52 protein-coding genes and 3 rRNA genes (2 of these 55 running past the window's edge) are annotated in these 57291 nt (G+C 69.0%); 29 read left to right on the top strand and 26 right to left on the bottom strand.

What is annotated here, in order from left to right:
- The 4 genes in view from QOL16_RS06465 to QOL16_RS06450 are tightly spaced (at most 10 nt apart) and all read left to right on the top strand, a layout consistent with a single transcriptional unit that may run on beyond the window.
- Positions 1-1421, top strand: partial view of a hypothetical protein gene (locus tag QOL16_RS06465; protein WP_139266502.1) — the 3' portion only. 304 nt of this gene lie to the left of the window's left edge; 1421 of the gene's 1725 nt are visible here — the last part of the coding sequence; the start codon falls outside the window, past its left edge; the stop codon is at positions 1419-1421.
- A gap of 10 nt (positions 1422-1431) precedes the next feature.
- On the top strand, positions 1432-2046 hold the full coding sequence (locus QOL16_RS06460; protein WP_071285345.1) for a hypothetical protein: 615 nt from the start codon (positions 1432-1434) through the stop codon (positions 2044-2046).
- A complete protein-coding gene (locus tag QOL16_RS06455; protein ID WP_071285347.1) occupies positions 2043-2414 on the top strand; it encodes a DUF2746 domain-containing protein in 372 nt (123 codons plus the stop codon). Before QOL16_RS06460 ends, QOL16_RS06455 begins: the two co-directional genes overlap by 4 nt.
- A complete protein-coding gene (locus QOL16_RS06450) occupies positions 2407-2619 on the top strand; it encodes a hypothetical protein (RefSeq protein WP_071285349.1) in 213 nt (70 codons plus the stop codon). Before QOL16_RS06455 ends, QOL16_RS06450 begins: the two co-directional genes overlap by 8 nt.
- 1 nt (position 2620) lies before the next feature.
- On the opposite strand, the gene QOL16_RS06445 is transcribed toward QOL16_RS06450, so the two are convergent.
- From QOL16_RS06445 to QOL16_RS06430, 4 genes are all read right to left on the bottom strand, one after another.
- The gene (locus QOL16_RS06445; RefSeq protein WP_139266504.1) at positions 2621-2815 is read right to left on the bottom strand and encodes a hypothetical protein; all 195 of its coding nucleotides are present in this window, start codon (positions 2813-2815) and stop codon (positions 2621-2623) included.
- Between the two features lie 319 nt (positions 2816-3134).
- On the bottom strand, positions 3135-4244 hold the full coding sequence (locus tag QOL16_RS06440; protein WP_305411485.1) for an acyl-CoA desaturase: 1110 nt from the start codon (positions 4242-4244) through the stop codon (positions 3135-3137).
- Between the two features lie 213 nt (positions 4245-4457).
- Positions 4458-4763, bottom strand: coding sequence for a hypothetical protein (locus tag QOL16_RS06435; protein ID WP_071282464.1), 306 nt, complete (start codon positions 4761-4763; stop codon positions 4458-4460).
- Between the two features lie 65 nt (positions 4764-4828).
- Entirely contained in the window at positions 4829-5278 is a 450-nt protein-coding gene (locus tag QOL16_RS06430) for a BLUF domain-containing protein (RefSeq protein WP_253181734.1), read from the bottom strand.
- Between the two features lie 139 nt (positions 5279-5417).
- On the opposite strand from QOL16_RS06430, the gene QOL16_RS06425 reads away from it, so the two are divergent.
- Entirely contained in the window at positions 5418-8882 is a 3465-nt protein-coding gene (locus QOL16_RS06425; RefSeq protein WP_139266288.1) for a DEAD/DEAH box helicase, read from the top strand.
- A 15-nt stretch (positions 8883-8897) separates the two neighbouring features.
- On the opposite strand, the gene QOL16_RS06420 is transcribed toward QOL16_RS06425, so the two are convergent.
- Positions 8898-9677 (bottom strand): aldo/keto reductase, encoded by a 780-nt coding sequence (locus QOL16_RS06420; protein ID WP_071282458.1) that lies wholly within the window; start codon positions 9675-9677, stop codon positions 8898-8900.
- 106 nt (positions 9678-9783) lie between these two features.
- On the opposite strand from QOL16_RS06420, the gene QOL16_RS06415 reads away from it, so the two are divergent.
- The 3 genes from QOL16_RS06415 to QOL16_RS06405 all read left to right on the top strand — a co-directional run bounded on the left by QOL16_RS06415 (position 9784) and on the right by QOL16_RS06405 (position 11880).
- A complete protein-coding gene (locus tag QOL16_RS06415) occupies positions 9784-10620 on the top strand; it encodes an HNH endonuclease family protein (RefSeq protein ID WP_083394888.1) in 837 nt (278 codons plus the stop codon).
- A 124-nt stretch (positions 10621-10744) separates the two neighbouring features.
- A complete protein-coding gene (locus QOL16_RS06410) occupies positions 10745-11410 on the top strand; it encodes a GPP34 family phosphoprotein (protein WP_071249359.1) in 666 nt (221 codons plus the stop codon).
- A 41-nt stretch (positions 11411-11451) separates the two neighbouring features.
- On the top strand, positions 11452-11880 hold the full coding sequence (locus tag QOL16_RS06405; RefSeq protein WP_071282456.1) for an SseB family protein: 429 nt from the start codon (positions 11452-11454) through the stop codon (positions 11878-11880).
- A gap of 161 nt (positions 11881-12041) precedes the next feature.
- On the opposite strand, the gene QOL16_RS06400 is transcribed toward QOL16_RS06405, so the two are convergent.
- The 3 genes from QOL16_RS06400 to QOL16_RS06390 form a co-directional block, all read right to left on the bottom strand.
- A complete protein-coding gene (locus QOL16_RS06400) occupies positions 12042-12281 on the bottom strand; it encodes a hypothetical protein (RefSeq protein ID WP_139266287.1) in 240 nt (79 codons plus the stop codon).
- Positions 12278-12724, bottom strand: coding sequence for a nuclease-related domain-containing protein (locus tag QOL16_RS06395; protein ID WP_254780159.1), 447 nt, complete (start codon positions 12722-12724; stop codon positions 12278-12280). Before QOL16_RS06395 ends, QOL16_RS06400 begins: the two co-directional genes overlap by 4 nt.
- Positions 12725-12900: 176 nt before the next feature.
- A complete protein-coding gene (locus QOL16_RS06390; RefSeq protein ID WP_071282449.1) occupies positions 12901-16509 on the bottom strand; it encodes a TM0106 family RecB-like putative nuclease in 3609 nt (1202 codons plus the stop codon).
- A 110-nt stretch (positions 16510-16619) separates the two neighbouring features.
- Here QOL16_RS06390 and QOL16_RS06385 point away from each other — a divergent pair, with 110 nt between their 5' ends.
- The 5 genes from QOL16_RS06385 to QOL16_RS06365 all read left to right on the top strand — a co-directional run bounded on the left by QOL16_RS06385 (position 16620) and on the right by QOL16_RS06365 (position 20031).
- A complete protein-coding gene (locus tag QOL16_RS06385; protein WP_065962691.1) occupies positions 16620-16874 on the top strand; it encodes a hypothetical protein in 255 nt (84 codons plus the stop codon).
- A 41-nt stretch (positions 16875-16915) separates the two neighbouring features.
- Positions 16916-17650: an ABC transporter ATP-binding protein gene (locus tag QOL16_RS06380; protein ID WP_175473033.1), complete on the top strand. Its 735-nt coding sequence runs from the start codon at positions 16916-16918 to the stop codon at positions 17648-17650.
- A 10-nt stretch (positions 17651-17660) separates the two neighbouring features.
- Complete coding sequence (locus QOL16_RS06375; RefSeq protein WP_071282445.1) at positions 17661-17921, top strand: hypothetical protein; 261 nt, start codon at positions 17661-17663, stop codon at positions 17919-17921.
- A complete protein-coding gene (locus QOL16_RS06370) occupies positions 17918-19369 on the top strand; it encodes a hypothetical protein (protein ID WP_071282443.1) in 1452 nt (483 codons plus the stop codon). Before QOL16_RS06375 ends, QOL16_RS06370 begins: the two co-directional genes overlap by 4 nt.
- A gap of 65 nt (positions 19370-19434) precedes the next feature.
- A complete protein-coding gene (locus QOL16_RS06365; RefSeq protein ID WP_071249348.1) occupies positions 19435-20031 on the top strand; it encodes a hypothetical protein in 597 nt (198 codons plus the stop codon).
- Between the two features lie 57 nt (positions 20032-20088).
- Here the strand turns inward: QOL16_RS06365 and QOL16_RS06360 are convergent, their stop codons facing one another.
- Entirely contained in the window at positions 20089-20307 is a 219-nt protein-coding gene (locus tag QOL16_RS06360; RefSeq protein WP_254780157.1) for a DUF1653 domain-containing protein, read from the bottom strand.
- 185 nt (positions 20308-20492) lie between these two features.
- Here QOL16_RS06360 and vsr point away from each other — a divergent pair, with 185 nt between their 5' ends.
- The 4 genes from vsr (at position 20493) to QOL16_RS06340 (ending at position 22492) form a co-directional block, all read left to right on the top strand.
- On the top strand, positions 20493-20969 hold the full coding sequence (vsr, locus tag QOL16_RS06355) for a DNA mismatch endonuclease Vsr (RefSeq protein ID WP_071282440.1): 477 nt from the start codon (positions 20493-20495) through the stop codon (positions 20967-20969).
- Positions 20966-21484, top strand: a complete 519-nt coding sequence (locus QOL16_RS06350; protein WP_065962681.1) for a DUF5336 domain-containing protein — start codon at positions 20966-20968, stop codon at positions 21482-21484. The genes vsr and QOL16_RS06350 overlap by 4 nt, the downstream gene beginning before the upstream one ends.
- Before the next feature lie 70 nt (positions 21485-21554).
- Positions 21555-22016, top strand: a complete 462-nt coding sequence (locus QOL16_RS06345; protein ID WP_071282438.1) for a thioredoxin family protein — start codon at positions 21555-21557, stop codon at positions 22014-22016.
- On the top strand, positions 22013-22492 hold the full coding sequence (locus tag QOL16_RS06340; protein WP_071282436.1) for a DUF4395 domain-containing protein: 480 nt from the start codon (positions 22013-22015) through the stop codon (positions 22490-22492). Before QOL16_RS06345 ends, QOL16_RS06340 begins: the two co-directional genes overlap by 4 nt.
- A gap of 230 nt (positions 22493-22722) precedes the next feature.
- Here QOL16_RS06340 and QOL16_RS06335 read toward each other — a convergent pair whose 3' ends face one another.
- Entirely contained in the window at positions 22723-23127 is a 405-nt protein-coding gene (locus QOL16_RS06335) for a hypothetical protein (protein ID WP_254780155.1), read from the bottom strand.
- A 143-nt stretch (positions 23128-23270) separates the two neighbouring features.
- Between QOL16_RS06335 and QOL16_RS06330 the strand changes: the two genes are divergently transcribed.
- On the top strand, positions 23271-24404 hold the full coding sequence (locus QOL16_RS06330) for a G1 family glutamic endopeptidase (RefSeq protein WP_083394886.1): 1134 nt from the start codon (positions 23271-23273) through the stop codon (positions 24402-24404).
- Positions 24405-24995: 591 nt separating this feature from the next.
- Here the strand turns inward: QOL16_RS06330 and QOL16_RS06325 are convergent.
- Positions 24996-25937: an ADP-ribosylglycohydrolase family protein gene (locus QOL16_RS06325; RefSeq protein WP_071282430.1), complete on the bottom strand. Its 942-nt coding sequence runs from the start codon at positions 25935-25937 to the stop codon at positions 24996-24998.
- Between the two features lie 87 nt (positions 25938-26024).
- Here QOL16_RS06325 and QOL16_RS06320 point away from each other — a divergent pair, with 87 nt between their 5' ends.
- On the top strand, positions 26025-26690 hold the full coding sequence (locus tag QOL16_RS06320) for an NUDIX domain-containing protein (RefSeq protein ID WP_071282428.1): 666 nt from the start codon (positions 26025-26027) through the stop codon (positions 26688-26690).
- A 187-nt stretch (positions 26691-26877) separates the two neighbouring features.
- Here the strand turns inward: QOL16_RS06320 and QOL16_RS06315 are convergent, their stop codons facing one another.
- Positions 26878-29445: a DEAD/DEAH box helicase gene (locus QOL16_RS06315; RefSeq protein WP_083394885.1), complete on the bottom strand. Its 2568-nt coding sequence runs from the start codon at positions 29443-29445 to the stop codon at positions 26878-26880.
- A gap of 3 nt (positions 29446-29448) precedes the next feature.
- Positions 29449-31500 carry a site-specific DNA-methyltransferase gene (locus tag QOL16_RS06310; protein WP_071282422.1) on the bottom strand — a complete coding sequence of 684 codons (2052 nt, stop codon included), beginning with the start codon at positions 31498-31500 and terminating at the stop codon, positions 29449-29451.
- Positions 31501-32487: 987 nt separating this feature from the next.
- Between QOL16_RS06310 and QOL16_RS06305 the strand changes: the two genes are divergently transcribed.
- From QOL16_RS06305 to QOL16_RS06285, 5 genes are all read left to right on the top strand, one after another.
- Entirely contained in the window at positions 32488-33117 is a 630-nt protein-coding gene (locus tag QOL16_RS06305; RefSeq protein ID WP_071282420.1) for a hypothetical protein, read from the top strand.
- 112 nt (positions 33118-33229) lie between these two features.
- The gene (locus QOL16_RS06300) at positions 33230-34222 is read left to right on the top strand and encodes a hypothetical protein (protein ID WP_071282469.1); all 993 of its coding nucleotides are present in this window, start codon (positions 33230-33232) and stop codon (positions 34220-34222) included.
- Positions 34215-35675: a hypothetical protein gene (locus QOL16_RS06295; protein ID WP_071282418.1), complete on the top strand. Its 1461-nt coding sequence runs from the start codon at positions 34215-34217 to the stop codon at positions 35673-35675. Before QOL16_RS06300 ends, QOL16_RS06295 begins: the two co-directional genes overlap by 8 nt.
- Positions 35676-35784: 109 nt before the next feature.
- On the top strand, positions 35785-36363 hold the full coding sequence (locus QOL16_RS06290; protein WP_071282416.1) for a hypothetical protein: 579 nt from the start codon (positions 35785-35787) through the stop codon (positions 36361-36363).
- Between the two features lie 61 nt (positions 36364-36424).
- Positions 36425-36742, top strand: a complete 318-nt coding sequence (locus QOL16_RS06285) for a hypothetical protein (RefSeq protein ID WP_071282414.1) — start codon at positions 36425-36427, stop codon at positions 36740-36742.
- A gap of 114 nt (positions 36743-36856) precedes the next feature.
- Here QOL16_RS06285 and QOL16_RS06280 read toward each other — a convergent pair whose 3' ends face one another.
- Entirely contained in the window at positions 36857-37801 is a 945-nt protein-coding gene (locus tag QOL16_RS06280) for an AraC family transcriptional regulator (RefSeq protein WP_071282412.1), read from the bottom strand.
- A gap of 110 nt (positions 37802-37911) precedes the next feature.
- Between QOL16_RS06280 and QOL16_RS06275 the strand changes: the two genes are divergently transcribed.
- A complete protein-coding gene (locus QOL16_RS06275; RefSeq protein WP_083394883.1) occupies positions 37912-38745 on the top strand; it encodes an SDR family NAD(P)-dependent oxidoreductase in 834 nt (277 codons plus the stop codon).
- Positions 38746-38942: 197 nt separating this feature from the next.
- Here the strand turns inward: QOL16_RS06275 and QOL16_RS06270 are convergent, their stop codons facing one another.
- The 4 genes from QOL16_RS06270 to QOL16_RS06255 all read right to left on the bottom strand — a co-directional run bounded on the left by QOL16_RS06270 (position 38943) and on the right by QOL16_RS06255 (position 41994).
- Positions 38943-39872: an NADP-dependent oxidoreductase gene (locus tag QOL16_RS06270; RefSeq protein ID WP_071249330.1), complete on the bottom strand. Its 930-nt coding sequence runs from the start codon at positions 39870-39872 to the stop codon at positions 38943-38945.
- Between the two features lie 64 nt (positions 39873-39936).
- On the bottom strand, positions 39937-40245 hold the full coding sequence (locus QOL16_RS06265) for a hypothetical protein (RefSeq protein WP_071249328.1): 309 nt from the start codon (positions 40243-40245) through the stop codon (positions 39937-39939).
- Positions 40235-41077, bottom strand: coding sequence for a hypothetical protein (locus tag QOL16_RS06260; protein WP_071282410.1), 843 nt, complete (start codon positions 41075-41077; stop codon positions 40235-40237). Before QOL16_RS06260 ends, QOL16_RS06265 begins: the two co-directional genes overlap by 11 nt.
- Positions 41077-41994 (bottom strand): hypothetical protein, encoded by a 918-nt coding sequence (locus QOL16_RS06255; RefSeq protein WP_065962647.1) that lies wholly within the window; start codon positions 41992-41994, stop codon positions 41077-41079. The genes QOL16_RS06260 and QOL16_RS06255 overlap by 1 nt, the downstream gene beginning before the upstream one ends.
- A gap of 182 nt (positions 41995-42176) precedes the next feature.
- On the opposite strand from QOL16_RS06255, the gene QOL16_RS06250 reads away from it, so the two are divergent.
- A complete protein-coding gene (locus QOL16_RS06250; RefSeq protein WP_071282408.1) occupies positions 42177-42692 on the top strand; it encodes an excalibur calcium-binding domain-containing protein in 516 nt (171 codons plus the stop codon).
- A gap of 232 nt (positions 42693-42924) precedes the next feature.
- On the top strand, positions 42925-45345 hold the full coding sequence (locus tag QOL16_RS06245; RefSeq protein ID WP_071282406.1) for an excinuclease ABC subunit UvrA: 2421 nt from the start codon (positions 42925-42927) through the stop codon (positions 45343-45345).
- Positions 45346-45511: 166 nt separating this feature from the next.
- On the opposite strand, the gene rrf is transcribed toward QOL16_RS06245, so the two are convergent.
- The 8 genes from rrf to QOL16_RS06205 all read right to left on the bottom strand — a co-directional run bounded on the left by rrf (position 45512) and on the right by QOL16_RS06205 (position 56585).
- Positions 45512-45628: ribosomal RNA gene (gene rrf / locus QOL16_RS06240) — 5S ribosomal RNA — on the bottom strand.
- 137 nt (positions 45629-45765) lie between these two features.
- A 23S ribosomal RNA gene (locus QOL16_RS06235) occupies positions 45766-48892 on the bottom strand.
- 469 nt (positions 48893-49361) lie between these two features.
- Positions 49362-50883: ribosomal RNA gene (locus QOL16_RS06230) — 16S ribosomal RNA — on the bottom strand.
- Together the 16S, 23S and 5S rRNA genes form the textbook arrangement of a ribosomal RNA operon.
- A 525-nt stretch (positions 50884-51408) precedes the next feature.
- The gene (gene rlmN, locus QOL16_RS06225; RefSeq protein WP_065959908.1) at positions 51409-52653 is read right to left on the bottom strand and encodes a 23S rRNA (adenine(2503)-C(2))-methyltransferase RlmN; all 1245 of its coding nucleotides are present in this window, start codon (positions 52651-52653) and stop codon (positions 51409-51411) included.
- Positions 52654-52926: 273 nt separating this feature from the next.
- Positions 52927-54132, bottom strand: a complete 1206-nt coding sequence (locus QOL16_RS06220) for a C40 family peptidase (protein WP_071285643.1) — start codon at positions 54130-54132, stop codon at positions 52927-52929.
- 200 nt (positions 54133-54332) lie between these two features.
- Positions 54333-55208 (bottom strand): alpha/beta fold hydrolase, encoded by an 876-nt coding sequence (locus QOL16_RS06215; RefSeq protein ID WP_071285646.1) that lies wholly within the window; start codon positions 55206-55208, stop codon positions 54333-54335.
- 97 nt (positions 55209-55305) lie between these two features.
- Entirely contained in the window at positions 55306-56421 is a 1116-nt protein-coding gene (locus QOL16_RS06210) for a helix-turn-helix domain-containing protein (protein WP_071285648.1), read from the bottom strand.
- Entirely contained in the window at positions 56418-56585 is a 168-nt protein-coding gene (locus QOL16_RS06205) for a hypothetical protein (protein ID WP_175473155.1), read from the bottom strand. Before QOL16_RS06205 ends, QOL16_RS06210 begins: the two co-directional genes overlap by 4 nt.
- Before the next feature lie 200 nt (positions 56586-56785).
- Here QOL16_RS06205 and QOL16_RS06200 point away from each other — a divergent pair, with 200 nt between their 5' ends.
- Positions 56786-57136, top strand: a complete 351-nt coding sequence (locus QOL16_RS06200) for a GntR family transcriptional regulator (RefSeq protein WP_071285650.1) — start codon at positions 56786-56788, stop codon at positions 57134-57136.
- An 11-nt stretch (positions 57137-57147) separates the two neighbouring features.
- On the top strand, positions 57148-57291 hold the 5' end (the start) of the coding sequence (locus QOL16_RS06195; RefSeq protein WP_139266526.1) for a DUF1648 domain-containing protein. The gene runs 801 nt beyond the window's last position; the window shows 144 of its 945 coding nt (coding positions 1-144); it begins with the start codon at positions 57148-57150; its stop codon lies off the right edge, out of view.

The raw sequence follows: 57291 nt of genomic DNA, 5'->3' as shown, positions 1-57291 counted from the left end.
TCACGTACGCCCCGTCCGCGCCCGTGGACCTCCGCGGCGGCACGTACCAGGGCTCGGTCCGGGCGCTCGCGTCCGCGGTCGTCACAACGGCCCTAGGGCGCCCGGTGACGGTCGCCCTAGGGCCGGGCGCCACGAACCGGGCGTTCCCGACCTACGCAGCCGCGGAGAACGCGTTCCCGGATCCGTCCGTGACCTCCGCGAACAACTGGACCGCGGACTCGTCACCGACCGGACAATGGGCGAAGTCGCAGACCACCGACGGCGGCTTCAACAGCGTGCAGGTCCTCCGCGCCGGCTCGGGCACCGTCAACTGGGTCCAGGTCGCCAACGCGACTCCGATCAGCGCATCCGCCGGCCAGCAGTACACCGGCACGGTCCTCCCGATCGCCCGCGGCAACGGCGCAGTCACCGGCATCCTGCACATGCAGTTCCTCGACAGCAACGGCATCCCGGTCGCCGCGCCCTCGCAGCCGCTCGGCGTCCTCCCGACGACGTGGTCGTCCGCGGTCCGCCGCGGCATCACCGCCACCGCACCGCTGGGCACCGCGTCCGTGCGGCTGTGGCTCAACGGTTCCGGGACCGGGACGCTCTGGGGCGTGGCGGGCGCGCAGTGGATGCTCGTCGAGGGCGACGGCCGGGAGACCGACGGAGCGTCGTGGACCACGTTCTTCACCGGCGACACCCCTGCCGGGACGAACGGGTACACGTACTCGTGGGCCGGAGCCGTGAACGCTTCGACGTCGAAGCGCACCCCGATCGTGGAACGCGACCCGAGCACGCTCCTCTGGTCCACGACCGACACCGCGGACGCGTTCCTCCGGCCCGTGCTCGAAGCGACCGGGCTCCGGCTCTTCCAGGACGAGACGGGCACGTTCCTCCTCGCCGACAACAGCTACCGGGTGCCCGGCCAGGTCGTCATGCAGCGAGGGTCGACGCTGTACCAGGCGTCCGAGTCGTCGTCCATCCTCGACCGCGACGTCGACGGCTACCCGCTCAACGCCGACGCCGTGATCCTCACCTACCGGTGGACGGACGCCGCCGGGGTTGCGCGCACCGCGGTCGACACGGCGAGCACGACCGCCTCGTACAGCCGCCCCTACGTCCTCGACAAGAGCGCCCCCTACCCGGGACCCGGACAGGCGCAGTTCCTCCTCGCGCGGCTCCGTGCCCGCCGCCGGCAGATCGCGACAGAAGGCCGCCCGGACTGGACGGCCCGCCCGGGCATGTCCGCCCTCGTGTCCCTGCCGAACCGGCCCGCCGCATCCGGCTACGTCCAAGCCCTCGAGTGGGACCTAGGCCGGGCGACCATGACCGTCACCACGAAGAACCTCGTGACGACCCCGCCCGGGTCGATCGGGAACGCCCCACTCACCCAGACCATCGGCGCCGTGTCAGGCACGATCGCCGCCTACACGAACTAGGAGCCCCACGATGGCCACAGGAGACGCAGCCGGCGCGGCCGGCCTCAAGGTTTACGACGACACTCTGCTCGTTGCCGATGTCGACACCGCCCTCAACCAGCGAGGCGACGACGTCGCGGCGGTGATGGGCCGCACCGCGGACCTCGAGAAGCTCACGAAGGGCACGCCGAAGTTCATGGTGAACCGCTCGAGCGCCGGCCAGGTGGTCGGGGCTGAGGTCTGGTCCCAGATCAACGCGACCGGCTGGGCGACGCCGCTCAAGAACGTCGGCGGGTTCGGCTGGTCCGGCGGGGCACTCACCATCCCGCGCGCCGGCATCTACGAAGTCCAGGCGCACGCCATGTTCCGCGGCAACGACTACCGGACGGCCGCGGTACAGATCACCCGGAACACCACCCAGGTGGACACGGACTCCTCCATTACGGCGAACGAGACCACCGTCGATCTGCCCTCGGTCGGTGCGGCCCTGCACCTCGGCATCACCGCGAGTCGCTACGTGTCCCTCAACGCCAACGACGTCATCCGGGTGTTCGTCCTGCAGCGCAACCGGAACGACGACATCGTCAACGTCGGCCAGTACGCGTTCGACCTCACCTTCGACGTCGTCTGGGTGGACGAGCAGTGATCGTCGCTGCCGACACGTGGGCCGACTTCGCGGGCGACGTGTGGGGCGACCCCACGGCACGGTGGATTGTGTACGCAGCCCTCGTCGTCGCCGTCGGCATCGGCATGTGGCGAGGCTTCCGCCGGATCCGCGCGTTCCTGATCGAGTTCCGCGCCGACCTCGGCGTCGTCAAGCACGAGGTGAAGAACAACCACACGACGAACCTCCGCGAGGAGGCCGACGTTCGCCACGACGAGAACACATCCGCGCTCCGCCGGATCGAGAAAAAGGTCGACGAGGCGCTCGTCAAGCTCGGCGTGCACGAGTACCGCATCAACGAGCTCGACGCCGAAGTGGAGAACACGCGGGAGAGGAACGCACATGGGTGAGCACCGGAAGATCTCCTCGACCGCCGCGCAGCTCGCAGCGGTCCAGCGCTACGCGAAGGCCATCACCGCGCTCGTGGGGGCCGTCCTCACGGCTGGCGTCGTTGTGCTTCCGGATGACGTCCAGCTGTGGGTAGGGCTGGGCATGGCCGTGCTCACGACCGTCGGGACGTACGCAGTACCGAATCGGCCGCCGTCCGACGAGTGAGTCAACAGTCGCCTGAGTCGAAGCAGGAGTTCAGCCGATCGTTGACCATGCGGTCGATCTTGTCGTCGTGCTCGCGCTGCTGGATGCCGGTGACCACGTAGCCGACGAGCAGCGCGACGACCACCACGGCCGCGATGATCGACACGACGATGATGATCGCCCGATTACTGCTCGCTGCCCCAGCCTCGTTCCCCATGCGGACAGTGTCCCAGTCCGCAGCGAGTCCGCGAAACCCCCACCGCAGGGCACACACGCGCAGCACCGGACACCCACGTAAGCCCCATGAATCCGCGGTTCGCACCACTGGGCAACACCCCACACCCACTAGGTGCGTGTACTTCGGGTACTCGCGGCGGCACAGTGCGCTGGCGCGGACGGGGGCGGCGCCGACCAGCGACCGGTAGTTGATCGGGGGCCCCGAGCCGGCCGGTCCGGAGCTTCCGGCCACAGCTGCACACGTGCAGGGCGGGCCAGCGGAGTGATCCGCCGGCCCGCCCTGTCCGTGCACCCGTGGGTCAGTGGATCCGCAGCTGCGCCACCATCGGGCACGCGAACGGGTCGCGGGCGGCGAGGCCGACACGGTTGAGGTACCGCACGACGATCCCGTACGAGCGCAGCAACGTCGTCTCGGTGTACGGCACGTCCAACGTGTCGCAGTGGTCCCGGACCAGCAGCCGCGCCTGCTTCAACGCGGGCCGCGGCATCGACGGGAACAGGTGGTGCTCGACCTGGTAGTTCAACCCACCCATCAGGAACGACACCCACCAACCCCCACGGATGTTGCGGGACGTGCGGACCTGACGGGAGAAGAAGTCGACCTTCGCGTCGTGCGCGATCGTGGGCATGCCCTTGTGGTTCGGCGCGAACGAGGCACCCATCATCACCCCGAACACCGCGAGCTGGACCCCGAGGAACGCACACGCCATCCCGAACGGCAGGAACCAGAACACCACCGTCAGGTAGATCGCGAACCGCGCCGCCAGCAGCACCCCCTCCAGCACCCGGCCCTTCGTGTCCGGACGACCCCCGGCACCACGCACCACCGACACGACCGCGTGCCGGTGCAGGTTGATGCCCTCGAGGGTCAGCAGCGGGAAGAACAACCACCCCTGGAACCGCAGGAACGTGCGCATCAGCGGACCGCGGGCAGCAGCGGCGTCCTCGGGCAGGAACCGGATCCCGTCGGGCGCGATGTCGGGGTCCTTGCCCACCGTGTTCGGGTTCCCGTGGTGCCGGGTGTGCTTGTTCATCCACCACGAGTACGACAACCCGACCAGGAACGTGCCGATCCACCGGCCGGCGTGGTCGTTCCACTTCTGCGAGTCGAACACCTGCCGGTGCGCGGCCTCGTGCGACAGGAACGCGAACTGCGTGAACACCACACCCAGCGCACCCGCCACGATCAACTGGAACCACGAGTCACCCAACAACGCGAACGCCACCCAGGCGAGCACGAGACCGGCGACGAGGCTGCCGAACAGGGACCAGTAGAACCCGGTGCGCCGTCGGAGCAGGCCGTTCTCCTTCACCTGTGCGAGCAGGGAGGAGTAGGTGGAGGTGCCGTTCCGGCTGCCGTTCCCCGGACGGGTGCGGGTGAAGCCGGGAGCGAGGGGCGTGGTCGTCATCGTGGACCGACCTTCTGTGGTGAGCGGTCCTTCGACCGGTCCGGAGAGTTCACGCACGTGCGCTTGTCGAGAACCGTAGGTCACGTTCATGGGTCTCCACCTGGGAGAACGGATAACGGCTGCGATCACCGCGCGGTGGCGGTCACATCCGCGGCAAGTGGACGTCCCCGCCCCGGGTCCGGCCCCGACGCCCCGGACGTCCGCGCCCCTGGCTCAGTCCTCGACGACCCAGACGTGCTGCGCCTGCCACCCCTCGGGCACGGAGTCGCGGAAGGCGGCGAGCGCCGACGCGTAGTCCGGCCCCGACGCCTCGTGCTCACGCGTCGCGGTCGAGCGGGCGGTCGCGCGGATCGTCGTCTCCCCCGTGGCCTTGCTCTCGACGGCGTTCGCCTGGGTCAGCGCGTACCCGTCGAGGTCGAGCGAAGCGATCGCGGTCTCCTTCGCGGTCACCACGGAGTCGGCGAAGCCCTCGGAGTCGCGGACCTCGGTGGAGCGGATCGTGCCTCGGAGTGTCGTCACGACACCAGTATCGCCCGCCCGGAGGCGGCGTGATCCCGACGAGCGGATCGCGACCCCGCCGGCCATCACCCCTCGCGCCGGTGCTTGCCCTTCGCCGCCGTCGGGTCGGCCATCGGGTGGTTGCGGAACCAGCGCAGCAGCTCGCGCGGCCGGCTCCCGTCGGCACTGCGGTCGCCGTCCTCGAGGAACGTGCTGAACCCCTCGGGCAGGCCGTTGCCGTCGGCCTCGCGGTCGTACGCCATCGACCAGTCCGGGAACCGCCGGGTGTGGATCGACTCCTCGACCAGCAGCCGGACGTCGTCGTGCCGTTCGTCGCCGACGATGCGCGCGTAGGTGGCCACGACGGCGTCGTGCGGCCCCTCGAGCAGCTGCATGAAGCGACCGCCGCGGTGCACGAGCAGCCCGGTCAGGCCGTCGGCGGTGTTCCGTGCGCGGGCCTGCTCGAGGACGGCGTCGAGCGCGTCGTCGTCGAAGGGCTCGGTCGCGGAGCTCATGTAGACCAGCGAGTGCAGCAACGTCCATCCCTCCGGTCCCGACCGACCGCGATCGCGACCACCTCTGATCCTGCCCCGGTTCCCCTGTGGACGACGCCCCCCAGAACGGGAAGGTGTGGACAGGATCCTGCTGGTCGGTGGCGGCTGGCACGATGGTCCCGTGCCAGCCGCCCCGATGATCGACGCCGTCGACGTCATCCGCTTCGTCGGACCGCAGACCTTCGGTCGCGCCCGCGACGTCGTCCGTGCGGGCCTGGTCGAGGACGCCACCTGGCACGAGGACTCCGGCACCATCACGGCGAGCGTGTCCGGTTCCGCCGACGACCCGTACGAGCTGCGTGTGGAGACGACGCTCGCCCGCGGCGACTTCGTCCGCCCCGTGCGCAGCACGTGCACGTGTCCGCTCGGGGGCGACTGCAAGCACGTCGCGGCGGCGCTCCTCACCGTCAACGCGCGGGCGTTGTCGACGGTCACCACCACCCCGCGGCCCACCTCCGCCCAACCAGCCCCCACCCCGGACTGGAGGCACGACCTCGCCCGCCTCGCCGGTGCCGACGAGCAGGTGGCCGGTCCGCAGGGCACCCCGCTCGGCATGCAGTTCGAGCTGCGGGACGCGGTGCCCGCCCGGCTCGCCGCGCGGGCGCGCGAGACCGGCCGGTCGGTGCCGACCCGGTCGCGCAGCGTGCGGCTCGGGGTGCGTCCAGTCACGCGCAGCGGCGCGGGCAACTGGGTGCGCGGGCAGCTCACGTGGGGCACGCTCCCCTACTCGGTCAACCGGCTCGGGCTGGTCCCCGAGCAGCACGCGTGGTTCCTGCAGTTCGCCGCACTGCACCGCGCCGGACAGCTCGCGGGTCTCCCGGGCGAGAGCGACTGGGTGCACCTCGACGACTTCGGCAGTCCCCTGCTCTGGCCGCTCCTGCGTCAGGCACCGGCGCTCGGGATCGCGTTCGTCACCGGCAAGCGCGAGGGCGGCGCGGTGCTCGGGGCCGACGCGCGGGTGCTGCTCGACGCCGTCCGGTCCGGTGTCGGTCTCGTGATCGGTGCCTCGGCGGTCGTCGACGGCCGCCCGGTGCCCGACGGCGCCGCCCGCACGATCGGCGACCACGGCGTGTACGCGTTCCGCGAGAGCCCCGAGTTCTCCGTCACGCTCGCTCCGACACCGGGCCCCGTGCCCGAGGACCAGCGCCGCATGCTCGTCGAGGGCGCGCGCGTGACGGTCCCGAGCGACGAGGTCGACGAGTTCCTGGCCGACTGGTCACCCCGGCTCCGCGGGACGCTCGGGCTCGTCAGCTCCGACGGCTCGCTCGAGCTGCCGGAGCGACAGGCACCCGAACTCGTCCTGACGGCGACGTTCGAACCGGCCCGGGCACCCCGCACCGACGACCGCGTGCACCTGCAGTGGCGCTGGCACGTCGACGGGCGCAAGGACCCGGTGGCGCTGCACGGCCCGCTGCCCGACCTCCGTGGGCTCCGCGCGGCCGACGACCCCGACCCTGACGACGCCCACGACACGGACCCGGCCCACGACCCGGCCGTCCCCGCGACCGATGCCGACGCGCGGACGCAGGACGGGCCTCCCGGCGGGGTCGGCGACCATGCGCAGACCGGACCCGACGGGGCGGGGCCAGGCGGCGAGCGGCCAGGCGGCGAGCGGTCAGGCGGCGGCGGGCCGGGCGGCGGCCTGGCCTGGTTCGAGGACGGCACGATCGACGGCGCCGACGTCGCGGTGTTCGCGACCGAGCTGCTGCCGGCGCTGCCCGGTCTGGGCGTCCGGACCGTCGTGCAGGGCGAGCGCAGCGAGTACGAACGGCTGACCGGACGGCCGCACATCCGCGTCACGACGATGCCGTCCGACAAGCACGACTGGTTCGACCTCGGGATCTTCGTCACCGTGAACGGAAAGCAGGTCCCGTTCACGCCGCTGCTCCGGGCGCTCGCGAAGCGCGACCGGCGGATGAAGCTCGTCGACAACTCGTACCTGTCGCTCGCCGACCCGGCGTTCGACCGGCTCAAGGAGCTCATCGAGGAAGCCCGCGACCTCGACGAGTGGGAGCCCGACCAGCCCCTCACCGTGACCCCGCTGCAGGCCGGCCTGTGGGCGGAGTTCGACCAGCTCGCCGACGAGACCGAGCACGACGGGCGGTGGCAACGCATCGCCGCCGCGCTCCTCGACGCGACCCCGCCCGGTGACGACGTGCCCGTGCCCGACACCGTGCACGCCGAGTTGCGGCCGTACCAGCACGCCGGGTACGCCTGGCTGCGGTTCCTGCGCGAGCACGGCGTCGGCGGTGTCCTCGCCGACGACATGGGGCTCGGCAAGACCCTGCAGGTGCTCGCGATGATCGCCGCCGCACGACGCGACGAGCCGGACGCGCCGCCGTTCCTCGTCGTCGCGCCGACCTCGGTCGTCGGCAACTGGGCGCTCGAGGCCGCGCGGTTCACGCCGTCGCTCCGGGTCACGACCGTCACCGCGACGTCGCTCAAGGACCACGCCCGGGTGGCGAAGGCGGCGGCCGCGAGCGACGTCGTCGTGACCTCGTACGCACTGCTCCGACTCGACGCCGCCGAGTACCGCGAGCTGCCGTGGTCGGCGCTCGTCCTCGATGAGGCGCAGTTCGTCAAGAACCCGCAGTCGCAGACCCACCGGGCCGCCGTCGACCTGCCCGCTCCGGTGAAGTTCGCGATCACCGGGACGCCGCTCGAGAACGGCCTGACCGACCTGTGGGCACTGTTCCACGTCGTCGCGCCGGGGCTGCTGTCCTCGTGGTCCCGGTTCGGCGACGACTACGTCAAGCCGCTCGCGTCCCCGGACCTCCGCGGCGAGGCACGCCGTGAGCTCACCGCACGGCTCCGGCGGCGGATCCGCCCGCTCATGCTCCGGCGGACCAAGGAGAGCGTCGCCGCCGACCTGCCGCCGAAGCAGGAGCAGGTGGTGCGCGTCACGCTCGACCCGGCGCACCGGGCGCTGTACGAGCGGACGCTGAACCGGGAGCGGCTCAAGGTCCTCGACCTCATCGACGACCTGCCGCGGAACCGGATGATCGTGTTCCGTTCCCTGACGCTGCTGCGGATGCTCGCGCTCTCCCCCGGGCTCGTCCAGGAGTCCGACGAGCCGGTGACCTCGGCCAAGCTCGAACTGCTGCTCGACGAGCTCGAGCAGCTCGCCGCCGAGGGCCGACGCGCCCTGGTGTTCAGTCAGTTCACGACCTTCCTGCGCATGGTCGCCGGGGCCCTCGACGAACGCGGGATCGGCTACGAGTACCTCGACGGGTCGACCCGGAAGCGCCCCGAGGTCATCGAGCGCTTCCGGTCCGGCACGGCACCCGCGTTCCTCATCTCGCTCAAGGCCGGCGGGTTCGGGCTGACGCTCACCGAGGCCGACACCGTCTTCGTCCTCGACCCGTGGTGGAACCCCGCCGCCGAGTCGCAGGCCGTCGACCGGACCCACCGCATCGGGCAGACCCGGCCGGTGAACGTCCAGCGGTTCATCGCCGAGGACACCATCGAGGAGAAGGTCCTGACCCTCGCGGCGAAGAAGGCCGAGCTGTTCGCGACGATGATCGACGACGACGCGCTGTTCGCCGACGACCTGAGCGCCGAGGACATCCGCTCCCTGCTCGCCTGACCGGGTCGCGGACCGTCAGCGAGCGAGGGCGTCGATGCGCGTGACCTCGTCGGCGGACAGCTCGATGCGGGCGCCCGCGGCGTTCGACCGGATGCGCTCCGGGTTCGACGACTTCGGGATCACGACGAACTCGTGCGCCACGTGCCACGCGACGATCACCTGGGCGCTGTCGACGTCGTGCGCCTCGGCGATCTCGACGAGCGTCGGGTCCTGCAGGTTGCTCGCCTTGAAGGGGCTGTAGCCCTCCAGGACGACCCCGCGCTCGCGCAGTCCGTCGGCGATCGCACGGTCGAACTCGACCGGGCTCCACTTGATCTGGTTCACGGCGGGGGTGGTCCCGGACGCCCGGACGAGCTCGTCGATCTGGTCGAGCGAGTAGTTGCTCACGCCGACCGCACGGGTCAGTCCGTCGGTCTGGGCCTGCACGACCTGTTCCCACACGTCCGGGCGGGCCTCGCCGTTCGGCGGCCAGTGCACGAGCCACAGGTCCAGGTGATCGAGCCCGAGCTGGTCGAGGCTCTCCTCGATCGTCTCGCGCACACGGTCGGCGTTGTCCGGCGGGAGCTTCGTCGTCACGAAGACGTCGTCACGGGCCAACCCCGAGTCGGCGAGCGCCTTCCCCACGCCGCGCTGGTTGGAGTAGCCCGTCGCGGTGTCGATGTGCCGGTAGCCGGCCTCGAGCGCTGCCCCCACGGCGGCGGGTGCACCGGCGTCGGGGATCTGCCAGGTGCCGAAGCCGAGGAGCGGCATCGACCCACCGGTGACGGGTACGGACGGGTTCGCGGAGTCGGTCATGCCCCGTGTCTACGCCGTGCCACGTCGGTGCCGCACGGCAAGATCGTCCTCGGCCCGATCGGGTCCGCACCACCAGCACCACCAGCACCACGGAGCCCCATCCCCCATGACGTCCCGCCGACGCCGCAGTTCCCGCACGACCACCACCCGTTCCCTGCGCAGCCGCCGCACCCGCACGATGGTCACCTCCCTGATCGTCCTCGTCGTGGTCACCGCTGGCGGCTGGCTGTTGCACGACACCGGTGCCGGCTCGGCCGCGATCGACGCACCCTCGATCTCGACGGGACCCGACGCGACCGAGCCGAGCCGGGCCTCCCGACCGACCGTCGAGGCGGCCACAGGAGCCGCACCGACCGACGGCGCCGATCCGTCCGCCGCCGCGATGGCGCGCACCCAGCTGGCGGCTCTCCCCGTCAAGGGCAAGGCCCCCGCGACCGGCTACGACCGCGTGGCGCAGTTCGGCACCGCCTGGCTCGACGTCGACCAGAACGGCTGCGACACCCGCAACGACGTGCTCGCCCGCGACCTCGTCGACGTCGAGCGCCGGGGGCCGTGCACGGTCCTCCGCGGTGAGCTCACCTCGCCCTACACCGGCCAGCACGTCGACTTCGTCCGGGGGAACACGACGTCGACGCTCGTGCAGATCGACCACGTCGTCGCGCTCGAGAACGCCTGGCGGACCGGCGCGCAGCAGCTCAGCCTGCAGGAACGCGAGGCCCTGGCGAACGACCCGGCCAACCTGTTCGCGGTCGACGGGCACTCGAACGCGCAGAAGCGGTCCGGGGACGCGGCGACCTGGCTGCCGGCCGCGACCGGCTTCCGCTGCACCTACGTCGAGCACCAGGTCGCCGTCAAGACGACGTACCGCCTGTGGGTGACGCCGGCGGAGCGGGACGCGATGGCGCGGGTCCTCGACCGCTGCACGGGCCCGACGCCCGGTTGAGTGCTGCCGCCGCCCGCGGCCGGGTACCGGGACGGTTCCCCCCGGCGGCCGGCGCGCGTCCGTCCGCGAGCACTGCCGGACTGGAGGCGCGACACACCTCCGCCCCGTGTGGCACGCTGCGAGCATGGCCGCGTTGTTGACGATCCCCCAGGCGTTCGCGCTCATGCAGATCGCACCGGACGGGCGTGCCCGCGCGACCGTCACGCGGACCGAGCTCGGCACCGCGGGCGGCGTGCTCGCCGACCTCGCCCTGCGGGGTGCGATCACGCTGTCCGGTGACCAGGTCGTCCTCGCGAGCGGGGTGCCGACGGCCGACCAGGTCCTCGACACCGCGCTGGCGTCGATCGCCGGCTCGCCGCCGAAACCGGCGAAGTGGTGGGTGCGGCACCTCGGCAAGCGCCCGCTGCACGACGCGGTCGTCGCCCAGCTCGTCAAGCGCGGCATCCTCGCCGAAGAGGAGCACCGGACGCTCTTGGTGTTCACGACGACCCGACACCCGGAGCGTGATGCACTGCCGGAGGCGCAGGTCCGACAGGCCGTCGGTGACGTCCTGTCCGGCCGGGCTGCTCCGTCGCCCTACGTCGCGGCCGTCGTCGGACTGCTCGACGCCACCGACACGCTCCGCGCCGAGTTCGGCCGGGTCGACGAGCACGTCGTCCGTTCGGTCGTGCAGGGCGATGCGATCGCCTCCGCGGTCCGCCGGGTCCTCGCCGACATCAACTCCTCGGCGGCGATGACGGCCGGGGTCATCGCGGCGAGCACGGCGGCGACGACCTCGGGGAGCACCTGAGTCCGGTCGGGGTCTGCTCGCGGGCATGACAGCATGGCGGGATGAGCACGAACGAGACGGACGGGTCGGCCTTCGGTCGGGGCGTCGACAAGGCCCCGCCCACCGCCGCCGGCGAGCTCCGGCGTCGGATGGCGACCTCGCCCGCGGGGTTCCTCCGGAGTGCGGCGTGGGTCCCGTGGAAGCCCGAGGGCACCCCGGACGGCGGGAGCATCGCGCACGTCATCATCCGCGACCTGCCGTTCGTGCCGGTCTTCACCGACCCTGCTGAACTCGCAGCCGGCCTGCCGGGGACCGAGGGCCGCCCGGTACCCATGTCCGAGCTCGTGACCGCGCTCCCCGAGGAGTTCGGCATCGTCGTCGACCCGACGGGAGCGGAGGCAGCGAACTTCCTGCACGCCGACGTCCTCGCGAACATGCGTGCGCAGCTGCGCGGGCCGGTCCCGGACGACGAGGCCTCCGTCGAGGGCTGACGCACCCGCCGATCGTTCCCGTCGAGCAACGGTCCCATCCGGGCGGTGACGCTCCCGGTGCACGATCGCCGGGAACCGTGCACCAAGATCGTCAGCATTCAGCAGAGGGTGCCCACGCAGAAGAAGATGCTGCGGAACGCGAGACCGCCGAGCACGAGCGCTCAGCCGGCGAGCGCTCGGGCCTTCCGCAGGAGTCGTCGACGGTCAGCCGCGACGACGCGCTCCCGCTCGAGCCGTTCGAAGCGTTGCACGTGCCGCAGCGTGTCGTGGAGGACGACAGCCTCGACGTGCCACGTCCTGCGTTCCTCGGCGACCATCGACAGGAAGCGGACCGTTTCGTCCGAGAAGACCCTCGGGAGCCCGCGCAGCCACGGTCCGAGGCCTTCGGGCGGCAGGGTCACCACGGCAGGGGTCGTCCGTCCGAACCGGAGTCGACGAGCGCGCGGTGCGCGTGCGGGGGCTGCTGACCGTTCACCATCAGGGTCCGGCCACCGGCCCAGACGTCGTGACCGGAGTGGTTCTTGGTGTTGATCGAGAAGACGCCGGTCGGGCCGATCACGACGTGGTCGATGTCGGTGGCACCGCGTCCGACGGGTACCGCGTGCAGGACGGTGAAGTCGGGTCCGAGTGCTTCGAGTTGCCGGGCGACGTGCCGCTCGCCGAGGGCTCCCTTGAACCAGGAACGGGCCTCGGGTACGAGCGGGTCGCGACCCCAGAAGCGCTGTTGTCGCGTCCGGGAAGGTGCCGCGGACTGGATCGCGAGGCACTCCTGCATCACGGCGTAGCCGGGCTTCCGCGCGCGGAGGGTCGGGTGCGCGCCGCCCCGCGCAGTCGTCCCGGACACCGGCGGACTGTTCGTCATCTCCCCCACGGACCCAGCCTCTCGCGGTGCTTGATCGTGAGGACAGCCCACGTTCGGGTGGTGCCGCTGTACGACGTGTCGATCACCGCGGCGTGTGACGTTCTCGGTGCACGATCGCCGGGGATCGTGCACCGAGAACGTCACCGATCGGTGGCGGTCTACCCCTGCGGAACCGGGTCCTCGCCGGACGACAACCGTGACGACGACGGGAGCGCGGCACCGGCCCCTGCCCCTGCCCCTGCCCCTGCCCCTGCCCCTGCCCCTGCGGCATCCTGGTCCGGCCACGACGGCTCTACGAGCTCGATGAACCGGGACAGCAGCGACAGACCCCCGATCGACGGCGGCAACCCCGTGGTGAGCGCCGGCGAGTACACGAGGTACGCCGCCCACTTCGCCCGCGACAACGCGACGTTCAAGCGGTTCGGCATGAGCAGGAAGTCGAGCCCGCGCGGGATGTCCGCCGCGCTCGACGCCGCGAGCGACGTGATCGAGACGACGGCCTCGCGCCCCTGGAACATGTCGACCGTGCCGACCTGCGTTCCGCGGAGCCCAGCCGCGTCGAGGGCCGCACGGATCACCGCTCCCTGGGCGTTGTAGGGCGCGACGACGATGACGTCCTCGTCGGTGAGGTCCCGGGTGATCCCGTCGTCGTCGGTCCACGAGCGTCCGACGACATCCCGGGCGAGGGCAACGACGCGCTCGGCCTCTTCGACGGAGGACGTCGTGTTGCCGCTGTGCAGCACCGGCACCGCGTGGACGCCCGGCTCGAGGCCGTCCAGGTGCCGGCCGGACACCATGGACGCGAGCTGCCCGTCGTACGACAGGCCCGAGACGGCCGCGGTCAGCGCCGGCTCCATGCGGCGGGTGCGCGCGAGGAAGTAGCCGAACTCGGCGGGCAGCACGTGCTCACCGTCCGCGAGCCAACCGAGCGCCGACTGGTCGACCGGCTCCGGGTGCGAGCCCTGCGACACCTGCGGCAGCTGCTGCGGGTCGCCGAGCAGGAGCAGGCGGGTGGCGGCGATCGACGACGCGATCGTCGGGGCGAGGGAGAACTGTCCGGCCTCGTCGACGACGAGCAGGTCGAGGGAGCGCCGTGGGATCGTGCCCTCGTTCGCGAAGGTCCACGCCGTCCCACCGACGACGCCCCCGGTGCCGGTCTCGGCGCACGAGGACAGGAACGCGGCGACGGCGGCGTTGTTCTTCACGGCCGTCCACGCGGCGGCCTCGAGGTCGTCCTCGGCACCGGACTTCGGGACCTTCACCACGCGGTCGGCCGGTACCCCGGCCCGGACCACCGCGGACAGGAAGTTCTCCGACGTGGCGTGGGACTGGCCGACGACCCCGACGCGCCAGCCGTGCTCACGGACGAGTCGGGCGACGACGTTCGACCCGACGTACGTCTTGCCGGTACCGGGAGGTCCCTGGATCGCCAGGTACGACCGGTCGAGCCCGAGGAGCGTCGTGACGACGGCGCCGACCGTTTCGTCGCCGTCCAGCGGTGCGAGCGCCCCCCGCGGCGGAACCCGGCGGAGCAGGTCGAGGGCCGGGTCGGGCAGCATCGACGGCAACGCGTCGAGCACCTCCCGTCCCCACTCGGCGATAGCCTCGGGCTGCGGCTTCGCGCGGGGCGGAGCAGCCGGGGCGACGGCGACCGGGAACGCGTCGTGCGGCGCTCCCCCGCCGACCGGCAGGCTCTCCTTGACCAGCACCTCGAACGTGTCGCCGTCGTCCCACGCGTCCAGCACGACCGCGCGAGCCGACGCGCCCTTCGAGCCCGGGCCCGGAGAGGTGACCGACGGCGGGAGCGGGTCGTCGTAGACGAGGTGGGGCGTGCCTCCCGTCCGGATCCGCGAACCGGGCGCGAGCGTCCCCGACAATCGGACGTCCCGCGACTGCGCGCGGGCACGCGGCAGCGTGCCCCAGTCGCGCTCGACGGACGCTCGCTCGACGACGAGGACGTCCCGGGTGTCTGCCCAGTCGTCCACCGGGTTGCGAAGCCGGTCGAAGTGGTCCTGCCAGAACGTCTTCGCCTCGCGGCGGTGGTAGTCGATCGCCGCTGCGGCGAGCGCCAGCGCCGTCTGGTCGGCGTCGCGGTCGAGGGGGTCGACGTCCGCGATCTCGGCGGCGAGCGCGGTGTACACCGGGTTCGGCTCGCGCTCGACGGGGATCGGGGGCAGGAGCGTCTCGTCGACCGGTTCCTCGGCGCGGGGCGGCCGCAGCGACAGCAGCCAGTCACGGAGCCGCAGGGTCGAGCGGCAGTCGTACGCGTTGTAGTCGGCGACCTGGTCGAGCATCCGCTGCCCCTCGGCGGGGTCCCCGTTCCGGCGCTCGTCGATGGCCTCGACGTAGGCGGTGATGCTGTCGGCGGCGTTCGTGACGTCGCTCGTCCGCAGGTCGTCGCCCATGTAGAGCGGCTCGAGTTTCTTGATCGAGTAGCTGTGGCTGCCGACCACGAGGGCCTTGCGCACGACCGGGTACAGGTCGACGAGCACGCCCGCACGGAGCAGGTCGTCGACCGCGTCCTCGCCCACCCCGTGCCGCGCGGCGAGGGACAGGAGGTGCGTCCGCTCGTACGCCGCGTAGTGGTACACGTGCATGTCCGGGTGCTGCTCGCGCCGCTCGGCGATGAACGCCAGGAAGTCCACGAGCGCCTGCCGCTCGTCGCGGATCGTGTGCGCCCAGAACGCCGTGAACTCGGCGCGGTCGTCGACCAGGCCGAACAGGTAGTCGAGGCCCCAGTGCACGCCGTCCTCGGTGTGCAGGGGGTCGCCCTCGAAGTCGAAGAACACGTCGCCCGGGTCCGGTGCCGGGATCGCGTCGAGCGCGCGGGCATCGAGGACCTCGAAGCGCGGCTTCGTCGGTCGGCCGACCCCGCGCTGCGCGTCCTGTCCGGCTTCGGTCTCGGTCTGGAGGCGCGCCTGCCGCACCAGCCGGTCCTGCGTCGACCGCGACAAGCCCGGCACGGCCGCGGTGCGGTCCGCCAGGTCGTCGATCGTCCGCACCCCCTGCCGGATCAGCTTCGTCCGCTGGTCCAGGCGCATCCCGGCGACGAGGACCAGGTCGCGGTGCTGCTGCACCTGGGTCTGGCAGATCGCGCAGCGGCCGCAGCTGGAGTACCGAGGGTCACCCCAGCGGAGTTCGTCGACGGCGTCGAGGCGCTCGGCGACGACCCGCTCCAGCTCAGCGCGCTGCGTCCGGTACACCGGGGCGATGTCGCCCAGGTCGTGCGTGGTGGTCGTCCGGTCGCCCAGCACGAGGTGCACCTGGCGGCCGGTCGGGATGCCGTGCGCCTGCATCCGCTCCGCGTAGGCGGCGAGCTGGAGCAGGGCGCTGATCTTGGCGTGCCGAGCGAGCTTGGTGTCGTAGACCTCGTACTCGCCGGCGTCATTGCGGAGGATGAAGTCCGCGAAACCGATGAACCCCGGGTGCCCGGGCGTCGGCGGCTCGAAGAACGTCGGCTGGTACAGGACCTCGGCGCCGTCCTGGAACGCCCGGCGTGCCGCGGCTGCGGCGGTCGCGTAGTCGGGCGGGGCGGGGCGCTCGAACTCGACCACGTCGTGGGACCGCTTGAGGACTTCCAGGTAGTCGAGCTCGTGCTGGTCCCCCAGGCGTGCCGTGCGCTCGAGCATGTCGTCGTGCTCGTCCGGCAGGGGTCCGCCGCGACCGAGCTTGGCGTCGAGGCGGCGGAGGAACGCCCACTCGCAGGTCGCCCACGTGCTGAGGTCGCTCGGGCTGAGCAGGACCTGCCCGTCGGTGCGGATCTGCATGCGTTCCCCCTCGTCAGTGGCTGCTCGGAGAGCTTAGTTGCAGCCATCACGGAGGCCTTCACATGTGAAGTCTCAGATGCTACGGTCGGCGCGAATGAAAGGGGTGGTTCATGTCGAACCTCGTGCTCACGGGAGCAGTCCAGTCACAGTCCGCTCTCCTCGGCAGCATCGATGCCGCGCACCAGCGGCTCGCGCTCAAGCAGGATCGAGTGGTCGTGCTGGTGCTCATCGCGATCGCATTGATCCTCGCGGTCGGCTTGGTCACCGCGTGGTGGATCACCTGCCAGAACAAGGGCATGTACCCCGCGATGGACATGCCGAGCTTCAGCGCCGGAGGCACGTGGAAGGCCTACTGCCGCAAGTGAACGCCACCGAGGGGTCCGTGAACCCCGTGTTGGAAGCGAGCATGGTCACGAAGGCGTTCAGCGGCCGCGTGGCACTGAGCACGTTCTCGATCTCCGTGCACGCGGGTCAGGTCCACGGGCTCCTCGGCTCCAACGGTTCGGGCAAGAGCACCGCCCTCCACGTGATGACGGGGATCATCGATCCGGACCACGGGGTCGTCCTCCACGAGGGGATCCCTGTGACCCGGGCCGCAGCCCGCTCGCGGTTCGGTCTCGCTCCCGATGATCTCCCGTTGCCGCTGGCCCTCACCGGTCGTGAGTACCTGGGACTGCACGATTCGCTCCGCCGACGAGACGACGCAGCTCGCGCGCTGGAGTTCGCGCACGTGCTCGACGTGCGGAGCGCACTGGACAAACCGATGTCCTCCTACTCGCACGGTATGAAGCGGAAGGTCCAGCTGATCTGTGCCCTCATGCACAGACCTTCCCTGCTGATCCTCGACGAACCCTTCCGAGGCCTCGATCCGGACACCAGCGAAGTGCTGCGGAGCTGCATCGAGCTCTTCACCGGGCAGGGCGGCGCGGTGCTGATGGCGACACACGACCTGTTGCGAGCGGAAGCGCACTGCGATCAGATCACCATGCTCCACGCGGGCGAGACGGTGGTGCACGGGAGCACTCGGGAGATCGTCCTGGAACACGGGTCCCTCGGACGCTGCTTCTCGGAGAAGACCCAGCGGGCATCAGCGCGTTCGACTCGCGACATCCGGCTCCGCGCGCTCTTCGCCCCACGATGAACGGAATGACATGAGAACAATCGTGAGAACGACGGTCGGCTTCGTGCTGGGTGTCGCAGTTGCGTTCCTCCTGATGGTCGCGACGATCATGATCGCGGCGACGACCGGTTCGCCCTCTGCGGTCCCGCTGGTCTTCTCTGCCACGGTGGGCGAGGAGAACGGCCTTCCCTCGATCGAGTTCAGCCCCAACGGGCTCGGCTTGGCGCTCGTGGTCTTCGGGACTGCGGCCATCTACGTGCTCACCGGCCAGCGTCGACGGCGTGATCGGTGAAGCAGATCAAGACGGTCGCGCGCACGACGAGTCTGATCTGGATCGCGGAACTCGCCGGTGCATTCGACATCAGCCGTCGTTGGGTGCTGACAGGTGTTGCGGCGATCTGTGTGAGTGCGATGGCGCTCGGTACAGCGCTTGGCCTCGCCACGGTCTCCACACTGACGCAGCAGGTCCCGGACGGCATCGCCCGGCTCATGGTCGAGACTGCCACCTCCGGTTCGCTCCTGAGCACAGCGCTGGTGACCGTGATCCTCGGACTCGCGACGCCTGCCCGCTCGTCCTTCGATCATCTCCTCTGCTCGTTGCCCGTGACCAGGAGTGCGCGGTCGATCGGCACCGCGATCCCCGCCGCGGGCCTTGCGGCCTTCGGCTCGCTCGCGCTGAGCATGCCAGCGATGCTGTTGGCACTCCACATCCTCGACGTCGCCCAGTCAGCTCGGTTCCTGATCGCGTTGTTCGTCTGCATGTCAGTGGTCGTGGCGATTGCGCAGACCACCCTCCAGGTCGTCACGGGCGCCTGCCGGCGGCTGTTGCGGATGCCCGGCGCGATCGCCTCAGCGGTCAGCGGAGCGGTCGCCATCAGCGCCGCGCTGCTGATCTTCGGCCCCGGGGTGCTCTCTCCAGCGTCAACTGGAGCCGCTGCCGTCCCGACGCTCGCAGGTCTCACCGCAGATGTCGCTGTCGTGCCGGGGGATCCTCTCGCCTGGGTGTTGCTCGGGACCGCTGCTGCGACAGCTGCGGTTGTCGTCTGGGCAGCCAGCCGCCTACCCGATGTGAAAGCTTCTCCTCCAGGCCGAGCCCTGCTCCCGACCTCGAGGTTCGTCGGCGGGCCCTTCGGCGTCCTGGCGGCCCATCTCCTGATGCTGATCCGTGCTCCTCAGACCCTCCTCGCAGTGGGAGGCGCAACGTGCTTCCTGGCCGTCGTCGCGTGGGCCTTTCCGCCTGCCCTGCCCGAGTACCTGCGCAGCGCGATCGCGGCAGCCACACCCGCTGCAGGATGCGCCATCATCATGTTCGCGCCGGGGCGGGCGCTCCCGACGGCTTGGGTCGGGCCTCCCCTCGGAAAGGATCGACGGTGGTGGGTCGCGCCCGCCGCAATCACGCATGTGGCTGTTGCTTGCGTCGTCTGGACCGTGCTCTCCGGCGGGGCGCTCTGGCTCGGGCTCATCCAGGTCGACGACCTCGCGGGGATGGCCCTCCGCGGTGCACTGCTCTTCAGCGCCGCGGCACTGGCCGGAGCCCTCGTTCCTTGGAGCGATGCTCAGCCGCTGTCGGGAAGTGTCGCTCTCGTCGTGACCACCGTTCTCGTGATGGGGTCCGTCGGGCTCACCACGCACATCAGCGAGACGTCCGAACAGCTGGGACTCCTCGTCACCGCGTTCATCACGTCGCTGCTCGTCGTTGCGGCCCTCCTGGCAGTCCAGAACCTGACGCGATCGCGATGACAGGTTCACGGCTGGCGTCCTGCTGCACCTCGGTGCCTGACGGCGTCGCATGCCGCGGATTCGGCGTGACGGTGCCGGTGTCGACCTCGTCACACCGTTCGGCTGCTGTCGACAACGGGTTCCTCGTTCTGCCGGGGCCCAAGGTGCGGCACGCATTCCTCGGCCGGGCCGTCAGCGTGTCCGGCTCAGCGATCAGCGCCCGGATCTCCCTCTCGCTTGCAGGCCTGCTCATCGCGTCGGCCTCGGGACCCTTGACGCTCGCCGCGGCGGTCGCAGTGGCCAGCACCGCAGCCTCGACGACGTCCGCACCGCTCGTCCTCGTCGCTCTGCTCATCGCGACGAACATCTGCCACGAGTTCGGGCACCTCGTGGCCTTGGGTGTCGTTTCTCGGAGCCGACCGCACGTGCACGTGGTCGCTCAGCTGGGGTTCGCGCACATCGTGCGTCCCCGACTTGCTCCCGTTCGCGAGGTCATCGTCGTCACCGCCGGCCCGTGCGCCGTTGTGGTCGCATGTGTCACGCTCATGCTCGTCGCTGCTCACCCGGTTGCGGCGATCGCCCTGGGGGCCATCGGCGCCGGTCATCTCGCGACACTCGCGCTTCCGACCGGAGACGGGGCGAATCTCCGCGATGCTGTCGGGAGGATGCGCACTCGGCGGTGACGTCAGGAAGGTGAGGGGCCGCGAGCTGACCGGGCGGTGGCGGTCGTCGCCCGTGCCTCATGGATCCGTTCGCGCGAACCGCGGCCCCTCGTACCCGTCGCGCGACACGTACGAGGTGAAGTCGGCAAGCGTCCGAACCCAGTGCCCGCGTTCGCCGTAGAGCGCCTGGTAGACGACGACCGGTTCCTCGGTCTCGACGTCCTTCGCGACGAGGACCACCTCGTACTCGCCGCCCTTGAAGTGGCGGTACCGGCCGGGGGTCACGTCGTTGCTCACCGGGCCGATGCTAGCCGGACCCGACGAGCGCGACGGGCCGGGCCGGCGCGGTCGGCCCGACCGGCACGACCGACACGACCGGCACGACCGACCAGGCGCTCGCCCGGTGCGGCGAGCGCGATGAACCGTCCACAGATCGCCCGCCCTCCACCCACAGGTGACGGCACGGCTGGGACCCTCGGACCATGGACCGCTGGGACGCCGACGACGCCCGCCGCCGGCACATGGCCCGCTTCGGCCGCCGCGACACCGCCCCCGAGCTCGCCGTCCGCCGCGAGCTCCACCGCCGCGGCCGCCGGTTCTTCGTCGACCGCCCGGTCAGTGCCCGCTGCAGGGTCCGCCCCGACCTGGTGTTCCCACGCGCCCGCGTGGCGGTGTTCGTCGACGGCTGCTTCTGGCACTTCTGCACCGACCACACGCACCTGCCGAAGGCGAACGCCGAGCTGTGGCGTCGCAAGCTCCTGGCGAACCAGCAGCGCGATGCGAGGAACCAGGCGATCCTCGTCGCCGAGGGCTGGTGCGTCGTCCGCGCGTGGGAGCACGACGACCCGGCCGAGACCGCCGACCGCGTCGAACGTGCCCTCGACCGCTGGGCCGCCGTCGTGGGCTGGAACACGCGCACCGACGGCCCGGTACGGTGTCCGACGGAGGGGGAACGATGAGCGACATCAACACCTGGGGTGGGACCGTCACGAAGGGTGCTGCGAAGCCGCAGTTCATCGTGCGACGGTCGTGGGCCGGCTCGACACTGATCCTGTGGCTCGGCCTCGGCGCCTTCGTGCTCGGGTTCCTCGGCGCCGTCGTGCAGTCGAGCGTCGCGCCGGACCTCGGCGGCCCGATCCCGGCGATGCTCCTCGGCGCCGGCATCGTGGCGCTGCCCATCGGGGCGATCCTCTGCGGCAGCCGGATCACCGTGTACGACGAGCGGTACGACGTGCGGCGCGGCTGGGGTCGGAAGCGTCGGCGTGACGTCACCGCCGTGGAGACGCTCCGCTTCGAGAAGCAGCGGAGCGGCAACGGCATGACGTTCATCAGCGTCGTCGGTTGGGACGCGAACCGGAAGCAGCAGTTCCGTGTCTACACGACGAACCGCGGCTTCCCCGAGTTCACCGCCTGGCTCGCGCAGCACCGCCCCGAGCAGTGGGCGAAGTGCGAAGCCGCCGGCGTCCCGGACTGATCCCGACCCTGCTCGTGTCACGGAGCGACACGTTCCCCGGACCGTCACCGGCTCGGCGTACCGTGCCGGCATGACCGTCGGAATCGCCGTCGCCGTGCTCGTGGGGGTGCTCGCCCTCGCGACCGCGCTCGGCGTGCTCCTCCGGCACCGCACGGGCCGCGCACGCACGTCGCCGTCGAGCAGGGGCGCAGGAGCGACCGGGCCCCGTACCGACGACCTCGCTCCGGCCGCCGAGTACGGCCCCGTCGCGACCCTCGTGCAGTTCTCCACGCCGACCTGCGCCCGTTGCCCGGCCACCCGCCGCCAGCTCGACGCCATCGCCGGCCGCCACGAGGGCGTCCGCCGCATCGAGGTCGACCTCGCCGAACGCCCCGAGCTCGCCCGCCGCTTCGACGTCATGCAGACCCCGACCGTCCTGCTCCTCGACGCCGACCGCCGCGTCCGCACCCGCTTCGGTGGACCGCCCAGACCCGCGGAGCTCGCCGCCGCACTCGACACCGTCCTGACCGCCGGAACCCGGGAGTCCCGATGACCACCACGAACGACACCGCCCGCGGGATCGACCCGCGCTCGCCCCGCTTCGGCGCAGCGATCACGACCGTGCTCCTCGCCGCGACGATCGTGCTGACCCTCGTGCCCGCCACGTGGGTCGTCGGCGTCGCGCTCTTGACCGTCATCGTCGTGTTCTTCGCGATCGGCGGCATCGCGGGCATCCGTCGCCACCCCTACGGCGCGCTGTTCCGCCGGTTCGTCCGCCCGAGGCTCGCACCGCCCGCCGAACTCGAGGCCCCCGAGCCCCCGACCTTCGCACAGCAGGTCGGCCTCGTCATCACGGCGCTCGCCCTCGTGCTCGCCCTGGTCGGCGTCCCCTACGCTGCACCGGTCGGCGCCGCGATCGCCCTGGTCGCCGCGTTCCTCAACGCCGTCTTCGACGTCTGCATCGGCTGCCTGCTCTACGTGTGGCTGGTCCGTGCGGGCGTGTTCCGTCCGCGGCGCAGCGCCGCCTGACGGCCGCCGGTCCGCAGGGCGGTCGGCAGTCGGACTGGAGGCGCGGATCGCCTTCGCGACGCACGTCGCGCTGGCAGGGTGACCCGTGCCTCCCGTCCGTGCACCTGGAGCAGTGACGGGCCCAGCTGGCCGCAGCGGTTCATCGCGCTCAGCAGGCGGGACGCCATCGCGCCTGCCGTGAGCAGCTCGCCCCTGTCCGCGTCATCTCAGCCCGCGTCGACGCATGAGCGTCACGTGATGCTCAGGCGTCCATCACCCTCGACGGTGACCGTGCCCGTCGGGTACGACACGTCCCCGCATGCTGTCTCCTCCCGCCCCTCGGACAGACGCGACGTCGCCTGGCCGACCACCTGCTTGCTGGTGGTGTCGGTCACCCTGATCGCGAAGGCATGGCCAGATGGTTCGGACGACGAAGCCGTGATCGAGTCCATCGTGGTGACGTCCTTGCACATGGTGTCGAGACAGACGGACAGGGTGTGCCCCGGGTGGGCCGACGACCAGGCAGTCACGTCGACCGAAACGCTCGCTGTCGATTGCCGCGCTCCGCTGCAGCCCGAAACGCTGCACCCAGAAATGCTCCCGATCAGAACAACGCTGATTGCCATCGCGGCTGCGACTCCCCGTGCCGAACGCATGTCGAGAACGCTACGGCAAGCAAGCTGCGCTGCGTGAACCATTCTGTAACGGTTCTCATCTCGGATCTCTTGTCTCGTTCCGTACCGTGGCGATAACACTGACTGCCAGGGGGGGCAGGGTGCCTTCGCGAGGGGAAAAGCACATGAAGAAAGTGATCGCCGCAATGGTCGCGGCAACGACGATTGCGTTCGTCGTCGTACCAGTGAGTGCCGCAAACGCCGCGAACCCCGCTGTTGCAGCGCCGCGCATCCAAGCGTCCAGTGGCTGCGCAGGGGACATGCAGACGCTCGCGCCCAACCCGACGGCAGTTGCCGAACACGGCGCACGAGCGCTGTTCCGACCAGCGGATCTCGCTGCAGACCCCTCGCTCGCGGCGCAGGTGCCCAACTCCGTCACGGCGATCCTCGCCCAGAACCCGACGTGGGTCCAGAAGATGGACTGCGGCGTTCAGGTGCCCGCGAGCAGACCACAGCAGGTCACGCCTGCAGCCTCGCCGTCGGCGGGCGCGAAGACCCTGTCGCAAGCAAGCACAACCGGCTACTACACCAACTGGTCCGGGTACGAACGCGTTGGCGTCGACTACGACCACAAGTACTACTCCAGCGTCTCAGGAGGGTGGATCGTTCCGTCTCCGCCGGCTCCGACCCACGGCGTGAACCAGTTGAGTGTGTCGCAGTGGGTCGGCATCGGTTCTGGCCACAAGGTCACGAACACGACCGACTCGCTGCTGCAAGCCGGCACGGTCTCCTACAGCGGCCCGGGCGCGCTCGGCATCGGTCCAAGCGGTACATACGGGTTCTACGAGGTGTACCCGCACGAGCAGGAACAGATCGTGAAGAACTACACGGTTGCCGGTGGGGATGCTGTCTCCAGTTACGCCATCTTCAGCGCGACGCAGAACGCGCTCTACTGGGGAATCTGCTCGCAGTCCGAGAAGAAGTGCGTCTCGGGCGTCGAGGACATGACCGGCAACGTCTCCACGCTTGCGCAACAGGGCGAGTGGATCCTGGAACGGCACGGGTACAACGGCGGAATCAGCATGCTCGAACCCTTCGGCACCATTCCCACGAGCGGAAACCAGTTCGCACTCGAGAACGGCGCGGGGACGAGCTCCACGGCCTACAACCTCGGTTCGGGCCCGACGCAGAACACGGTGTTGCAGAAGGACGTGATGACCCAGTGCAATGGCGGGACGCCCTATTTGGACTCGGTCTCGTCACTCGGGTCCACGGGTGACTTCTCGATCACGTTCAAGGACACCGGCACGACCTGCTGAATCGACTGCGTTCCGCGAACGCACTCGCCGGTTCGGCCCCGGCGGCGGACACGTCCCCAACGAAGTGTCCGGCGCCGGAGCCGGTGGCTCCAGCACGCGGCGAGGAACTGCTCGCTGAGGAAGTCCGCGCCGCCTGCCCGCAGTGCCGGCAACCCGTGGAGCAGCTCGCGCCAGTCGACGAAGAGCGTCGACGCGCCGTTCAGCATCCCTGGACGGCCTCCTGCGCGTCCGTGCCGCGATTGCGCCGGTTGCCACGCTCCTCAACGCCGTCTTCGACGTCTGCCTCGGTTGCCTGCTCTCCATTCGGCTGGTCGGGGCGAGCGTGTTCTGCCCGCGAAGCCGCGGCGTCTGACGGCCGCCGGTCCGGATGACGTCCGGCAGTCGGACGGGAGGCCCGGATCACCTGCAAGGCGCACGTCGCGCTGACAGGGTGATCCGTGCCTCCCGTCCGTGCGCTGGGCGCTCCGACGGCGGGTGTGAGCTGTCTGCCGCCCGTGCCATCGTCGGCGCGTCACTCCGTCTCCAGCGCAGCACTGGGAGCCGAGCCGGAGGATCCCCCCATGGCATCCTCCGACCCAGCTCTGACTCACGTCACCGTGCGGCGAGGGCCTGCTCGCTGAGGGCGACGAGGTCGTCCGCACGCAGCGCCGGCCACCCGTGGAGCAGCTCGCGCCACTCGGTCGGGAGCGCGGACGCTCCGTACAACGCCCCGGCGAGGCCTCCGGCGATCGCGGCGACCGTGTCGGTGTCGTTGCCGGTGCGGACCGCGCGGACGAGGGCGTCCTCGAGGCTCGAGCTCCCGCGCACGGCGGCGTAGGCGGCCTGGAGCGCGGAAACCACCCAGCCGTTCGAGTCGGTGAAGTCGACCGGTTCGGCGTGCTCGGCGCGGACGAGTCGCTCCGCCCAGAGCTGGCGCCGGTCGAGGTCGAGCAGCTCGAGCCCTCGGAGCACGTCGAGCTCACCGGTCAGCACCGCGTGCCGGATCGCGACACACCAGAGGACGCAGCCGTCGCCAGCGTCCGCCTCGAAGTGGGTCAGGTCGCTGATCGCACGCGCTGCCTGGGCGAGCTTCGTCTCCTCATCGTCCTCGTCCCGCAGGTAACCGAGCACCAGCGGGGCCGTGCGCATGAGCGAGCCGTTCCCGGCGGACCGGCCCTTGTACTCGTGTTCCTGCCGGGCCGCAGCGCGACTGTGGGCGGCGGTGCGTGCCTCCAGGCCGGTGAGCACGTTGCGTGTCTGGATGCCGACGTCAGGGGCGGTCTGCGCCCACGCCGCCCAGGCGGCGACGAGGCCGTCGAGGGAGGACTCGTCGGCGGGGTCGCCGCCGCGGGCGAGGGTACGGAGGATCGGGACGGCCATGCTCGTGTCGTCTGTCCACTCCCCCGGAGCCCAGCCGAAGGAGCCGCCGCCCGTCATGCGGATCGGCGTGGGTTCCGGGACCGCGGGCTTGAACTCGTATCCGGCGCCGAGGGCATCGCCCGCGGCGGAGCCGAGCACCGCGCCGATCGCGCGGTCGTGTGTCGTTGTGTCCATGAGCGCCTCCCTGGTTTGCGCGATTCCGCGTGAACCCGACCCTGCCATGCGGTCGCGGTTTGCGCAAGTACGCGTAAACTCGTCGTCGTGAGTGAGTACCGCGATCCTGCCGGGAAGCGCCTGGTCGACTACCCGCGACCCTCGGTGGCTGTGGACACCGCCGTGCTGACCGTCACTGTGGAGGAAGAACTGTCCGTGCTGCAGGTGCGGGACGCGGTCGACGGGGACTGGCGACTGCCGGGCACGTTCGTGCACGAGGGCGAGCGGTTGGCCGACGCGGTTCTGCGGTCCCTGCAGGCGAAGGCAGGCGTGACGGGCTTGGCGCCGCAGCAGTTGCAAGTGTTCGACGATCCGGCGCGGGACAGTCGGGGATGGGTGATGTCGGTCGGGCACCTCGACGTGGTGCCGTTCTCGTCGCTGTCATCGGGTCTGGACGAGTCGCGGGTGCGGCTCGTGCCGGTGTCCAACGCGCACGGGATGGTGCACGGGCACGACGACATCGTCGCCGTGGCCGTGGCCCGGCTACGGGCTGCGTACGAGTCGACGCCGGACCCGTGGGGGCTCGTGGCTGAGCCGTTCACCATGACGGAGTTGCGGCGGGTGCACGAGACGGTGGCGGGGCGGGCGTTGTTGCCGGATTCGTTCCGCCGGGCGATGGTGCCGATGCTTGAGGCTGCGGAGGGGAAGCGGGCGGAGGGGCCGGGGAAGCCGGCGGGGGTATGGAGGCGGCTGGCGGGTCCACGCCCCAGCTGACTCTCTCCTCGAACGCCCTGGCTTGCGTACGCCGAACGGCCGAAAAGGACCCCTTGCGTGAACTGAATCGTGAACATCCGCTGACTGGCTCGCATCTGTCGCAAGCCACTGCCGACGTCATGTCCTCGAAGTTTCACGAGGCGTCGATGCTCCACACGCGGACCCCGGACTGCATGTCGACCGTAGCTTAGTACGCGATCCCGAGGCGGCGGAAAATAGCTTCGACGCTCTCGTTCAAGTTCAGCGACGTGCGTACCAGACCGCGGAGATCAGCGTCATGCAACGGTAGGAACAAAAGGGTTCCTTCGATTGCCGTCACTGGCGCAATCATTCTGTAGGCGGCTGCATGCTTGTCCGCGTAATCGAGGTACCCAGTCAACTTGTCCCTCCAGTCCTCGAGCTGAATGCCGTGCGGATCAACGATGGAAGGGCGAAGCTGTCCTCGTACGTCGTGGAAGAAAATAAAGTCTGGGTGAAGTCGAGCCCATCGGTTGCTGCCGGAGTCGAAGTAAGGAATGCAAAGCGCGCGTTCGCCACCGGGGGGATTTCGATACCAGCCGACAACTTGCTCGCTAGCCAATTCTGAGCGGAGGACGCTGCGCTCGAGTCCGTCTGTCGCCGTCGGCTTAGTCCAGTAGAGACCGTCTATACCCTGATACAGGTGCTTCGGCCAGCGATTGGGCGAATCCCCCAATATGCGCTCTTGCAACTCGACATCCGACAGATCGGCCCCCACAGCGATTGCGACCGAATCAACGATTGTCCCCCCTATCTCGATGCCGGGCCCAAGCTGCGGTGCGGCTGACTCGGCCTGTAGTCGCTTGTAGCGAAGGCGCATGGCTTCGGGCAGTGCGTAAATTGCCTTTTGCGATGCCCGCAGCCAGTCGTTGGTGAGCGAACCAGCAGCGGCCTCGAGGTTAGTCGGCGCGGCGTCTGAAAGCGCCAGTGCCGCAACAGTGATCTTCGCCTCGATCGGATCCTCATCCTCGTCTGCATCCACAAGGTACGACCAATATGCCTCAGCAGTGCCGTCCTTCAAAGTCCGCGCTGCGCGCTTGAAGACATCATCGATGTTCTTCGCGTCGAACCTGGTTCCGGAGACAGTCCTCTCACCGTCGATCACGGTCCCATCGAGGGAGACCAAGATCTCCCGGATTGACACTTCGGAGACCGAAGTGCGCAACTCGTCCAACTCACCCGAGGTTGCAAGCTTTCGGACTTCATCGTCGAGCACCGAATTCAAGTAGGAACGAGCCTGGGATATAGCGTGCGCACGAATGCCGTCGTTCTCCAGGAACGTGGCCAACTGATGGAGCCGACGAACCTCAGGAACATGATTTCGGGACGGCACCGTATATGTCGGCAGTTGAGCGAGTATCGCGAGATTTCCACACATAGCGTCGGGTGCCGCGTACTCTAACGACGCACGAACGACCTCCGCGGATGCTCCAGCCTCTCCTCCGGAAAACTGGGCAACAACGTTCATGACCGTCTTCTCGTCGAACTGCGGTAGGTACGCGTGCACGTTATTCAGAACTTCGTCAGCAACAATCCGCCGGGCAAATGGCTGGCGGACAATCCTTCCAATCAGCTGCGCGATGGGCGTGTAGTCGGTCGACTTCCGCAAACTGACCAATACCTCGGCCCGAGGACAGTCCCAGCCCGTCGTGATTGCGTTCTTCGCCAGGACGACGCGAACCTCGATCGCATCCTGAATGTCCTGGGGTGCCATCCAGCGGACCGCCCGTCCGCCGCCAAGGTCGATCGGTGCGTGCTCGCCGAAAGTGTGCACGATCTGCAAAGCTTTCAGACCGGGCCACTCCTGCAGCACAGACTCGACGACGCTAGCCAGCAGCTGCCGAAATGAGCCGTCATCGGAGCGTTCGTCGGGCAACTGGATCACCAAGGCCGGGATCACTTGCGGTTCACGTTGTGCTAGAGCGTACGCGGCCCAACGGTGTTCATACTCGCGCGTTTTGCGCACACCTTCGCGGACGAAGGTTGTGTCCGCCACGACTTCACCGATGGTTTCGGACGGAGCCAGCACGATACGGTCCTTGACTAGGCCCGAAGCCTTGACTGCACTGATAGGTACCGTCACATTGCGGCGGAACCTCGACTGCTGCTCACTAAGGGATTTGTTGAGGCGATCGGCAGTTGCAGAGATCCCGACAAACACAGGAATCGGAGTGTCGCCGTTCGCGATCTTGTCTACGACCGTCGGCTGGCCGCTGGCGCGGCCTCCGACGCCGTAATGGGCCTCGTCGACGAACACGATGAAACTCGAGCCTCGGTCATGAACAGTATTCTCGATCGTTTGCCAGATCGTCCAGTCTTGCTTATCGCCACGATTTGTGATGCGGGCCGTAGCCGATGCAGCTTGCGTGTTAAGGAAGTATACGGCGCCCTGGTCGAAAGTCTCCTGATTGAATGCTGCTCCTTGTCCCAGTAGACGGATGTCACTGAGACGACCAGACGCTTCTTGCATCTTCCGAGCGGTTTGCGCATTGAGACTAGGGTCATTGGTCACCCAAAGAACGGTCGTACCGGGAATCGGCTCCGCACCGTCAGCACCGTACAAGAGCCGTTCAATGACCGCGGTCGCGATGACCGTCTTGCCGGCACCCGTCGCCGCCTCAAGCACAACGGCTCCGAGGAGTTCGTTGTCATCGTCGTATCGGCGCTGGGCTTTGAGAATTTCGGCGTGCAGCTCTTCGGCGGCCATCTGTTGAAAATCAAGGAGGTCGAACTGCACGGCTCAGCCCTCCCCGTTGATTTCAAATGAACGCAAATAGTCCGCATAGAGGCGCGTTGCCACGCTCCGCATGCGATCGGGGAAGTAGGACACGGCGGCCCGGTAGGCGCTCTCAGACTCGGCGACTACGAAAAGGTGCCGCGGTGCTGCCTGACTGGCCTCGAGTGCACCCGCGAACTCGCGCGCAGCCGCAACATCAAACAGCACGCCGTAAGTTCCTCTTTGCGAGAGAGCCCAACGTTCCTCACGAGAGCGGATGACGTCGCCGATAGCTCCTGCCTTCATCCAGAGCAGCGGAGCGATTGCCTCAAATCGACGGTCGAGCGCTACCTGGTTTTCGTCCTGGTAGGTCAGCTTATAGAAATGAACATTCTCGTTGAGGGGAGCACCCTGGCTAGCATCTTGGGCGTCGGATCCTCGCACTGCATTCGCGATCCGGGGAACGGTGACAGCTTCGAAAACCCCCTCCTGCTCCCACTCACGGTCTCCCGGAAGAAAACCTGCTCGCCGCAAACGCGCCGCGGTCACCTTGGAGACCTCGTTGTTCGTTACAAGGATCGACTGCCGCCGACCTTCGTCGTCTGCATTCAGGGACATGACTGCGTGCGTTGTCGTTCCCGAGCCACCGAAGAAGTCTAGAATCACTGCGTCCGGCGAGTTATTCGCCCACTTGATGAGCTGTTTGACGAGCCGAACGGGTTTCTTGCCGTTACCGAACGGCACCCTTCCCTCAAGGCCCACGTGTGCCATGTCCGAGTGGAATCCCTTCCACAGGTCGCCTCGAATGACAGTCCGTCCGTAGCGGGGCCGATAGTCGTCGGACATCCGATAATTACGCGCCAGGCGAACGACCTGCATAATGTTACCACCGGAAGTTTTGGTCAACGTGTAGGTTCGATGCCCCGCCTGTACATCCCGCCAGGTGCCCGGGGCGACGTCCTCAGACCGCATTCCCATAGGGACGCGGTCGGTCCGAGCGATGCGGTCGACGTTTCTTTCGATGAAGGCAACCGCGGCTCCGGACAACATCAGGAGCTTGTCCATGCTGGTCATACCGGCGAATCGATTGGCGCGCATCAGGCCGAAGCGTTCAATGTCCGCTCGGACGGCTGGATCCCCAGAAAGCTGTTCGAGAAACGAGCTAACGGTCCCATCCGATTCGAGCCAGAGAGAGTAATTTTTGTCCCATGTACTCACGCCATCAAGGAGCGGGGTGTGCTGAACTTCGTCGAACTGGGGTCCGCGACGATACACATGCACGAACTCAGCATTCTTGACTATCGTGCCCTGCTGAGCGTTCACTACCTTCGGACCGGACGTCGTCGACATTTCGACAACAATGGTGTCGAGGAAATTACTCTGTCCGAAAATGTCGTCCGCGAGGAGCCGAAGGTGAGCCTGTTCGTTGTCGTCGATGGACATGAAAAGGACTCCGGTCGGCTTCAAGAGTTGTTTCGCATGCTTGAGGCGACGCTCCATGAATGACAGCCACTTTGAATGACGGTAGGCGTCCGAGCCTTCAACGTAGCGATCGTTATATTGCCAGTCGTCCGCTCCGGTGTTGTAGGGCGGATCGATATAGATGACGTCCACTTGACCTGTATGCGTATACAAGAGCGCCTCGAGAGCGTAGTAGTTCTCACCGTTGATTACTACTTGCGGCGGCTTGTCACCGCCCGCATCAATTTCCTGAACAAGCTCCAGACCGGGATAGACGGGGTGATCAAAATCCTTCACGACCACCAGACCGTCGATGGATCGCTGAATGATCGAAGCATCCGCCAGCACTTGCCCGCTCGAGTCAAGCGGCAGGAGTGACGCGACGCCCTTTGCTGCGGCGGTCACGTGGAAGTCGCGCTTCGCAAGGTCGCCGCGGATGCGAACGCGATCGCCTCGCCGCGGGCGGACACCAGGAGTTTCGACGTCCTCGGGCCGGTGCTGCTGGAACACCAAACCGAAGTCCTTGCGCTCCACGAGCTTCGCGACTTCCTCGGCAATCTGGCCGCGAAGGTCGGGATCGGCCACTCGTCGAACCAGGTAGTCGATGTGCGCCATCCCTCTAATCTAGCGGCTGGTCGTCCCGGGGCGAGTCACGTGCAGAGGGTGGCATCACGGGACGGTGATCGATTGTCGCGGCATCCTCATTCGCTCCTCCCGCCCCGGCCGCTCTCTGGCTCAGTTGGCGCCCGCCACAGTGACGGCTACCTCATTGCGACCACCCGCGGCGAGCCTCCGTCGTCGTAGCATGATCGGTGAGTATGCAGTTATAGGCGGCAACCCCTCGGCACGTCTCGTCCGGAGCGGCGATCCGTGGGTCTGGGGTGGAGGAACAGGCGACAGTGGCGGGCGCAGATCTAGAGCCGATCACACAGTGCGGAGACCGCCAGTCGCGGTCCGCAGGCATGTAGATCCGCTGGCGGCGAGCTGATGTGATCCAGCCCTTCTGCGTCTGGTTCCGCCTCAGCCACTGCCCATGGACCTCGATGTCGCAGGCGTCCGCGTCGTTCATGCTCTTCGAGTCCCATGCATGCCGAGCGACGGCCGTGCGACACTCCCCTCCGCGTCTCGTGCACGGACCGCCTCGTGCATCTACCCCGGGTCATCAAAGAAGCGCAGTTCGTAGTCGCCGAAGTTTGCTCGCTCGGGCTGCTCGCCATGCATCAGCCCGCGGACGAACGGCACGGAGTTTAAACCACCCCGCACTCGCATCTGTGTGAAGAGCCCGTAGTGGCGATCCGCTGCGCGAGCCTCAGCAATGAGTACCCGCCGCGTGCTCTGCAGTCGGTCGGACACTTTGGTCGGAGTTGATCAGGAAGATCCGACGCCGGCTCTGTTTGCGGGTTCAGTCCTCCCGGGGCAGATGATCCGCGTCCTCCTCGAAAAACCTAAGCCGCGTCGGTGACGCGCGGACCTCGCCATCATCATGGCTGCTGCGACGCGAGAGAGCGAGTACCGGAGCGGTGGGCTCGCTCGGCTCCTCGGTATCCATGCTGTTCTGCGTCCTCCATCCGCGAGCGTCGGTCGAAGCACCAGACTGTCCTCATGACCAGGACCGGCGCACGTGTCTCCGTGCTCGACGAGGCTCTCGTCCGAGCAGGCTTGACGAGGACGGCTCGGTCGGCGGCGCCCAGGCTCCCTGACCTGCCAGCGAGCACCCGAGCAGACATCCTCGACCTGTACCACTCGCTCGGCGGACTCGCACCCGAGCCACTGTTCCGACCAGGGCCGTGGGATCTGTCGTACGGCGAAGTCATCGTCGAGCTCGACGAAGACTTCCACTTCAACCGTTACCGCGCGCTGACCCTGCTCGCTCCGTTCGCATCAGCACTCCCGTGGGCCGTCGACTACCAACGTCACTCGGCAGAACATGAACAGCGGTCCGGCACCGGCGGCAGACGGTGGACGAATCCGTCCGCCGAGCGGATGTTCGGTCCCGCGGACGCGGAGATGGTGTTCCTGAGTGGCGGCGCTCCCCGGTGGAAGCAGCGAGCGCTGTACGACGCAGTCAAGGATGCGGCCGCGGCCACGGGAGTGGTCCGTCTTGCGCGACTGTCGATATACGACCACGTCGAAGGCGTCCGGCTGGAGGCTCTCCTGAGGGGTCGTGCGGTCGTCACCGCCGAAGCCTTGTACAGCTTCGTCGCCGCGCGTTCTTCGGCTGCGCTGACCTGAACCAGCCGCGGCCGGAGGGGATCCCGACGACCGCGCCGAGGTGACGAAACGACCTGACTGTCGCTCGCTTCAGGTAGCTTTCCGAACACCACCGGTGAGCACAGGAGTGACGTTGCCCCAACCATTCGACCCCGAGAAGCTGAAACAGGGCCTGGCCAAGACCCTCGACACGGTGGGGCAGGCCACCCGCGACACTTCCTCGCGCGTGATCGGCCAAGCGCGATCCTTGCGGGAGTCGGCGGAGGACGCCCTCGAAGCCCGCCGAGCTCCGGACGAAGATCCGTACGAGCGGGCCACGATCGACTACAACGCGGCGCACACGTCGATGACCGACACGGGCCTCGCGCTCCTCCGGCAGCGTGAGCGGTCGGTGGATCTGCTCGCACTCGTCGAGCACCTGGTCAACAGCATCGCCAACACGCCGAAGTCGTTCGAGACGGCCTTCGAGGCGGCCCAGCTCAACCGGACCGCGTTCCTCGAGGCCGAGGAGTTCGCGCGGAAGGACCTCGAAGCCGCTCGGGCATCGGCGTTCGGAGCCGGCGCCGGCATCTCGGTCGGCGCCGCAGTGGCGAGCCTCGCGCCCGCAGCGGCGATGTGGACTGCGACCACCTTCGGCGCGGCGTCCGCCGGAACGGCGATCTCGACGCTGTCGGGAGCGGCAGCCACCAACGCAGCACTCGCGTGGTTGGGCGGCGGCGCACTGGCGGCCGGCGGGGGCGGAACCGCGATGGGCGCAGCGCTCCTCGCGCTGGCGGGTCCGATCGGCTGGAGTGTCGCCGGGGCGGCGCTCCTCACGTCGATCGTGCTCTTCACGAAGAAGAAGTCCGAGACACGGGAAGCGAAGCACCGGGCGCTGCTCGCGCTTCGCGGGAACACTGCCGCCGTCAGGTCACTCGAGACGCAGATCAGAGCCCTGCTCGACCGGAGCACGTCGGTCCGCGAACTCCTTCGAGACAACTACACGCAGTCGCTCGCTGCCTTCGGCGAGGACTTCAACGAGGTCTCCAGGGCAGATCAGGCGCGTCTTGCGTCGCTGGTCAACACAGCAACCTCCTGCGCGGCTCTCCTCGGGACGCGCATCGTGCCGGAGACCGCGGGTGGCTGAACCGATCAGCGGCGCGAAGCGGATCCAGGAGCAGGCTGTCGCTGCCTGGGTGAACCACCTCAACGAGGTCCGCCTCGAGACGCTGTTCGAGCGTCTGGAACGGCACCCGGACGACCTTGACGGAGCACTTTCGACGGTTGACGCAGCGCTCCGCAAGATAGACCTCGAGGTCGTCGGCCGGAACCGAGGCGGGGTGAAGGGAATGCACGGCTTCATCGCGGAGGTCGCTGAGGTCGGCGTCGGCAACGCCCGAGCACGGATCGTCGGCGACGCTGCTCGCTACGGGTGGGTCAACGACAACGGCCCAGTCGACCTCCTCCGAGACGGCGTCGAGATCCAGCAGAAGTTCGTCGCCGCGGGCGGTCGCCTCGGGCTGGGGGCGATCGGCGAGCACCTCGACAAGTACCCAGACTTCATCCGGAACGGTGGGAAGTACCAGATTCCCGCGGACCACTACGAGACCATCCGCGACTTGCATTCCATGTCGGCAACGGACGCGAGCAAGCTCGTCGCGGGGTCCGGTGACGGTCCGTCGTACGGGGACTGGGTCCGCGTCCGAGCGTTCTTCGGTACCGGACGAGTCGACGTGGACTCGCTCGAGCCATCTGCGCTCGACTACGTGGATGTCCAACGCGGCTCGTACGCGGCCACTCTCGAGAGCGAGAAGGACTCGCTGCGCGCGACCGCTCGGTCACAGCGTGCCGATGCATCCGCTGCAGGGCGAGCATCCATCCGAGAGGCGGGCAAGGCCACGATCGCCGCTGGCGCCGTCGAAGGGGTGACGACGTTCGTCATGGCAGTCGTCAGGAAGCACCGTGCCGGGACACCGCTCGCGCAGTTCACTGCCCGCGACTGGACCGAAGTCCTCGGAGAATCGGGAGTGGGCGCCGTGAAGGGCGGCGTCCGCGGTGCGAGTGTCTACACCTTGAGCAATCTGGCCGCGACGCCCGCTGCTGTTACGAGTGCACTCGTCACGGCGAGCTTCGGCATCGCCGAGCTGGCGAACGAGCTGCGTACCGGAACGATCACGGAGAGCGAGTTCATCGAGCGTGCCGAACTGGTCTCGCTGGAAGCTGCGGTCAGTGCGGTCTCGTCGCTCGTCGGCCAAGCGGTCATCCCGATCCCGGTCCTCGGAGCCGTGATCGGCAACACGATCGGTACCGTGATGTACCAGACGGTGTCTGATTGCCTCGCTCGGCGGGAGTGCGAGCTGCTCGAGCGATACGCCGACGAGCAGCGGTTGCTCGGAGAACGTCTCACGAGCGAACAGGAACAACTCGTCGACCGGCTCAGATCCGCGACGTCGACGTACGTCGCAGTCCTCGACCGCGCGTTCTCACAAGACGTGGAAACCGCGCTCGCCGGGTCGGTCGCGCTCGCGATCGAGGTCGGGGTGGCTTCCGCGGACATCCTCGACTCCGACGAGAAGACCGCGGCCTACTTCCTCGACTGACACCACTGATCTGAGCGACGGCCGCGATGACTGCGCGCGGGGGCGACTCCGAGCTGTGCCTCGGTGGCAGACGCCGCGCATCGCACGTCGCGCTGCCTATGCTCATCGCGTGGTCGACACGAAACAGACGAAGACGATCGGTGAGCATGCAGTCGCGGCCGAGCTCGCGCGACACGGTTGGGCACCGGCGCTGACGCGCGACGGTCTGGAACGCACGGACATCCTCGCGGTCCAGCTCGGAGGAGACCGCACGATGGTCGAGGTCCAGGTGAAGGCCGCGCGAGGGAGCGGCCCTCGGCTCTCGTGGCCACTCGGCGAGAAGTCCCAACAGCCCTCCCTGCATCGACACGAGTGGTTCGTCATGGTGGCGATCGACGACGACCTGTCTGCGCCGCTGCGCTACTTCGTCGTGCCCCGCGACCACGTCGCGGCCTCCGCCTGGATCCAGCACATGGACTGGTTGACGACTCCCGGGATCCCCGCTGGCACCCGGAACGCCGGACCGGAGCGGTCCCGTGTCCCATTGCCCACGTTCGCTCGCTACGAGGACGCCTGGTCCTCGCTCGCGCTCCCGACGAATGAGGTACCGGTCCTGCTGCCACCGAAGTTCCACGCGCTCGCGACGGAGACCTCGCGGGTGGGCCTGCCGAAGGGTCATCCGTGGCACGATGAGTTGCCACGGTGGTGACGGGAACGCGAGCACAGGCCCGGGGAAAGCGACCTCGGACCGCTACGCTCCCCCCCCCCCCATGCCCGACCGCATCATGTACGTCCAGCTGAAGACCGGCCACCCCACCGACGCCGGCCCCGCCTGGATCAGCCTCGTGCGCTTCACGAAGACCTGGAGGACCGCGTCCTTCCACGGCCGCACCCTCGCCCGCGAGCAGGGGTTCGACGCCAACTTCCGCGACGTCGAGACCGACGAGTGGTTCTGGCTCTCCGGCCCGAAGCGCGACCGCACCGACGCCCGGTACGGTCGCGGCGCCCCGACCGTCGACGAGGACGCCCGCGCCGACTACGAGGCGTTCCTCGACGGCGCCCCGCTCCCCGGCCGCGAACACGGCTGACCTCCCGGCGCGCGTGCTCGCGCAGCGACGGGACCCACTGCACCACCCACCGGACGGGAGGCCCGCCACCACCCCGCCCCGCGCCTCCAGTCCGTCCCGCCCCACCCTGCGCGACTACACCGCCGTCGCCGACGCCAGTTGCGCCCGCGCCACCACCGCATCCGCGGCCGGCGGCCGCCCGTACGCCTCCCGGTAGTCCCGCGAGAAGTGCGACGCACTCCGGAACCCGACCGCAGCCGCAGCCCGCGCCGCGGTGTCCCCGTGCACGACCATCCGCCGCCGCGCCTCCCCCAGTCGTGTCCGCTTGAGGTACTGCGCCGGCGTCATCCCCGTCGCTTCCTTGAACCGGGCGAACAGCGTCGACTCGCTCACCCGCAGGGTCCGCGCGAGCCGGTTCATCGACCACGGCTCGTCCATCCGCGAGGTCAGCAACGCCGTCGCACCCGCCACAACCGAGGTGCCACTCCCGTCGAGCGCCGCCGTGATCCTCGGTGCCTGCGCGGTCTGCAGCAGCCGCAGCACGATCTCCCGCGAGACGAGCGGGAACAGCACGGGGATGTCTTCGGGGGCGTCGAGCAGTCCGAGCAGCCGGGCGAACGCGTCCGCGAGTGGCTCGGTCCAGCGCCCGAGTCGCGGCACCGGCGCGGCGGCTGCAGCAGCGGGGACGGACATGGAGGCGACGACCTCGCCGACGACGACGGGGTCGAGCCGCCACACCGCGGAGACGAAGCCGTCCGCCCCCGCGGCGTCCACCACGCCTGCGACGACGGGCAGGTCCACGGGCGTGATGATGAACCGCTCGCGGCCCCACTCCTGGTCGTCGTCCCCGACGATCGAGCGCTTCCGCCCGCGCAGCACCACGGACAGCGACGGCACGTACCGCCGGTCGAACAACCCCGTCGGCTGGTGCACCCGGGACACGGTGAGCCCGAGCGCCTCGGCGTGGTGCGCCGATCCGGTGCGGGCGGCCGCGGCGTGGTGGTCGTTCCCGAGGACGGCGGCGTGCGCGGACGCGATCGCGGCTGCACGGTCGAGGTGCTGCGCGATGCGGTCGTCCACGTCGCCAACCTACCCATCCGAGCACACCAGCAGGAGACGTCACGGGATCGGGCAAGGTCTCCGCGGATCCGGGCAAGCGACGGCCGTGCGCGCAGCCGGAGCATCGGACCATGACGACACAGCACGAGCAGACGACACCCCACCAGACGACACCCCACCAGACGACGCAGCCCACCGAGACGACCCCTGACCACACGACACCCCGCACCGCCCTCGTGACCGGCGCCTCGAGCGGCATCGGCGAGGCCGTCGCCCGCGAGCTCGCCGCCGCCGGCCTGACCGTGGCCGTCCACGGCCGCGACGAGCAGCGCACCCGGGCGGTCGCCGCCGACATCCAGGCGCAGGGCGGCCGAACCGTCGCACTCGTCGCCGACCTGTTAGCGAGCGCCACGGCGGTCCGTGCCCTCGCCGCCGCGGCGCTCGACCAGCTCGGCGGCCACGTCGACGTCCTCGTGAACAACGCGGGCGTCTACCCCGGTGGCCCGACCGAGTCGCTGTCCGATGACACCGTCGACGCCCTGCTCGCGACGAACGTCCGCGCACCGCACGTCCTCGTCGCGGCTCTCGCCCCGGGCATGGCCGAGCGCGGCGGCGGTGTCGTCGTGAACATCGGCTCGTGGATGGCACGCGTCGGCGTCCCGTTCATGGCCCTCTACCCCGCGACGAAGGCCGCGGTCGAGCAGCTCACGCGCGCCTGGGCGGCGGAGTACGGGCACCGTGGCATCCGCGTCGTGACGGTCGCCCCGGGCGCGACGGCGACCCCGGGCAACGCCGACTCGGCGGAGGTCCTCGCCGCGATGACCCAGGGCACCCCGGCTGGCCGCCCGGTCCAGCCGGTCGACATCGCGCGCGCGGTCCGATGGGTCGCGTCCGACCAGGCGGCGTTCGTCACGGGCGGCACGATCGACGTCGACGGCGGGATCGCCTCGACACGGCTGTCCTGAGGGCGCGGCCGGCCCACCCCGTCGGGCGGCAACACGCAGCGTCGGGGCGTGACACCGGGACGGACGGGCGCGCTCGGCAAGGCGGCGACGCAAAGCGAAGTGAAGTGACGCGACGCGACGCGGGGACGGACGGGAGGCGCGGTGCCAGCTGGCACCGCGCCTCCCGTCCGTCACACGGTCGCGTCCGCGACCCGCCCTCACCAGGTGAGCACGAACCGCCCGCGCGTCCCACCGGCGGCCAGGCGCTCGTGCGCCTCCCCCGCCCGCGAGGCGGGCAGCACCTCCGCGACCCGCGGTGTGAGGATGCCGTCCTCCACCGCCTGCCGGAGCTCCTCGAGCAGGTCGAACGACGTGTACTCCTCGAACACCATGATCCGCTCGAACCGGATGCCGCGAGCGCCGTTCCCCTCCCAGCCCCGCACGTCGGCGAAGAAGCCACCGTCGCGCACGGCCTCGACGACCTCCTCACGCTGTACGGCGGCGTCGGCGAGCGCGTCGACCCCGTCCGGCACGAGGCCTCGGACAGCTGCGGCGAACCCGTCGCCGCGCGGGACGACGTGGTCGGGGCCGAGGGAGCGGACGAGCTCCTCGTCCTTCGGTGCGGCGTCCGCGATGACCGTGATGCCGCGCTGCTTCGCGAGCTGCACGACGTAGTTCCCGAGCAGCCCGGCGGCACCGGTGACCGCGAGGGTGTCGCCCGCACGGAGTCCCGAGCGTGCGAGGATCTGCAGCGCGGTCAGCCCGTTCATCGGGACGGTGGCGGCCTCCTCGATCGACGTGCCGGCGGGGGTCCGCGTGAAGGACCCGACGGGCGCGACGAGGTGCTCGACGTACGCGCCGCCGTGCTCGGTGAGCGGGAGGGCCATCGCCATGACCTCGTCGCCGACCTGCCAGTCGGACACGTCGGGTCCGACCTCGTCGATCACCCCGGCGGCGTCCATCCCGGGGACGTACGGCGGCTCGGTGTCGGTCGGGCGCTGTCCTTCTCGCACCCCCGTGTCGGTGGGGTTCACGGCGAACGCCTGCACCCGGATCCGGACGGTGCCGTGGCCGGCGTGCGGCTCCGGGACCTCGTGGACGGCGAGGGCTCCGGGCCCTCCGAACGTTGCGACTCCGACGACCTTCATGCTCCCGGTCTACGCGCCGGCGGCGGAGCGGACTCAGCGGACGTTGCAGGAGCGAACACCGGGGTCAGTTCCACGTCCGCAGCGCGACGACGACTGCGACCGGCAACGACGCAGCGAGCACGATCCCCAGGACGACCGCCAACGTCCGCACCACCGGGATCCCCTGCTGTCCGACCCAGATCAGCAGCAGGATCGCCGTGAGGTACAGCGGCGGCACGAAGAGCAGCGGTACGAAGCCGAGCCCGGTCCACTCCACGAGCGCACCGGCGAGGAGTTCGTACACGGTGCACCCGGCGGCCACCACGAAGGCGCCCCACACGCCGGCGGGTGCCCGGCGACGAGCGCCCGCGGTGGCGTCCGGCTCATCCGTCATCGTCGTCGTACCCGTCCCCCGGACCGCCGGCGAAGCAGGTCGTCTGGATCACCACGTCGCCGGTGGTCCGGGTCACACCCGCGTTCCCCTCCGCGAGCCAGTCGTCGCCGACCGCCCGGGCGTCCCAGCCGAGCGGGTCCACATCACGGAGCCCGGCACCGCGGAAGACCTCGCGGACCGCCGCGAGGCGCCGTTCGGCCTCGTCCTGCGGCAGCAGATCGGCAGTGCGGTCCGCCTCGGTCCCCGGCTCGTCCTCGCCCTCGCGCTCGCCGGGCGACGACCACCTCCACGTGTACTCGGTGCCCCGCTCGAGGTTCGACAGCGGGCACCCGCGCGAGAACAGCCCGACCTCACCCGCGCCGGGGTCCTCGCCCAGTGCCCGCACGGCACGCTCGCCCAGCTCGGCGAGGTCCCGCTCGGCCTGTGCCTGCGTCCTGCTCGTCTCGAGCGCGGTCAGGGGTTGCGCCCGTCGCTCCGCATCCGCCGTCCAGTGCTTCGCGACCTCCACGGTCGGGTAGCCGAGCGACACGGCCGCGACGACCGCGAACACCGCGCACGCCACCGGCCCGACCAGCGTCACCGACGGGTCCCGCCGTCGCTGCACCAGCAGCAGCACGACGCCGGTCAGCGGCACTCCGGCACACACGACGGTGACGACGATGCTCCCCGTCGTCTGCGTCGAGAGCGAGTGTGTGGAGTTCCCCGCTCCGCTGTACCCGGCGAGCGCGACGAGCAGCCACGCGATCCACCCCGCGGGCAGGAGCAGCCCGCTCGCCACGATCCACCAGATGCCGTTCCGCCGCCTCGGTGGCGACCACGCGGTGTCGTCCATCACGAATCCCCCTCGTCCTTCCCGTGCGCCCGAGGCTCAACGCCTGACGCACGGTCCTGGTCCTCGTCCACCGCGTCCGGATCGACCAGGCACCCGCTCTCCAACAGCAGGCTCTCTCCACGCTGCCCGACGGTCGCGCTCCCCCTCCACGCGTCGGTGGTCAGGCGGCCGCCTCCCCCGTCGTACCGCTGGTACACGTGGTACCCCTCGTCCTGCAGCAGCTCGACCGCGGGCGCACTCATCCGCACACCCTCCGCGTCCGACACCGTCGCGGACGGCGAGGGCGTCGGCTCGGCAGGTGCCGCAGCGCCCTCGGGCGCGGCACCGGCGGCCGGACCGTCATCGGCGGTCCCCCGCCACCACGAGTACCGCACCATCGTCCCGGGAGCCTGGTTCCCGAGGCGGCACGAGTCCGTCTCCGTCTCGGCTGCCGGAGCGGCGGGGTCGCCGCCCATCGCCACGACGACGCGGTCACCGAGGGCTGCAAGTTCCTCCTGCGCCTGCGGCACCGTCCGCGCGGTCTCACGAGCGGTCGGCGGCTGCGCCCGTTCGACGGCGTCGGACACCATGTGCGACCCCTGGACCAGCGGCAACGGCAGGAGCGTCACGCCGCCGAGCGACAGCACGAGCAGGCAGACCGTCGGGCCGACCATGCTCACGCTCGGGTCGACCGTGCCCTCGCGCCGCAGGCTGGTGAAGCCCCAGAGCGGCACCCCGAAGCCGAGCGCCGCGGCGATCAGGTACGCGATGAGCATCCCGGCGTCCGGCCAGCGGCTCGACCACGGGCCCGCCGTCGACAGGACCGACGCGAGCGCGAGGTACCAGCCCACCACGATCGCCACGATGCTGCCGGCGATCCATCCGCCGCCGTGCTTCCGGTGCCCGCCGCGTTGCCGCACGTGCTCGTCGTCGCTCATGCGTCCCCCTCGCCGATCGTGTTCCCCCGGCACGACCCTACCGACGACCACCGATCCCCGCCCCGAGGTCGCTCGCGCACCCGTACGAGAACGGGAGGCGCGACGCACCCCCGCTCTGGGGAGTGCTGCTGAGCGCCCACCCCGGGAGATGATTGCGGTTCCCTCACCTTCTGGAGTCACCGATGACCCGCACCTCGAAGCGCCTCGGCATCGCCTGGGCCGCCGCCGGCGCACTCACCCTCGCCCTCTCCCTGAGCGCATGCAGCGCCGGCTCCTCGGAGGACGCCGCGGCGTTCGTCGCAGCCGCGTCGAGCTCCAGCCCGACCTCCACCGCCAGCGCGGCCGCGGCGAAGGCGGCCGCCGAACAGGCCGCGGCAGCGGAGGCCGCGAAGGTCGCTGCGGACGCCGCTGCCAAGCGCGCAGCAGAGGAGGCCGCGCAACGCGCAGCCGCAGAAGCCGCGGCGAAGGCCGCGGCCGACGCCAAGGCCGCAGCGGACGCCCAGGCAGCCGCCGACGCCCAGGCCGCCGCAGCAGCAGCCCAGGCGGCAGCGGCGCCGGCGGCAGCCGCACCCGCGTCGGCGTTCTACGCGAACTGCGACGCGGTGCGCGCCGCGGGAGCGGCCCCCATCCGCGCCGGTGAGCCCGGCTACTCCCGCAAGCTCGACCGGGACGGCGACGGGGTCGGCTGCGAGGACTGAGCCCCACCGGACGGGAGGCGCACCGCACCCCCGCCACGCGCCTCCCGACCCGTCGCCCACCGGACGGGAGGCACGCCGCACCCCGCCACGCGCCTCCCGACCCGGGACCCACCGGACGGGAGGCGCACCGCACCCCCGCCACGCACCTCCCGACCGCAGGCCGCGCCGCGCCCGCGGCCCCGCCGCGCCCACGACAGAACGCCGCCCAGCCACCGCGCCTACAGTCGAACGAATGCCCGCCCCGCACCACGAGACCGACACGACCCCCGCACCCGACGGCTTCATCCGCGTCCGCGGCGCCCGCGAGCACAACCTCCGCGACGTCGACGTGGACATCCCCCGCGACCGCATCGTCGCGTTCACCGGGGTGTCCGGCTCGGGCAAGTCGAGCCTCGCGTTCGGCACGGTCTTCGCCGAGGCGCAGCGCCGCTTCCTCGAGTCCGTCGCGCCGTACGCCCGCCGGCTCATCGCGCAGGGCAGCACCCCGCACGTCGACGAGATCACGGGCCTGCCCCCGGCCGTCGCGCTGCAGCAGCGTCGCGGCGCCCCGAGCACCCGGTCCACCGTCGGCACGCTGACGACCCTGAGCAACTCGACGCGCATGCTGTTCTCGCGGGCCGGCACCTACCCGGAGGGCGCCGAGCAGCTCTACTCCGACTCGTTCTCGCCGAACACCGCGGTCGGGGCGTGCCCGCGCTGCCACGGCATCGGGACGGCGCACGAGGTGACCGAGGCCTCCGCCGTGCACGACCCGTCGCTGAGCATCCGGGACGGTGCGATCACCGCGTGGCCGGGTGCTTGGCAGGGCAAGAACCTCCGCGACGTGACGGCGGTCCTCGGGTACGACATCGACCGGCCGTGGCGCGAGCTGCCGCGAGAGGACCGCGACTGGCTCCTCTTCACCGAGGAGCAGCCCGTGGTACAGGTGCACCCCAAGCGCGACCGGGTGGCGAAGCCGTACAAGGGCCGGTTCTGGAGTGCCCGGCAGTACACGCTGCACACCCTCGCCGACTCGCAGAGCGAGGCGCAGCGCAAGAAGGCGATGCAGTACGTCGAGTCCGGGCCGTGCCAGCTCTGCGGCGGCTCGGGCCTGACCCGGGCGGCCCTCGCGGTGACGTTCGGCGGGCTGTCGATCGCAGAGTTCCACGCCCTGCCGCTGACCGAGGTCGCCGAGGTCCTCCGCCCCACCGCGGAGCTCACGGACCCGGTCGCGGCGACCTCCCGCGTGACCTCGGGCGAGCGGTCCGAGGTGGCGAAGTCGATCGCCGCGGACCTGCTGTCCCGCGTCGAGGTCCTCACCGGCCTCGGGCTCGGGTACCTCGGCCTCGACCGGGCGACGCCGACGCTCTCCCCCGGCGAGATGCAGCGCCTCCGCATCGCGACGCAGCTCCGCAGCGGGCTGTTCGGTGTCGTGTACGTCCTCGACGAGCCGAGCGCGGGTCTGCACCCCGCCGACGCGGAGCCGCTCGTCCAGGTGCTCGAGGACCTCCGCGCGAGCGGCAACAGCGTGTTCGTCGTCGAGCACGACATGGGCATCGTCCGCCGCTCCGACTGGATCGTCGACGTCGGCCCCGGTGCGGGCTCCGGCGGCGGCACCGTCCTGTACAGCGGGCCGCCGGACGGACTCGCGGACGTCGAGGCGAGCGTCACCCGCCGGTACCTGCACCCCCGGACCACCCCGGTGCAGCACGAGCCGCGCGAACCGGTCGGCACGCTCGAGCTCCGCGGCATCACACGGCACAACCTCCGCAGCCTCGACGTCGACCTGCCCCTCGGCGTGATGACCGCCGTGACGGGGGTGTCCGGCTCGGGCAAGTCCTCGCTCGTCGGCGGTGTCCTCCCCGCGGTCGCGACGCAGCACCCGACGGTGTCGCGCGTCGTCGAGGTCGACCAGAAGCCGATCGGCCGCACCCCCCGCTCGAACCTCGCGACCTACACGGGCCTGTTCGACGCCGTCCGCCAGGCCTTCGCGGCCACCGACGAGGCCCGCTCCCGCGGCTGGTCGGCCGGGCGGTTCTCGTTCAACGTCGAGGGCGGCCGCTGCCCGGTCTGCCAGGGCGAGGGTTCCGTCTCGGTCGAGCTCCTCTTCCTCCCCGGCAGCTGGGCCCCGTGCCCCGAGTGCCACGGCTCCCGGTACACCGACGAGACCCTCGAGGTCCGCTGGAACGGCGCGACGATCGCCGACGTCCTCGGCATGACCGTCGACCAGGCCGCCGATGCCCTCGCGTCCGTGCCCGCAGCCGCCCGCGCCCTCGACGCCCTCCGCAGCGTCGGCCTCGGCTACCTGCGTCTCGGACAGCCCGCGCCGGAGCTGTCCGGCGGCGAGGCCCAGCGCATCAAGCTCGCCACGGAACTCCAGCGCGCCCGGTCGGGCCACACGCTCTATGTGCTCGACGAGCCCACCACCGGATTGCACCCGGCCGACGTCGAGCTGCTCGCCGCGCAGCTCGCCCGACTCACCGACGCCGGGAACACCGTCGTCGTGGTCGAGCACACCATGAGCGTCGTCGCGCAGGCGGACCACGTCATCGACATGGGTCCGGCTGGCGGCGACGACGGTGGTCGTGTGGTCGCGTCCGGCACGCCGGCCGCGGTCGCCGCGTCGGCGGACAGCCGCACGGCACCGTACCTGCGCGCCGAACTGGGCGGCTGACCGGCCCGATCAACACCGGCCGGGAGGCGCGGGACGGGCCCGCCACGCTCCTCCCGTCCACGCCACCCCGAGCTGGCATGTGCTGGAGAAACGCATTCGCGCCCGGGAATGCAGAAAACCCCTGACCATGAATGGTCGGGGGTTCCCTGGTCGTACGTGAAGTTGAGTCCGGCGGCGTCCTACTCTCCCACAAGGTCCCCCTTGCAGTACCATCGGCGCTGAGAGGCTTAGCTTCCGGGTTCGGAATGTGACCGGGCGTTTCCCTCTCGCTATGACCACCGGAACACTGTCGACCCGAAACGGATCAAACACTGTTCCTTCATGCTGGTTCAGCTGAAGTATTCAGTTTGATTCCCGATCGTCTGTCGGGAACCACAAAGTGGACGCGAGCCCCCACCACAAGGGTGGGGAAATAATTGTGTTGTCAAGTCTTCGGCTTATTAGTACCGGTCAGCTCCACGGGTCGTTAGTCCCCGCTTCCACATCCGGCCTATCAACCCAGTAGTCTGCTGGGAGCCTCTCACACTCAAGGTGCATGGAAATCTCATCTCGAAGACGGCTTCCCGCTTAGATGCTTTCAGCGGTTATCCGGTCCGAACGTAGCTAATCAGCGGTGCCCTTGGCAGAACAACTGACACACCAGAGGTTCGTCCATCCCGGTCCTCTCGTACTAGGGATAGATCTTCTCAAATTTCCAACGCGCGCAGCGGATAGGGACCGAACTGTCTCACGACGTTCTAAACCCAGCTCGCGTACCGCTTTAATGGGCGAACAGCCCAACCCTTGGGACCTACTCCAGCCCCAGGATGCGACGAGCCGACATCGAGGTGCCAAACCATGCCGTCGATATGGACTCTTGGGCAAGATCAGCCTGTTATCCCCGAGGTACCTTTTATCCGTTGAGCGACAGCGCTTCCACAAGCCACTGCCGGATCACTAGTCCCGACTTTCGTCCCTGCTCGACCTGTCAGTCTCACAGTCAAGCTCCCTTGTGCACTTACACTCGCCACCTGATTGCCAACCAGGTTGAGGGAACCTTTGGGCGCCTCCGTTACTCTTTGGGAGGCAACCGCCCCAGTTAAACTACCCATCAGGCACTGTCCATGAACCCGATCAGGGTCCTACGTTAGACATCCAAAGTGACCAGAGTGGTATTTCAACAATGACTCCACGAACACTAGCGTGCCCGCTTCACAGTCTCCCACCTATCCTACACAAGCCACTCCGAACACCAATACCAAACTGTAGTAAAGGTCACGGGGTCTTTCCGTCCTGCTGCGCGTAACGAGCATCTTTACTCGTAGTGCAATTTCGCCGAGTTCGCGGTTGAGACAGCTGGGAAGTCGTTACGCCATTCGTGCAGGTCGGAACTTACCCGACAAGGAATTTCGCTACCTTAGGATGGTTATAGTTACCACCGCCGTTTACTGGGGCTTAAATTCAGAGCTTCGCCCGAGGGCTAACCCTTCCTCTTAACCTTCCAGCACCGGGCAGGCGTCAGTCCGTATACATCGTCTTGCGACTTCGCACGGACCTGTGTTTTTAGTAAACAGTCGCTTCCCACTGGTCTCTGCGGCCTTCAACGCTCACGGAGCAAGTCCGGTCACGTGTCCGGCCCCCCTTCTCCCGAAGTTACGGGGGCATTTTGCCGAGTTCCTTAACCACGATTATCTCGATCTCCTTGGTATTCTCTACCTGACCACCTGAGTCGGTTTCGGGTACGGGCGGCTGCAACCTCGCGTCGATGCTTTTCTCGGCAGCATAGGATCACTGATTTCCCCTTACGGGTACGCGTCGGATCTCAGGCGTACAGACGACGGATTTGCCTATCGTCAGCCCTACATCCTTACACCAGGTTCACCTTACGGATACCATCGCCTGGCTCAGCTACCTTCCTGCGTCACACCTGTTCATACGCTAGCCGCACCAGCATGGGGTCGAGCGTTAGACCGGACACCATCACCCCGAAGGGATCCGACGAACCGGGTTAGGACTCTTAGCACCACTGGATTAGCTTGGGCGGTTGTTCGCCGGTACGGGAATATCAACCCGTTGTCCATCGACTACGCCTGTCGGCCTCGCCTTAGGTCCCGACTTACCCAGGGCGGATTAACCTGGCCCTGGAACCCTTGGTCTTTCGGAGGACGGGTTTCTCACCCGTCTTTCGCTACTCATGCCTGCATTCTCACTCGTGTGGCGTCCACGGCTGGATTACTCCGCCGCTTCACTCGCCACACGACGCTCTCCTACCACTCCGCACGACTGAACCACGAAGGCTTGTCTGTGTGCGAAATCTACAACTTCGGCGGTGTGCTTGAGCCCCGTTACATTGTCGGCGCGGAATCACTTGACCAGTGAGCTATTACGCACTCTTTCAAGGGTGGCTGCTTCTAAGCCAACCTCCTGGTTGTCTGTGCAACTCCACATCCTTTCCCACTTAGCACACGCTTAGGGGCCTTAGTTGGTAGTCTGGGTTGTTTCCCTCTCGACGATGAAGCTTATCCCCCACCGTCTCACTGCTGCGCTCTCACTCACCGGCATTCGGAGTTTGGCTGACGTCAGTAACCTGTTGAGGCCCATCGGCCATCCAGTAGCTCTACCTCCGGCGAGAAACACGCAACGCTGCACCTAAATGCATTTCGGAGAGAACCAGCTATCACGAAGTTTGATTGGCCTTTCACCCCTATCCACAGCTCATCCCCTCCATTTTCAACTGAAGTGGGTTCGGTCCTCCACGACGTCTTACCGTCGCTTCAACCTGGCCATGGATAGATCACTTCGCTTCGGGTCTAGGACATGCGACTGAACCGCCCTATTCAGACTCGCTTTCGCTACGGCTGCCCCACACGGGTTAACCTCGCCACATATCACTAACTCGCAGGCTCATTCTTCAAAAGGCACGCCGTCACCCCTACTAAGGAGGCTCCGACGGTTTGTAAGCAAACGGTTTCAGGTACTATTTCACTCCCCTCCCGGGGTACTTTTCACCTTTCCCTCACGGTACTTGTCCGCTATCGGTCATCTGGGAGTATTTAGGCTTATCAGGTGGTCCTGACAGATTCACACGGGATTTCTCGGGCCCCGTGCTACTTGGGATACACATCCGGCCATAACACCATTTCGTCTACGGGGCTGGCACCCACTACGGCCCGGCTTTCAAACCGGTTCGACTATGATGCGCTGTAACCGCCCCAGTCCGGCAGAACTGAGTGACGTGTCCCACAACCCCGACCATGCAACGCCCGCCGGCTATCACACATGATCGGTTTAGCCTCATCCGCTTTCGCTCGCCACTACTCACGGAATCACATGTTGTTTTCTCTTCCTGTGGGTACTGAGATGTTTCACTTCCCCACGTTCCCTCTACCCGCCCTATATATTCAGGCGGGAGTCACCAGGTCACAAAAGCGCCTGGCGGGGTTTCCCCATTCGGAAATCCTCGGCTCACAGCTCGATTATCAGCTCCCCGAGGCTTATCGCAGATTTCTACGTCCTTCTTCGGCTCCAGATGCCAAGGCATCCACCGTTTGCTCTTAGAAACTTGACCACAAAGATTAAAATTGCGATCCAACGCCAACCACAACCACCAACCGAAGCCGGCGATCATGCGATGACGCGAATCTAAAGATGCTCGCGTCCACTGTGTAGTTCTCAACATACGATCGGCACCATCCTCCACCAACGCAACCGCGCCGGCATCACATGGCCCACTCGAAGAACCGCGTCCCCAGCACCACCCACACAGGGCAGCACCAGACGGCTCAACCCCCAACCACAACGGGCCGGGAAGCCTGGTCCCTCAGGACCCAACAACGTGCACCAGATGCTCACCACACCCCGACCCCTTCCAACCAACCGCGAACGATCGATGTACTGACGCCGAGAGCATGACTCCCACCTGCACTGTCAATGTTCCACCCATGAGCTACCCGTCGGACACGTTCGGTCCGAACCGGGCGCCTGGACCCACCCCACACCTGCATCTGCAGACACGAGACGAGCCAGATGCTCCTTAGAAAGGAGGTGATCCAGCCGCACCTTCCGGTACGGCTACCTTGTTACGACTTAGTCCTAATCACCGATCCCACCTTCGACGGCTCCTTCCACAAGGGTTAGGCCACCGGCTTCGGGTGTTACCGACTTTCATGACTTGACGGGCGGTGTGTACAAGGCCCGGGAACGTATTCACCGCAGCGTTGCTGATCTGCGATTACTAGCGACTCCGACTTCATGAGGTCGAGTTGCAGACCTCAATCCGAACTGAGACCGGCTTTTTGGGATTCGCTCCACCTTACGGTATCGCAGCCCTTTGTACCGGCCATTGTAGCATGCGTGAAGCCCAAGACATAAGGGGCATGATGATTTGACGTCATCCCCACCTTCCTCCGAGTTGACCCCGGCAGTCTCCTATGAGTCCCCGCCATAACGCGCTGGCAACATAGAACGAGGGTTGCGCTCGTTGCGGGACTTAACCCAACATCTCACGACACGAGCTGACGACAACCATGCACCACCTGTACACCGACCACAAGGGGGCGACCATCTCTGGCCGTTTCCGGTGTATGTCAAGCCTTGGTAAGGTTCTTCGCGTTGCATCGAATTAATCCGCATGCTCCGCCGCTTGTGCGGGCCCCCGTCAATTCCTTTGAGTTTTAGCCTTGCGGCCGTACTCCCCAGGCGGGGCGCTTAATGCGTTAGCTACGACACAGAAACCGTGGAAAGGTCCCTACATCTAGCGCCCAACGTTTACGGCATGGACTACCAGGGTATCTAATCCTGTTCGCTCCCCATGCTTTCGCTCCTCAGCGTCAGTTACGGCCCAGAGATCTGCCTTCGCCATCGGTGTTCCTCCTGATATCTGCGCATTCCACCGCTACACCAGGAATTCCAATCTCCCCTACCGCACTCTAGTCTGCCCGTACCCACTGCAAGCCCGAGGTTGAGCCTCGGGATTTCACAGCAGACGCGACAAACCGCCTACGAGCTCTTTACGCCCAATAATTCCGGACAACGCTTGCACCCTACGTATTACCGCGGCTGCTGGCACGTAGTTAGCCGGTGCTTTTTCTGCAGGTACCGTCACTTTCGCTTCTTCCCTACTAAAAGAGGTTTACAACCCGAAGGCCGTCATCCCTCACGCGGCGTTGCTGCATCAGGCTTTCGCCCATTGTGCAATATTCCCCACTGCTGCCTCCCGTAGGAGTCTGGGCCGTGTCTCAGTCCCAGTGTGGCCGGTCACCCTCTCAGGCCGGCTACCCGTCGTCGCCTTGGTGAGCCATTACCTCACCAACAAGCTGATAGGCCGCGAGTCCATCCCCAACCAAAAAATCTTTCCACTACCAGACCATGCGGCCAGTAGTCCTATCCAGTATTAGACGTCGTTTCCAACGCTTATCCCAGAGTCAGGGGCAGGTTACTCACGTGTTACTCACCCGTTCGCCACTAATCACAGAAGCAAGCTCCTGATCATCGTTCGACTTGCATGTGTTAAGCACGCCGCCAGCGTTCGTCCTGAGCCAGGATCAAACTCTCCGTAAAAAAATTACAACCAACACCGAAGTGTCAGCGAGTTGAAACTGACTGTCGACTGTCCACTGGACAATCTTCAATCCAAAAGGAATTGTCTCCGACCCGACCAACCAAAAGGCCAGCCAGGCACGGGGTCAATAAATTGGCATTGACAATGTGCACGCTGTTGAGTTCTCAAGGACCAGACGCACCCAACACTCCACACCCATCAGGGCGCTTCACGAAGGAGCTGGTTCGTTGCCCGGGGAAGAACCGTGGCGAACAAGATCCCCAAGTCCATGACCTGGCGACCGTCCCGGCCGTTCCGTTCTCCGCCTCAGCGGCAACGAGTGATTACTTTACGCAGAGGTGAACAGCACCGCCAACAGCGCTGACATCCCGGGCGTGTCGTACCCCGACTTCCCCGGGAACACGGGGAAGCAGGGGTACCAGCGCTCCCCCGGGACGACGGGAGGCGCGGTGCGAACCCGCACCGCGCCTCCCGTCCGATCCTCGGGACGCGTCGATCGACGATCGTCCTGGACGAGCGTCTGCTCAGACGTCCGTCTCGTCGGCGGCGGCCAGCTGCCCGCACGCCCCGTCGATCTCCTTGCCGCGGGTGTCGCGCAGCGTGGTCGGGACCCCGGCCGCGTTGAGCCGACGGACGAACTCGTCCTGCACGTGCGGCTCGGAGGAGGTCCACACTGAGCCCGGCGTCGGGTTGAGCGGGATCGGGTTCACGTGCACCCAACCCTTGCCGCGCGCGTTGAGCTTGTCGGCGAGCAGGTCCGCACGCCAGGCGTGGTCGTTCATGTCCTTGATGAGCGCGTACTCGATCGAGACCCGGCGGCCGGTCTTGGCGTAGTACTCGTACGCGGCGTCGATCGCCTCGTCGGCCTTCCAGCGCGAGTTGACCGGGATGAGCTCGTCGCGGAGCTCGTCGTCCGGGGCGTGCAACGAGAGCGCGAAGGTGATCGGGATGTTCTCGTCGGCGAGCTTCTTGATCGCCGGCACCAGGCCCACGGTCGAGATCGTGATGCCGCGGGCGCTCATGCCGAGGCCGTGCGGCTGCGGCGCCACCATCGTGCGGACGGCGTCCATCACGCGCTTGTAGTTCGCGAGCGGCTCCCCCATGCCCATGAACACGATGTTCGTGACGCGCTCGGCGTCCACCCGGTCCTTGCCGCCCTTGCGCGGGTCGCCGCCGAGTTCGCCGGCCGCGATGGCCGCGTTCGCCCGGACGATCTGCTCGATGATCTCGGCGGTGGACATGTTGCGGGTGAGCCCCTGCTGGCCGGTCGCGCAGAACGGGCAGTTCATGCCGCAGCCCGCCTGCGACGAGACGCAGAGGGTGATCCGACCGGGGTAGCGCATGAGCACCGACTCGACGAGGGCGCCGTCGTGCAGCTTCCAGAGGAACTTGATCGTGTCGCCCTTGTCCGTCGCCAACCGTCGGGTCTCGGTGAGCAGGGGCGGCAGCATCCCGGCGACGAGCTGCTCGCGCTGTGCGGCCGGCAGGTCGGTCATCCGCTCCGGGTCGGAGGTGTGGTGCGTGAAGTAGTGCGTCGAGAGCTGCTTGGCACGGAAGCCGGGGAGTCCGAGCTCCTGCACCTTCGCCACACGCTCCTCGACGGTCAGGTCGGCGAGGTGCTCCGGCGGCTTGCCTCGCTTGGGCGACGCGAACTGCAGGAGGGGACGGCCCTCGGAGTCCTGCGCCTGGGTCCAGCCCTCGGTGCGCGGCCGCACCTGCGGACGAGCAGAACGCTGCTCTTCGAACGGGGTGCGGGTCTCGGTGGCCATCACTCCAGTTTACGGGAGGCGCGCAAGGCCTCCGTCGCGCGGGGTGCATGGCCGTGTGGACGGCGGAGCGGACGGGAGGCGCGGGCCGGCTCGGCGGGTCGGGTCACTGCCGACAGGTGGTCGCGTCCCGTTCGGGCGGCGGTCAGGACCGGAGGCGCGCGGCCGGTCCGGAGGCGCGCGGTCGGTCCGCCGGCGGGGGGCTGGCGCACGCGGTCTCGGGCCCCGGTCCCGGGTCCGTGGTGCGCGCCGGGTTCGCCCGACGCGCACCACGGGTCACTGTCCGGCGGGCAGCAGCCGGGCGAAGTGGTGGGCGTTCGGGTACACCGGCACGATGTCGACCGGGTCGCCCGGGTGCGGCGCCTGCAGCACGAGCCCGTCGCCGAGGAAGATCCCGACGTGGTCCTGGTCGTCGAACACCACGAGGTCGCCGGGCTTCGCCTCGGACGCGGGGATGGTCGTCGCGACGTCGTCCTGCGTCGGCACGTAGTGCGCGAGCGGGATGCCGACGGCCGCGTACGCCACCATCGTCAGTCCGGAGCAGTCGATGCCCTGGTGGCTCGCGCCGCCCTCGACGTACGGGTCGCCCATGTACTGCAGGGCGGTCGAGATGATCGTCGCGCGGGGACCACCGGACGACAGCGCCGCGGAGATCGCCTGCTCGGCCTGCTCCGTCGTGACGCCCCACTTCGTGACGATCGTCGGGTAGGAGACGACCGTCGTGGTGGTGGTCATGCCGTCGGTCGAGACGACCGGGACCTCGACGTCGCGGGCGACGGTGAAGGACTGCGAGCGGTACGGCGCCGAGGACGAGACGGGTTGACCGGCATCGTCGAGCGGTGCGGCGGTCGCCGGCAGGGAGAGCGTGAGGCTCGAGGTCACGGCGAGCGCCGGTGCGAGCAGGATCGCGGCGCGCTTGGCGGTCGCCGCCCGGCGCATGTGGCGGGGGTCGACGGCACGCTCGGCACGGAGGGCAGCCGACCGGGACAGGACGACGGTCCCCGCGACGGGCGGCACGACGACGACCGTGCGCGCGGCGGCGGCGCGGCGGGTGCGCTCGTCGCGGTGACGGCGGGTGTGGCCGTGGGACACGGCGGGGGCCGGCACGCCGACGGTCGGTGCGCCGGTGGTCGGTGCGGTCTCGACCGGGGCCGCCACGACGGGCGTCGGGACCGTGCGGCCCTGCTGGGGTGCGGACGTCAGCGTCCGGGTGACGGGGGCCACGCGCTCGGTCGCCCCGGTCGGCACCGGCGTCTGCACGGCGGCGTCGGCGGCCGGTCCGAGGGCCGATCGGCGACCGCGGGGGCGACGCATCGGCGCAGCGTCCCCGGCGGCGCGGTGCGCGTCCGGCACGGGGGTGGCCGAGGTGCGGTCGACGGACGGGAGGACGACGGGTGCGGGTGCCGTCTCGACGCGGCGTGCGGTGGTGCTGCGGTCGAGGACGGTGGCGTCGGGTGCTGCGGGGAGGGCGTGACGTCCCATGGTTCCTTCCGGGTCGAGCGGGTGGCTCGAGAAGACAACGTATTGGTAACGAAGCTGGGTCCGACTGGGCAGCGGCGGCCGTTCCCTGCGGGTCGTCTCAGTTTCGGGCGCAACCTGCAGCCGACACCGAGGAGAGCACCCGCCGGTGTCCCCCGGTCTGTCCCCCGCCTCACTCGCCCTCGTCGCGGCCGACCCGGCGGTCAGGAGCGGTCGAGGTGCGCTTGCACGAGTGCCTGCACGGCTGCGGCGTCGTGGTGGTCCCACAGTGCGAAGTGGGTCCCGCCGGGCAGGGTGACGAGCTCGACGTCCGGCACCGCAGCGGCGACGCGGGCGCTGTGCTCGGGCGGCACGTCGGTGTCGGCGTCGCCGTGCACGAGCAGGGTCGGAGCCCGGACGGCACCGAGCTCGAGGTCCTCCACGGCACCCAGCACCCGGACGTCGTTGTCCCACCCGCCACGGTGTCCACCGGAGGCGTTGCCGCCCGTCGCGAGGTCGAGCACGAACCCGCGACGCAACGGGTCGCGCATGACGTCGGCGACGTGGTCCCGGAGCGCCGCACCCCGGAGGGAGCTGACGCCCTCCGACGCGGCGCGGACCACGACGCCGGGCAGGACGCGGGCGGCGAGCGCCGAGAGCCGGGACCCCAGCCGCGTCCGCGAGACGATCCACTCGGCCACCGAGGGGCGCGGCGGCGTCCACCGACCCGACAGTCCGGCGGCGACGACGAGTGCGGAGACGCGGTCGGGGTGCCGGACGGCGAGCCGGTAGGCAGCCGGTCCCCCGCCGGACCAGGCCAGCACGGCGACGCGGTCGATGCCGAGCCGGTCGAGGAGTGCGACGTACCGGTCGCTCTCGTCGTCGAGCGAGGACCGCCCCGGCAGGAGCGACGTCCCGGCGTACCCGGGGCGCGCCACGGAGACGACCCGGAAGCGGTCGGCGGGCAGGAACCGACCCATCACCTCGGCGGTGCGGAGTCCGCCCGGGGTGCCGTGCAGCACGAGCACCGGCGATCCCGCGCCGCGCACGGTGGCGGCGACACCGTCGGTGTCGGTCGTCGGGGACGATCCGGGCTGCATCACTCCACGGTACCCAGGCGACCACGTCGCGGGCCGGGGGTGCGGGTCGGGGACGAGCCGCGCCTCCCGGCCGGTCTGCCGACCACCTCGTGGACGGTCACCCGGCACGGCGGGCCGACGCCCTGCGGACCGGTCCGCCGACCCCGACGAGCCGTCGTTGGCCGCGCAGGGTGGCACCGGGGAACTCGCCGTACTGCGCCGCGTATGCACCGGAGAAGCGGCCCATGTGCCGGAAGCCGCACGAGTGCGCGACGGCGGCGACCGACGTCTCGCGGACGTCGGCGAGCTGGAGTGCCAGCCGGGCCTTCTCGAGGCGGAGGTCCCGGAGGAAGGCCGTGGGGGTCGTGCCCTCGCGGCGTTGGAACGTCTCCTGCAGCGTGCGGACGCTGACCTCGGCCGCCGCTGCGATGTCCGCGGTGGCGAGCGGCCGCGCGAAGTGCGCGTACATGAAGGACTTCGCCCGAACGATCGTGCCGACCGGGACGTCGGGCGGTCCGCCGTCGCGCTCGGGGCGGAACGCCTGCAGGACGGCCTCGGCGAGCCGCAGGTCGAGTGCCGCGCGTTCGCCGTCGACCACGGTCTCGTCGAGCAGACGGGCGGCGACCTCGCGGAGCACCGCCTGCAGGGGCGCGAGGTGGCTCGAGGGCACCGAGACCGGGAAGGCGAGCGGGACCGGGGCGTTGCCGTCCTCGACGACCGCGACCGCCTCGAGGAAGTCGGCGTCGAAGTGCACGAGGTGCACCGTCCCGGGCGGTGCCGTGGCGGCGAAGGGCCGACCCGCCGGGCACATCACGGGGACGCCGGCGCGGAGGGTGACGCCGTCCTCGCGGTCCGGGTCGATGACGACGCCGCCCTCGACGGACCAGGCGAGGACGTACTGCCGGTCGGGGGCGAGCACACCGGACCGGTGCGCCGACACGGACGAGGTGCGGAGGGTGACGTGGTCGTCGCCCGTGCAGCGGTAGCGGAAGGTGAACGGGGCGGTGGGGGTGCGTGCCGGGTGGTCGTTGTCGGCGTGCGGGTCGGTGCCGGCGCCGGTGCCGGTGCCGGCGTGCGGATCGGTCGTGAAGGTGACGTCGCGGGCGTCGTACACCTCTTCGTAGAGGGCGCGGGCGTCGTCCGGGTCGCTCCCACCGCGGTGGACGGTGCGCGGCGTCGCGGCGTGCGTCGGCGCGAGTGTCGGCGGCCCGACGTCCGCCTGCGCGGCGGTCACCGGTGCTCCGGTCTCCGCGGCACGGGTGTGCCGACGAGGTCGGCGAGCGACGGGGCGGCCACCGGCTCCGCGAGCTCCCACCCGCGACGGGCGGCCCGCCGGAGGTGGCGGTAGGTGGTCACGTGGACCTGCTGGACGTGCTGGTCGGTCTCGTACTTCGACATCGTCGTGCTCCCTGCATCACGGCGCCGCTGCACCGCCCCGTCCGACCCCCTGCGGATCGTCCGTGCGACGCCGACGCACTGCGGACTCGTCGTGTCCCGGACGGTACGCGGCGGCGTCCCGTCCGCCGGATCAGATCCGCGCATGGTGGATGTCTCGGATCCCCTTCTCCGGAGTGCATTGTTCGCCTACTATGCGAACTATGCTGATCACCGTTGACCCCGCAGCGCGGGCCTCGCTCGCCGAGCAGATCGCCGCGCAGGTGCGGACCGCGATCGCCCGCGGGGAGCTCCGGGAGGGCGAGAAGCTGCCGTCCGCGCGGGACCTCGCGGCGGCGGTCGACGTGAACAGGCACACGGTGCTGCGCGCCTACGCGCGGCTGCAGGAGGACGGGCTCATCGAGCTCCGTCGCGGCCGGGGGGCCACCGTGCTCCGGTCCGGCAACGCCTCGTTCGACCAGCTGCGCTCGCTGGTCGGCGAACTCCGCGACCAGGCGGAGGCCCTCGGGGTCCCGCTCGACGACCTGTTCACCATGATCAAGGGGGCACGATGACGACACGACCGATGAGCCGAGCGACACGGACGGCGGTGACCGCACCGGCGGCGGTGCTGCTCCTCGCGCTCCTGGTGGCGGCGGTGGCCCTCGGGCCCGAGCTGCCCGCCCGCATCGCGCAGCACTTCGACGCCGCCGGCACCGCGAACGGGTGG

The organism is Curtobacterium sp. MCBA15_004 (assembly GCF_001865055.2).
Taxonomy (GTDB): Bacteria; Actinomycetota; Actinomycetes; order Actinomycetales; family Microbacteriaceae; genus Curtobacterium.
This window is presented reverse-complemented; position numbering and strand designations above follow the sequence as displayed.

Coding starts and splice junctions, on each gene's coding strand:
- QOL16_RS06460 (WP_071285345.1), top strand. CDS start 1,432: ATGGCCACAGGAGACGCAGCCGGCGCGGCCGGCCTCAAGGTTTACGAC.
- QOL16_RS06450 (WP_071285349.1), top strand. CDS start 2,407: ATGGGTGAGCACCGGAAGATCTCCTCGACCGCCGCGCAGCTCGCAGCG.
- QOL16_RS06445 (WP_139266504.1), bottom strand. CDS start 2,815: ATGGGGAACGAGGCTGGGGCAGCGAGCAGTAATCGGGCGATCATCATC.
- QOL16_RS06440 (WP_305411485.1), bottom strand. CDS start 4,244: ATGACGACCACGCCCCTCGCTCCCGGCTTCACCCGCACCCGTCCGGGG.
- QOL16_RS06420 (WP_071282458.1), bottom strand. CDS start 9,677: ATGACCGACTCCGCGAACCCGTCCGTACCCGTCACCGGTGGGTCGATG.
- QOL16_RS06415 (WP_083394888.1), top strand. CDS start 9,784: ATGACGTCCCGCCGACGCCGCAGTTCCCGCACGACCACCACCCGTTCC.
- QOL16_RS06410 (WP_071249359.1), top strand. CDS start 10,745: ATGGCCGCGTTGTTGACGATCCCCCAGGCGTTCGCGCTCATGCAGATC.
- QOL16_RS06405 (WP_071282456.1), top strand. CDS start 11,452: ATGAGCACGAACGAGACGGACGGGTCGGCCTTCGGTCGGGGCGTCGAC.
- QOL16_RS06390 (WP_071282449.1), bottom strand. CDS start 16,509: ATGCAGATCCGCACCGACGGGCAGGTCCTGCTCAGCCCGAGCGACCTC.
- QOL16_RS06385 (WP_065962691.1), top strand. CDS start 16,620: ATGTCGAACCTCGTGCTCACGGGAGCAGTCCAGTCACAGTCCGCTCTC.
- QOL16_RS06380 (WP_175473033.1), top strand. CDS start 16,916: ATGGTCACGAAGGCGTTCAGCGGCCGCGTGGCACTGAGCACGTTCTCG.
- QOL16_RS06375 (WP_071282445.1), top strand. CDS start 17,661: ATGAGAACAATCGTGAGAACGACGGTCGGCTTCGTGCTGGGTGTCGCA.
- vsr (WP_071282440.1), top strand. CDS start 20,493: ATGGACCGCTGGGACGCCGACGACGCCCGCCGCCGGCACATGGCCCGC.
- QOL16_RS06350 (WP_065962681.1), top strand. CDS start 20,966: ATGAGCGACATCAACACCTGGGGTGGGACCGTCACGAAGGGTGCTGCG.
- QOL16_RS06345 (WP_071282438.1), top strand. CDS start 21,555: ATGACCGTCGGAATCGCCGTCGCCGTGCTCGTGGGGGTGCTCGCCCTC.
- QOL16_RS06340 (WP_071282436.1), top strand. CDS start 22,013: ATGACCACCACGAACGACACCGCCCGCGGGATCGACCCGCGCTCGCCC.
- QOL16_RS06335 (WP_254780155.1), bottom strand. CDS start 23,127: ATGCGTTCGGCACGGGGAGTCGCAGCCGCGATGGCAATCAGCGTTGTT.
- QOL16_RS06330 (WP_083394886.1), top strand. CDS start 23,271: ATGAAGAAAGTGATCGCCGCAATGGTCGCGGCAACGACGATTGCGTTC.
- QOL16_RS06325 (WP_071282430.1), bottom strand. CDS start 25,937: ATGGACACAACGACACACGACCGCGCGATCGGCGCGGTGCTCGGCTCC.
- QOL16_RS06310 (WP_071282422.1), bottom strand. CDS start 31,500: ATGGCGCACATCGACTACCTGGTTCGACGAGTGGCCGATCCCGACCTT.
- QOL16_RS06305 (WP_071282420.1), top strand. CDS start 32,488: ATGACCAGGACCGGCGCACGTGTCTCCGTGCTCGACGAGGCTCTCGTC.
- QOL16_RS06285 (WP_071282414.1), top strand. CDS start 36,425: ATGCCCGACCGCATCATGTACGTCCAGCTGAAGACCGGCCACCCCACC.
- QOL16_RS06275 (WP_083394883.1), top strand. CDS start 37,912: ATGACGACACAGCACGAGCAGACGACACCCCACCAGACGACACCCCAC.
- QOL16_RS06270 (WP_071249330.1), bottom strand. CDS start 39,872: ATGAAGGTCGTCGGAGTCGCAACGTTCGGAGGGCCCGGAGCCCTCGCC.
- QOL16_RS06265 (WP_071249328.1), bottom strand. CDS start 40,245: ATGACGGATGAGCCGGACGCCACCGCGGGCGCTCGTCGCCGGGCACCC.
- QOL16_RS06260 (WP_071282410.1), bottom strand. CDS start 41,077: ATGGACGACACCGCGTGGTCGCCACCGAGGCGGCGGAACGGCATCTGG.
- QOL16_RS06255 (WP_065962647.1), bottom strand. CDS start 41,994: ATGAGCGACGACGAGCACGTGCGGCAACGCGGCGGGCACCGGAAGCAC.
- QOL16_RS06250 (WP_071282408.1), top strand. CDS start 42,177: ATGACCCGCACCTCGAAGCGCCTCGGCATCGCCTGGGCCGCCGCCGGC.
- QOL16_RS06245 (WP_071282406.1), top strand. CDS start 42,925: ATGCCCGCCCCGCACCACGAGACCGACACGACCCCCGCACCCGACGGC.
- rlmN (WP_065959908.1), bottom strand. CDS start 52,653: ATGGCCACCGAGACCCGCACCCCGTTCGAAGAGCAGCGTTCTGCTCGT.
- QOL16_RS06220 (WP_071285643.1), bottom strand. CDS start 54,132: ATGGGACGTCACGCCCTCCCCGCAGCACCCGACGCCACCGTCCTCGAC.
- QOL16_RS06215 (WP_071285646.1), bottom strand. CDS start 55,208: ATGCAGCCCGGATCGTCCCCGACGACCGACACCGACGGTGTCGCCGCC.
- QOL16_RS06205 (WP_175473155.1), bottom strand. CDS start 56,585: ATGTCGAAGTACGAGACCGACCAGCACGTCCAGCAGGTCCACGTGACC.
- QOL16_RS06200 (WP_071285650.1), top strand. CDS start 56,786: ATGCTGATCACCGTTGACCCCGCAGCGCGGGCCTCGCTCGCCGAGCAG.